Origin of the sequence: Nocardia sp. NPDC049707, from assembly GCF_040674855.1 — a bacterium.
In the GTDB taxonomy this organism is placed as follows: Bacteria; Actinomycetota; Actinomycetes; order Mycobacteriales; family Mycobacteriaceae; genus Nocardia.
Window position 1 is genome coordinate 115,344 of the sequence record NZ_JBFANN010000007.1, and the last position, 55,735, is coordinate 171,078.

Annotated in this window: 57 protein-coding genes and 3 pseudogenes (2 of these 60 only partly in view); 30 read left to right on the plus strand and 30 right to left on the minus strand. The window is 65.6% G+C overall.

Annotated elements, in window-relative coordinates; translation table 11 throughout:
- Nucleotides 1-1,444, plus strand: the 3' portion of a protein-coding gene (locus AB0J29_RS09690; protein ID WP_364782079.1) for a DEAD/DEAH box helicase. 263 nt of this gene lie to the left of the window's left edge; only the last 1,444 of its 1,707 coding nucleotides appear in the window; its start codon lies beyond the left edge, outside the window; the stop codon is at nt 1,442-1,444.
- Between the two features lie 64 nt (nt 1,445-1,508).
- On the opposite strand, the gene AB0J29_RS09695 is transcribed toward AB0J29_RS09690, so the two are convergent.
- Entirely contained in the window at nt 1,509-2,117 is a 609-nt protein-coding gene (locus tag AB0J29_RS09695) for a TetR/AcrR family transcriptional regulator (protein ID WP_364782082.1), read from the minus strand.
- Between the two features lie 107 nt (nt 2,118-2,224).
- Between AB0J29_RS09695 and AB0J29_RS09700 the strand changes: the two genes are divergently transcribed.
- Nucleotides 2,225-2,965 carry an SDR family oxidoreductase gene (locus AB0J29_RS09700; protein ID WP_364782085.1) on the plus strand — a complete coding sequence of 247 codons (741 nt, stop codon included), beginning with the start codon at nt 2,225-2,227 and terminating at the stop codon, nt 2,963-2,965.
- A 543-nt stretch (nt 2,966-3,508) separates the two neighbouring features.
- Here the strand turns inward: AB0J29_RS09700 and AB0J29_RS09705 are convergent.
- Nucleotides 3,509-4,087, minus strand: coding sequence for a hypothetical protein (locus tag AB0J29_RS09705; RefSeq protein WP_364782088.1), 579 nt, complete (start codon nt 4,085-4,087; stop codon nt 3,509-3,511).
- Complete coding sequence (locus AB0J29_RS09710) at nt 4,087-5,931, minus strand: DEAD/DEAH box helicase (protein WP_364782091.1); 1,845 nt, start codon at nt 5,929-5,931, stop codon at nt 4,087-4,089. The genes AB0J29_RS09705 and AB0J29_RS09710 overlap by 1 nt, the downstream gene beginning before the upstream one ends.
- Before the next feature lie 143 nt (nt 5,932-6,074).
- Between AB0J29_RS09710 and AB0J29_RS09715 the strand changes: the two genes are divergently transcribed.
- The gene (locus AB0J29_RS09715; protein WP_364782349.1) at nt 6,075-6,791 is read left to right on the plus strand and encodes a TetR/AcrR family transcriptional regulator C-terminal domain-containing protein; all 717 of its coding nucleotides are present in this window, start codon (nt 6,075-6,077) and stop codon (nt 6,789-6,791) included.
- 186 nt (nt 6,792-6,977) lie between these two features.
- On the opposite strand, the gene AB0J29_RS09720 is transcribed toward AB0J29_RS09715, so the two are convergent.
- The gene (locus tag AB0J29_RS09720; RefSeq protein ID WP_364494568.1) at nt 6,978-7,172 is read right to left on the minus strand and encodes a hypothetical protein; all 195 of its coding nucleotides are present in this window, start codon (nt 7,170-7,172) and stop codon (nt 6,978-6,980) included.
- 274 nt (nt 7,173-7,446) lie between these two features.
- On the opposite strand from AB0J29_RS09720, the gene AB0J29_RS09725 reads away from it, so the two are divergent.
- A complete protein-coding gene (locus AB0J29_RS09725; protein WP_364782094.1) occupies nt 7,447-7,821 on the plus strand; it encodes a DUF952 domain-containing protein in 375 nt (124 codons plus the stop codon).
- Nucleotide 7,822: 1 nt separating this feature from the next.
- On the opposite strand, the gene AB0J29_RS09730 is transcribed toward AB0J29_RS09725, so the two are convergent.
- The 8 genes from AB0J29_RS09730 to AB0J29_RS09765 all read right to left on the minus strand — a co-directional run bounded on the left by AB0J29_RS09730 (nt 7,823) and on the right by AB0J29_RS09765 (nt 16,909).
- Nucleotides 7,823-8,467 carry a response regulator transcription factor gene (locus tag AB0J29_RS09730; protein ID WP_364782097.1) on the minus strand — a complete coding sequence of 215 codons (645 nt, stop codon included), beginning with the start codon at nt 8,465-8,467 and terminating at the stop codon, nt 7,823-7,825.
- Entirely contained in the window at nt 8,464-9,660 is a 1,197-nt protein-coding gene (locus AB0J29_RS09735; RefSeq protein ID WP_364782100.1) for a histidine kinase, read from the minus strand. Before AB0J29_RS09735 ends, AB0J29_RS09730 begins: the two co-directional genes overlap by 4 nt.
- Before the next feature lie 126 nt (nt 9,661-9,786).
- Nucleotides 9,787-10,824, minus strand: a complete 1,038-nt coding sequence (locus AB0J29_RS09740) for a glycoside hydrolase family 172 protein (protein ID WP_364782103.1) — start codon at nt 10,822-10,824, stop codon at nt 9,787-9,789.
- A complete protein-coding gene (locus tag AB0J29_RS09745) occupies nt 10,821-11,276 on the minus strand; it encodes a thioredoxin family protein (RefSeq protein ID WP_364782106.1) in 456 nt (151 codons plus the stop codon). The genes AB0J29_RS09740 and AB0J29_RS09745 overlap by 4 nt, the downstream gene beginning before the upstream one ends.
- 33 nt (nt 11,277-11,309) lie before the next feature.
- On the minus strand, nt 11,310-11,744 hold the full coding sequence (locus AB0J29_RS09750) for an FGGY family carbohydrate kinase (protein ID WP_364782109.1): 435 nt from the start codon (nt 11,742-11,744) through the stop codon (nt 11,310-11,312).
- Nucleotides 11,741-13,153, minus strand: coding sequence for an L-fucose/L-arabinose isomerase family protein (locus AB0J29_RS09755; protein WP_364782112.1), 1,413 nt, complete (start codon nt 13,151-13,153; stop codon nt 11,741-11,743). Before AB0J29_RS09755 ends, AB0J29_RS09750 begins: the two co-directional genes overlap by 4 nt.
- Nucleotides 13,154-13,508: 355 nt before the next feature.
- Complete coding sequence (locus tag AB0J29_RS09760; RefSeq protein WP_364782115.1) at nt 13,509-14,390, minus strand: glycosyl hydrolase family 32; 882 nt, start codon at nt 14,388-14,390, stop codon at nt 13,509-13,511.
- Nucleotides 14,391-14,632: 242 nt separating this feature from the next.
- Nucleotides 14,633-16,909, minus strand: a complete 2,277-nt coding sequence (locus AB0J29_RS09765; protein ID WP_364782118.1) for an excinuclease ABC subunit UvrA — start codon at nt 16,907-16,909, stop codon at nt 14,633-14,635.
- Nucleotides 16,910-16,972: 63 nt separating this feature from the next.
- Between AB0J29_RS09765 and AB0J29_RS09770 the strand changes: the two genes are divergently transcribed.
- A complete protein-coding gene (locus AB0J29_RS09770) occupies nt 16,973-17,947 on the plus strand; it encodes a YafY family protein (protein WP_364782121.1) in 975 nt (324 codons plus the stop codon).
- A 9-nt stretch (nt 17,948-17,956) separates the two neighbouring features.
- Here AB0J29_RS09770 and AB0J29_RS09775 read toward each other — a convergent pair whose 3' ends face one another.
- Nucleotides 17,957-18,136: a hypothetical protein gene (locus AB0J29_RS09775; protein WP_364782124.1), complete on the minus strand. Its 180-nt coding sequence runs from the start codon at nt 18,134-18,136 to the stop codon at nt 17,957-17,959.
- Nucleotides 18,137-18,290: 154 nt separating this feature from the next.
- Entirely contained in the window at nt 18,291-19,157 is an 867-nt protein-coding gene (locus AB0J29_RS09780) for a helix-turn-helix domain-containing protein (RefSeq protein ID WP_364782127.1), read from the minus strand.
- Nucleotides 19,158-19,247: 90 nt separating this feature from the next.
- Between AB0J29_RS09780 and AB0J29_RS09785 the strand changes: the two are divergent.
- Nucleotides 19,248-20,046, plus strand: a pseudogene (locus tag AB0J29_RS09785) (SDR family oxidoreductase).
- Complete coding sequence (locus tag AB0J29_RS09790) at nt 20,043-21,116, plus strand: diacylglycerol kinase (protein ID WP_364782130.1); 1,074 nt, start codon at nt 20,043-20,045, stop codon at nt 21,114-21,116. The pseudogene AB0J29_RS09785 and the gene AB0J29_RS09790 overlap by 4 nt, the downstream one beginning before the upstream one ends.
- 66 nt (nt 21,117-21,182) lie before the next feature.
- On the opposite strand, the gene AB0J29_RS09795 is transcribed toward AB0J29_RS09790, so the two are convergent.
- The 3 genes from AB0J29_RS09795 to AB0J29_RS09805 form a co-directional block, all read right to left on the minus strand.
- Nucleotides 21,183-22,229 carry an aminotransferase class V-fold PLP-dependent enzyme gene (locus AB0J29_RS09795; protein WP_364782133.1) on the minus strand — a complete coding sequence of 349 codons (1,047 nt, stop codon included), beginning with the start codon at nt 22,227-22,229 and terminating at the stop codon, nt 21,183-21,185.
- 80 nt (nt 22,230-22,309) lie between these two features.
- Nucleotides 22,310-22,786 (minus strand): nuclear transport factor 2 family protein, encoded by a 477-nt coding sequence (locus AB0J29_RS09800; protein ID WP_364782136.1) that lies wholly within the window; start codon nt 22,784-22,786, stop codon nt 22,310-22,312.
- A 44-nt stretch (nt 22,787-22,830) separates the two neighbouring features.
- On the minus strand, nt 22,831-23,163 hold the full coding sequence (locus AB0J29_RS09805) for a hypothetical protein (protein ID WP_364782139.1): 333 nt from the start codon (nt 23,161-23,163) through the stop codon (nt 22,831-22,833).
- Between the two features lie 158 nt (nt 23,164-23,321).
- Here AB0J29_RS09805 and AB0J29_RS09810 point away from each other — a divergent pair, with 158 nt between their 5' ends.
- A complete protein-coding gene (locus tag AB0J29_RS09810) occupies nt 23,322-23,573 on the plus strand; it encodes a three-helix bundle dimerization domain-containing protein (RefSeq protein ID WP_364782142.1) in 252 nt (83 codons plus the stop codon).
- Here the strand turns inward: AB0J29_RS09810 and AB0J29_RS09815 are convergent.
- Together AB0J29_RS09815 and AB0J29_RS09820 are read right to left on the minus strand one after the other, a co-directional pair.
- Nucleotides 23,570-24,532 carry a nitronate monooxygenase gene (locus tag AB0J29_RS09815; RefSeq protein WP_364782145.1) on the minus strand — a complete coding sequence of 321 codons (963 nt, stop codon included), beginning with the start codon at nt 24,530-24,532 and terminating at the stop codon, nt 23,570-23,572. The two genes, AB0J29_RS09810 and AB0J29_RS09815, sit on opposite strands and share 4 nt — an antisense overlap.
- A gap of 67 nt (nt 24,533-24,599) precedes the next feature.
- A complete protein-coding gene (locus tag AB0J29_RS09820; protein WP_364782352.1) occupies nt 24,600-25,487 on the minus strand; it encodes a VOC family protein in 888 nt (295 codons plus the stop codon).
- 406 nt (nt 25,488-25,893) lie between these two features.
- Here AB0J29_RS09820 and AB0J29_RS09825 point away from each other — a divergent pair, with 406 nt between their 5' ends.
- Together AB0J29_RS09825 and AB0J29_RS09830 are read left to right on the plus strand one after the other, a co-directional pair.
- Nucleotides 25,894-26,631 carry an IclR family transcriptional regulator gene (locus AB0J29_RS09825; protein WP_364782148.1) on the plus strand — a complete coding sequence of 246 codons (738 nt, stop codon included), beginning with the start codon at nt 25,894-25,896 and terminating at the stop codon, nt 26,629-26,631.
- A gap of 216 nt (nt 26,632-26,847) precedes the next feature.
- Complete coding sequence (locus tag AB0J29_RS09830) at nt 26,848-27,174, plus strand: GYD domain-containing protein (RefSeq protein ID WP_364782151.1); 327 nt, start codon at nt 26,848-26,850, stop codon at nt 27,172-27,174.
- A gap of 44 nt (nt 27,175-27,218) precedes the next feature.
- Here AB0J29_RS09830 and AB0J29_RS09835 read toward each other — a convergent pair whose 3' ends face one another.
- Complete coding sequence (locus tag AB0J29_RS09835; RefSeq protein WP_364782154.1) at nt 27,219-27,404, minus strand: LuxR C-terminal-related transcriptional regulator; 186 nt, start codon at nt 27,402-27,404, stop codon at nt 27,219-27,221.
- 123 nt (nt 27,405-27,527) lie between these two features.
- Nucleotides 27,528-27,917, minus strand: a complete 390-nt coding sequence (locus AB0J29_RS09840; RefSeq protein WP_364782158.1) for a hypothetical protein — start codon at nt 27,915-27,917, stop codon at nt 27,528-27,530.
- A 234-nt stretch (nt 27,918-28,151) separates the two neighbouring features.
- Here AB0J29_RS09840 and AB0J29_RS09845 point away from each other — a divergent pair.
- Nucleotides 28,152-28,235: pseudogene (locus tag AB0J29_RS09845) on the plus strand (hypothetical protein); the annotation flags it as partial.
- 30 nt (nt 28,236-28,265) lie between these two features.
- Here AB0J29_RS09845 and AB0J29_RS09850 read toward each other — a convergent pair.
- Entirely contained in the window at nt 28,266-29,720 is a 1,455-nt protein-coding gene (locus AB0J29_RS09850; protein WP_364782161.1) for a cytosine permease, read from the minus strand.
- 107 nt (nt 29,721-29,827) lie between these two features.
- On the opposite strand from AB0J29_RS09850, the gene AB0J29_RS09855 reads away from it, so the two are divergent.
- Nucleotides 29,828-31,411, plus strand: a complete 1,584-nt coding sequence (locus AB0J29_RS09855) for a PucR family transcriptional regulator ligand-binding domain-containing protein (protein WP_364782164.1) — start codon at nt 29,828-29,830, stop codon at nt 31,409-31,411.
- 145 nt (nt 31,412-31,556) lie between these two features.
- Here AB0J29_RS09855 and AB0J29_RS09860 read toward each other — a convergent pair whose 3' ends face one another.
- The 3 genes from AB0J29_RS09860 to AB0J29_RS09870 are packed head-to-tail and all read right to left on the minus strand — an operon-like array spanning nt 31,557 to nt 34,172.
- On the minus strand, nt 31,557-32,426 hold the full coding sequence (locus AB0J29_RS09860) for a polysaccharide deacetylase (RefSeq protein WP_364782167.1): 870 nt from the start codon (nt 32,424-32,426) through the stop codon (nt 31,557-31,559).
- On the minus strand, nt 32,423-33,544 hold the full coding sequence (locus tag AB0J29_RS09865; RefSeq protein ID WP_364782170.1) for an NADH:flavin oxidoreductase: 1,122 nt from the start codon (nt 33,542-33,544) through the stop codon (nt 32,423-32,425). The genes AB0J29_RS09860 and AB0J29_RS09865 overlap by 4 nt, the downstream gene beginning before the upstream one ends.
- A complete protein-coding gene (locus tag AB0J29_RS09870) occupies nt 33,531-34,172 on the minus strand; it encodes an urea carboxylase-associated family protein (protein WP_364782172.1) in 642 nt (213 codons plus the stop codon). Before AB0J29_RS09870 ends, AB0J29_RS09865 begins: the two co-directional genes overlap by 14 nt.
- 153 nt (nt 34,173-34,325) lie before the next feature.
- Between AB0J29_RS09870 and AB0J29_RS09875 the strand changes: the two genes are divergently transcribed.
- The 6 genes from AB0J29_RS09875 (at nt 34,326) to AB0J29_RS09900 (ending at nt 38,813) form a co-directional block, all read left to right on the plus strand.
- Nucleotides 34,326-35,684, plus strand: coding sequence for an amidase family protein (locus AB0J29_RS09875; protein WP_364782174.1), 1,359 nt, complete (start codon nt 34,326-34,328; stop codon nt 35,682-35,684).
- Between the two features lie 37 nt (nt 35,685-35,721).
- On the plus strand, nt 35,722-36,282 hold the full coding sequence (locus tag AB0J29_RS09880) for a GNAT family N-acetyltransferase (protein WP_364782177.1): 561 nt from the start codon (nt 35,722-35,724) through the stop codon (nt 36,280-36,282).
- Between the two features lie 212 nt (nt 36,283-36,494).
- Nucleotides 36,495-37,127: a helix-turn-helix transcriptional regulator gene (locus tag AB0J29_RS09885; RefSeq protein ID WP_364782180.1), complete on the plus strand. Its 633-nt coding sequence runs from the start codon at nt 36,495-36,497 to the stop codon at nt 37,125-37,127.
- A gap of 2 nt (nt 37,128-37,129) precedes the next feature.
- Nucleotides 37,130-37,498 carry a hypothetical protein gene (locus tag AB0J29_RS09890; protein ID WP_364782355.1) on the plus strand — a complete coding sequence of 123 codons (369 nt, stop codon included), beginning with the start codon at nt 37,130-37,132 and terminating at the stop codon, nt 37,496-37,498.
- An 87-nt stretch (nt 37,499-37,585) separates the two neighbouring features.
- The gene (locus AB0J29_RS09895; protein ID WP_364782183.1) at nt 37,586-37,714 is read left to right on the plus strand and encodes a hypothetical protein; all 129 of its coding nucleotides are present in this window, start codon (nt 37,586-37,588) and stop codon (nt 37,712-37,714) included.
- A gap of 103 nt (nt 37,715-37,817) precedes the next feature.
- Nucleotides 37,818-38,813: an expansin EXLX1 family cellulose-binding protein gene (locus AB0J29_RS09900; RefSeq protein WP_364782186.1), complete on the plus strand. Its 996-nt coding sequence runs from the start codon at nt 37,818-37,820 to the stop codon at nt 38,811-38,813.
- A 3-nt stretch (nt 38,814-38,816) separates the two neighbouring features.
- Here the strand turns inward: AB0J29_RS09900 and AB0J29_RS09905 are convergent, their stop codons facing one another.
- Nucleotides 38,817-40,502, minus strand: a complete 1,686-nt coding sequence (locus AB0J29_RS09905; protein WP_364782189.1) for an FAD-binding dehydrogenase — start codon at nt 40,500-40,502, stop codon at nt 38,817-38,819.
- A gap of 2 nt (nt 40,503-40,504) precedes the next feature.
- Nucleotides 40,505-41,146, minus strand: coding sequence for a TetR/AcrR family transcriptional regulator (locus AB0J29_RS09910; protein ID WP_364782192.1), 642 nt, complete (start codon nt 41,144-41,146; stop codon nt 40,505-40,507).
- Nucleotides 41,147-41,331: 185 nt separating this feature from the next.
- On the opposite strand from AB0J29_RS09910, the gene AB0J29_RS09915 reads away from it, so the two are divergent.
- From AB0J29_RS09915 to AB0J29_RS09940, 6 genes are all read left to right on the plus strand, one after another.
- Nucleotides 41,332-42,366 (plus strand): zinc-binding alcohol dehydrogenase family protein, encoded by a 1,035-nt coding sequence (locus tag AB0J29_RS09915; RefSeq protein ID WP_364782358.1) that lies wholly within the window; start codon nt 41,332-41,334, stop codon nt 42,364-42,366.
- A 183-nt stretch (nt 42,367-42,549) separates the two neighbouring features.
- The gene (locus AB0J29_RS09920) at nt 42,550-43,209 is read left to right on the plus strand and encodes a cutinase family protein (RefSeq protein WP_364782195.1); all 660 of its coding nucleotides are present in this window, start codon (nt 42,550-42,552) and stop codon (nt 43,207-43,209) included.
- A gap of 99 nt (nt 43,210-43,308) precedes the next feature.
- Nucleotides 43,309-45,006, plus strand: coding sequence for a 5'-nucleotidase C-terminal domain-containing protein (locus AB0J29_RS09925; protein ID WP_364782198.1), 1,698 nt, complete (start codon nt 43,309-43,311; stop codon nt 45,004-45,006).
- Nucleotides 45,007-45,331: 325 nt separating this feature from the next.
- The gene (locus AB0J29_RS09930; RefSeq protein WP_364782201.1) at nt 45,332-47,359 is read left to right on the plus strand and encodes an SDR family oxidoreductase; all 2,028 of its coding nucleotides are present in this window, start codon (nt 45,332-45,334) and stop codon (nt 47,357-47,359) included.
- A 36-nt stretch (nt 47,360-47,395) separates the two neighbouring features.
- Nucleotides 47,396-47,608 (plus strand): cold shock domain-containing protein, encoded by a 213-nt coding sequence (locus AB0J29_RS09935; protein WP_364782204.1) that lies wholly within the window; start codon nt 47,396-47,398, stop codon nt 47,606-47,608.
- Nucleotides 47,609-47,802: 194 nt separating this feature from the next.
- Nucleotides 47,803-48,510 carry a GAF and ANTAR domain-containing protein gene (locus AB0J29_RS09940; RefSeq protein ID WP_364782207.1) on the plus strand — a complete coding sequence of 236 codons (708 nt, stop codon included), beginning with the start codon at nt 47,803-47,805 and terminating at the stop codon, nt 48,508-48,510.
- A gap of 1 nt (nt 48,511) precedes the next feature.
- Here AB0J29_RS09940 and AB0J29_RS09945 read toward each other — a convergent pair whose 3' ends face one another.
- A complete protein-coding gene (locus tag AB0J29_RS09945) occupies nt 48,512-49,273 on the minus strand; it encodes a GAF and ANTAR domain-containing protein (RefSeq protein ID WP_364782210.1) in 762 nt (253 codons plus the stop codon).
- A 322-nt stretch (nt 49,274-49,595) separates the two neighbouring features.
- On the opposite strand from AB0J29_RS09945, the gene AB0J29_RS09950 reads away from it, so the two are divergent.
- The 5 genes and pseudogenes from AB0J29_RS09950 to AB0J29_RS09970 form a co-directional block, all read left to right on the plus strand.
- The gene (locus AB0J29_RS09950; protein WP_364782213.1) at nt 49,596-50,315 is read left to right on the plus strand and encodes a GAF and ANTAR domain-containing protein; all 720 of its coding nucleotides are present in this window, start codon (nt 49,596-49,598) and stop codon (nt 50,313-50,315) included.
- A gap of 330 nt (nt 50,316-50,645) precedes the next feature.
- Nucleotides 50,646-51,176, plus strand: a complete 531-nt coding sequence (locus AB0J29_RS09955; RefSeq protein ID WP_364782216.1) for a sigma-70 family RNA polymerase sigma factor — start codon at nt 50,646-50,648, stop codon at nt 51,174-51,176.
- 223 nt (nt 51,177-51,399) lie between these two features.
- On the plus strand, nt 51,400-51,636 hold the full coding sequence (locus AB0J29_RS09960; protein WP_364782219.1) for a hypothetical protein: 237 nt from the start codon (nt 51,400-51,402) through the stop codon (nt 51,634-51,636).
- Nucleotides 51,633-52,796 (plus strand): hypothetical protein, encoded by a 1,164-nt coding sequence (locus AB0J29_RS09965; RefSeq protein ID WP_364782222.1) that lies wholly within the window; start codon nt 51,633-51,635, stop codon nt 52,794-52,796. The genes AB0J29_RS09960 and AB0J29_RS09965 overlap by 4 nt, the downstream gene beginning before the upstream one ends.
- Nucleotides 52,795-53,142, plus strand: a pseudogene (locus tag AB0J29_RS09970) (sugar transferase); the annotation flags it as partial. The gene AB0J29_RS09965 and the pseudogene AB0J29_RS09970, both read left to right, overlap by 2 nt.
- Here AB0J29_RS09970 and AB0J29_RS09975 read toward each other — a convergent pair.
- Nucleotides 53,143-53,805 carry a biliverdin-producing heme oxygenase gene (locus AB0J29_RS09975; RefSeq protein WP_364782225.1) on the minus strand — a complete coding sequence of 221 codons (663 nt, stop codon included), beginning with the start codon at nt 53,803-53,805 and terminating at the stop codon, nt 53,143-53,145.
- Nucleotides 53,806-53,877: 72 nt separating this feature from the next.
- Nucleotides 53,878-55,422 (minus strand): threonine/serine exporter family protein, encoded by a 1,545-nt coding sequence (locus tag AB0J29_RS09980; protein ID WP_364782228.1) that lies wholly within the window; start codon nt 55,420-55,422, stop codon nt 53,878-53,880.
- Between the two features lie 181 nt (nt 55,423-55,603).
- Here AB0J29_RS09980 and AB0J29_RS09985 point away from each other — a divergent pair, with 181 nt between their 5' ends.
- Nucleotides 55,604-55,735 carry the 5' portion of an LLM class F420-dependent oxidoreductase gene (locus AB0J29_RS09985; RefSeq protein WP_364782231.1) on the plus strand. Its footprint extends 723 nt past the window's final position, so the window shows 132 of its 855 coding nt (coding positions 1-132); the start codon lies at nt 55,604-55,606; the stop codon falls past the right edge of the window.

A 55,735-nucleotide genomic window follows, 5' to 3' on the forward strand; every position in this document is an offset into this window, starting at 1 on the left:
GACCGGTGCGACCTCCGGCGACTATCACGGCGTCGTGGTCACCTACGCACAGATCGCCTCACATCCCGCCCGGCACCGCGTCCGCACCGAAAGACGCAGAACACTGGTGATTCTCGACGAGATCCACCATGCGGGCGATGCGAAGACCTGGGGTGAGGCGACCGCCGAGGCATTCGGTGACGCCACCCGGCGGCTCGCGCTGACCGGAACACCGTTCCGCAGCGACGACAGCCAGATCCCGTTCGTCACCTACGAACCCGATGAGGCCGGCTTCCCGCGCTCGCGCGCCGACCACACCTACGGCTATGCGGACGCATTGGCCGACGGCGTGGTCCGGCCCGTTGTCTTCCTCGCGTATTCCGGTGAGGCGCACTGGCGCGACAGTGCGGGGGAGGAGTATTCGGCTCGCCTCGGTGAGCCGCTGAGTGCCGAACACACCGCCCGCGCGTGGCGGACCGCACTGGATCCGGCCGGCGACTGGATGTCCAAGGTGCTGGTCGCCGCGGATACCCGGTTGCGCCAGTTGCGTGCGACCGGTATGCCCGATGCCGGTGGTCTGGTGATCGCCACCGACCAGGAGCGGGCCCGCGATTACGCCGAACTGCTGGAACACATCACGGGCGAGCGGCCCGCGGTGGTGCTGTCGGATGATCCGTCCTCCTCGGACCGGATCGCCGAATTCGGCAAGAACACCCAGCCGTGGATGGTCGCGGTGCGGATGGTGTCCGAGGGCGTCGACGTGCCGCGCCTCGCGGTCGGCGTCTACGCGACCAGCGCCTCGACACCGCTGTACTTCGCCCAGGCCATCGGCCGGTTCGTGCGCGCGCGCAAGCCCGGCGAGACCGCCAGTGTATTCCTGCCGTCGGTGCCGGTGCTGCTCGATCTGGCCGCGCAGCTCGAGCTGCAGCGCGATCACGTCATCGGCAAACCGCACCGGGAGCAGAACGGCCTCGAGGACGAGCTGCTGATCGAGGCGAACAAGCAGCAGGACGAGCCCGGCGAGGACGAGAAGCCCTTCGTCGCGCTCGCCGCCGACGCCGAACTCGACCAGGTCATCTACGACGGATCCTCCTTCGGCACAGCAACTTTCGCGGGCAGCGCCGAGGAGGCGGACTATCTCGGGATTCCGGGACTGTTGGACGCGGAGCAGATGCGGGCGCTGCTGCGGGAACGTCAGTCGAGGCAGCTGGCCGAACGCGGTGCGGCCGCGATCCCCGATCCCGGTCCGCAAGTCGCCTCGGCCGCCGAGCGGGTCGCGACCGCGGATAAGCTCGGTGAGCTGCGTCGCGAGCTGAACAGCCTGGTCGCCATGCACCACCATCGCACCGGCAAGCCGCACGGTGTGATCCATGGCGAGTTGCGCCGCGAATGCGGCGGTCCGCCAACGGCATTGGCCACCGCGGACCAACTCGGTGAGCGCATCGCCGCCCTGCGACGGAAGTAACAGCTGGGCCGGAAGTAACAGCTGGGCCGGAAGTAACCGCTGGGCCGGAGGTAACTGCTGGCGATCAGCGTGCGCTGGTCGCTGCGGGCCACGCCGACAGGGCGCAGTCGATGGATTGAGTGAGTTCGGTGTGCGAAACGCCGTCGCGGGCCTGAATCGACAGGCCGTACAGGACGGTGGTGTAGAAGCCGGCGAGGGCGGCGGTATCGGTGTCCGCGGGCAGATCGCCTTCCACGACACCACGATCCAGGCGTTTGCGGATGTCTTCGGTTGTCTCGCGGCGCTTTTCGACCAGGAAGTCGCGGATGGTTTCGCTGCGGGTGGTGTAGGTCGAGCCCGCCAACACGACCATGCAGCCATGCGGTTTGTCCGCGTGGGTATAGGCAGCGGCGTTGTCGCGCAGCATCGCTTCGATGCTGGCGCGTGCGGTGGGTTCCTCGCGCAGGGCGCGGGCGGTGTAGCCGCCTTCGGTCTCGCCGTACAGGCCGACCGCCGCGCGGAACAAATCCTCCTTACCGCCGAACGCGGCGTACAGGCTCGGTGAGTTGATACCCATCGCCGCGGTGAGATCGCTCATCGACGAGCCCTCGTAGCCGTGCTCCCAGAACACCTCCATGGCGCGACGCAGCGCGACCTCGCGGTCGAATGCGCGTGGTCGTCCACGTTCGGCCATGGCCCGATCCTTTCTGTGTCGATCGTTAAATATACCCCTTGACGCCGTTGTCGCCCATGCGCTTAGCTATTTATGTACTGATCGACACAGAATTTGGAGGAGTTGCGATGTCGGATCTGACGGGCAAAGTGGCGCTGGTCACCGGAGGCAGCCGTGGGATCGGAGCGGCGATCGTCCGGCACCTGGCCGCCGCGGGCGCGGATGTGGCGCTGACCTATCAGCACAACGAAGTGCTGGCGAAATCGGTGGTCGCCGAGGCGGAAGCATTGGGGCGGCGCGCGATCGCTATCCAAGCGGACAGCGCCGACGCGGACGCGGTTATCGCAGCGGTGCATCGGGCCGCGGCCGAACTCGGCAGGCTCGACGTGCTGGTCAATAACGCGGGCATCTTCCCGGCCAAGCCGTTCGAGGAGTTCGCCGTCGACGAGATCGACCGCGCGCTCAATATCCACGCGCGCGCGGCGTTCGTCGGTGCGCAGGCTGCGGTCGGGCATATGACCGAGGGTGGGCGGATCATCAGTATCGGCAGCAACCTGTCCGAGCGCGCCGCATTCGGCGGACTCGCCCTGTACAACCTGAGCAAATCCGCACTCAACGGGTTCACGAAAGCCCTTGCTCGCGAACTCGGTCCACGCAATATCACGGTCAACCTGGTGCAGCCCGGCTCCACCGACACCGATATGAACCCGGCCGACGGCGACCACGCCGCCCACCAAATCGACCTGACTGCCCTCGGCCGCTTCGGCACCACCGACGACATCGCCGCCACCGTAACCTTCCTCGCCGGCCCCTCCGGCCGCAGCATCACCGGCGCGACCTTCACTGTCGACGGCGGCACCAACGCCTGATTCCGCCGCCGCTCGATCCGCGGCGCGCGACCGTTGTCGGCGCTGACGCTGGGTGAGATATCTCCTCGCAGATCCAGGGCGAGCCGCTGCCGGGCCCGATTACCGGGCGAAGTAGCGGCGGGGGGAGACACCGACGGTGCGGCGGAAGGCGGCGACGTGCGCCGCACGGGGCCGCTGGCCGCCGCGGCCGGACTCTCGGACTTCCGCGTCTTCTCCGGCCTCGAGCTCTCGGATCGCCTACCGGGTAGAGCATTTCGAGCGCGGCCACGTCGCCGATCAGCTCCACGATGACCTGGCGTTGCGCCGCGGCAACGAGTGCGGTGGCCACCGGACCGGGCGTTCCGTCGAGGGCATGCCGATTCGGCCCGCGATGCAGGCGATCGGCAGGCCTTCGGCCGGTAGCGGAAGAGGGGCGGCGAGGCGGGCAGGGTTCGCCACTGGCCGAAGGAGATTCGGCGAGGACCAAGTGGGCCTGGGTGTCCGGGCTCGTGGCGGCGTCGACGGCGAATTCGGCAAGGGCGGAGGGGTCGGCGGGATTGCGGGTCAGGGCGTCGGCGATCTGTTCGGCTCGGGCATCCACCGGTCGAAGTAGTCCGCAGGGTCGAGTCCGTTGATCGAGGTCCAACGGGGTGACTCGACCGGTACTATCGAATCTTCCTGTGCCGCTTGGAAATATCCCTGGATCTCCAGAGTCAGGCGCGGGTTCTCGTCCACGCGGCGGGCCATGTCGTAGTACACCGCGAGGACGTGCACGCAGCGGGCGGTGCGGGCCGAACAGGAGCAGTCCGTTCCAGCCGGGTTGGGTGCCGGGCTGATGCTGGCGCTGACCAGTGCCCGGTGCATCTCATCAGTGAGAACTGTTGTATCCGGGATGATTTCGCTGATTGTCGTGATGGTCGAGCGGGGTAGCGGCGCGACTTCGAGGTGGGTTACCGAGGCCTGCCCACCGCGGTGGATGGCGGCGCGCACGATGCGGCCTTCGACGGTCGCTTGCACGCCATTATTGCGGGCAATGCTGCGGGCACGGGGGAGTAGCGGGTCGGGTCGGGTCTGGCGCAGGGGTTCGGCGAGCCGGACCCAGTCCATACCCCATGCCGTGTACCCGAATTCGTTATCCGCCATCAGTTCTCCCTCTTGCGGCGCAGGATATCGATGAGCTGGTCGTCATCGAGGCGGGCCAGAGCGGCGATGCCCGCCGAATCGTCGAGGTCCGCGAGGGCGGATTTGCGGTCGTGCATGCCCGCGATATGCTCCTCGACGGTGGTGCCCGAGGTCAGGGTGGTGATGGTGACCGTGCGGGTCTGGCCGATGCGGTGCACTCGGTCGGACGCCTGGGCTTCCACCGCCGGATTCCACCACCGGTCGAAGTGGATGACATCGGCGGCGCGCGTCAGGGTGAGTCCCGTGCCCGCGGCGCGCAGACTCAGGATCAAGACGGGCGGACCGTTCTCGGTTTGGAAGCCCGAAACGATCTCGGCGCGCTCGGCCTGATTCAGGCCACCGTGGAAGAACGGCGCCCGCACGCCGAACTGTTCGTGCAGATGGCGGACCAGCAGGTCGCCGGTGGCGCGGTACTGGGTGAATATCAGTGTCGGAGCAGCGGTTTCGAGATTGTTGGCCACGATGTCTGTGCACAGGTCCAGCTTTCCGGACCGACCCGCCAATTCGCCGAGCTCACCGGTGATCAGTCCCGGATGGTTGCAGACCTGTTTGAGGGCGGTCAGCGCGGCGAGTACCCGGCTCTGCCGTTGCGCGCCATGGCCGAAGCCGTCATCGATCGCCTTGTCGAGCAGTTGGTCGTAGAGCCGCTCCTGTTCGCTGGTCAGATCGCAGAGCAGATCGCTGTGGATCTTGGCAGGCAGCGATGCGGCGACCTGAGCCTTCTTGCGCGCCAACAGTACCGGTTCGAGCGCATCCCGCAGCCGGGCCGCCGCGGTTGTCGAACCCTCGTGAATCGGCCGGACGAAGCGACGCCGGAACTGCGTGCGATGCCCGAACAGTCGCGGCGCCACCAGATTGAGCAGCGCCCACAGTTCGTCGAGATGGTTCTCCACCGGCGTACCCGTCAGCGCGACCTTCGCCTGTGCCGGCAAGGCTCGCGCCGCCTTGGATACCTGGGTACGTGGATTCTTCAATGCCTGCGCTTCATCGAAAACGACTGTCGCCCAGGATCGGTCGGCCAATACATCGCCGTGCAACCGCAACATCGGATACCCGGTCACCACAACGGTCCCGGCCGCATCCGTGACCTCACCCCCGCGCCACACCACCGCCCGCAGCCCCGGCGCGAACCGCGAGATCTCATGTGCCCAGTTCCCGACCAACGACGTCGGACAAACCACCAGCTGCGCTCCATCTCCGGCTCGCCCGTGCAGAAACCCAATGGTCTGCACCGTCTTCCCGAGCCCCATCTCATCGGCCAATAGCGCCCCACCGTGCGCCGAGACGGTCTCATGCAACCAGCCAACGCCGCGCACCTGATACGGCCGCAGCTCCGCCTTCAGTCCCGTCCGCAATTCCGCGCCGAAACACCGGGTTTCACGCAACACTCGCGCCGCGCGCTCGGCGGACACGATCGCCGTCCCAGCGGCGTCGGGGATCGCGTGCGCCGCGATCGGCAGCGACACTGCATCGTCGAGGCCGCTTTTCGGCTCGCACCGCGCCTGTGTGCGGAGCTTCGCCGGGCCGTCCGCCTGGCCGGTCACGGCGGCATCCGCGCGAGATGTGTTGTGGGTATCGCGCGGCTCGACTCCGTCCAGCAGCACCGCGCGCCAAGCATGGACGGACGGGCCCGCGTCACCGAGGTCGAGATGCAACAGTTCGTCCGGATCGACGAGTGCGCAATCGACATCGGCGACCTCGATCGCGCCGCGCGGACCCGTAGGTACGGCTAAAGAAAGCGTTTCCTGATTGCCGTCGGGCGCGCGGCCGGGCGCGGAGCCGGTCCAAGTCCACAGCGCGAACATGTGGCGCTCGGGTCGATAGGTGGCCTGTGTGGTGGGCAGAGTGGTCCCCTAGATCGTCGTATGGTGTACGGAGTATTATAACAACGTACGGCGTACTGGATTAATTCCGAGAGGGCCATGTGACCGACCAGGCGAAAGAGTTGATGAGCCTGCTATGGCGACATGCTCTGCCGCCGCGATCCGGCGGGCGCGGGCCGAAGCAGATGGTGAGCGTCGATGCGGTCATCGCAGCTGCGATCGCCCTCGCCGATCGGGACGGGTACGAGAAGGTATCGATCCGTGCGGTTGCCGCCGAACTGGGGCTGCGCCCGATGAGCCTCTATACCTATGTGCCGAGCAAGGAAGCTTTGACCGTGCTGATGGTCGATGCGGTCGCGCTGCAGGACGTGCCCATCCCGACCGATTTTGCGGTCCGTGACCGTATGGCCGCGATCGCCGAGCAGGTCCGTGCGGAACTGATCGCGCATCCGTGGCTGCTCGAGGTGCCACCATGGCGGCTGGTGCTCGGTCCGGGCCGGATGCGCCGCTATGAACGTCAGCTGGCCGCGATCGAGGGGATCGGGTTATCGGATCTGGCTATGGATCGGGTGATCGCGGTGCTGTCGGAATTCGCGACCGGCAATGCGCGGATGGCGATTTCCGGAATTCGCAGCATCGCGGAGTTGACCGACGCGCAGTGGTGGGAGCAGCACGGCCCGCTGCTGACCGAGGTCATGTCGGTCGAGGAGTTCCCGATCGCCGCGCGGGTCGGTGCGGCGGTAGGCGAACGCTATCAAGCGCCGTCGGACCCGCAGGGTGCCTTCGCCTTCGGGCTCGCCAAACTGCTGGACGGCATCCTCGCCGATCTCGGCACCGCGTGAGCGAGCGCCAGCGAGCGAACAGTGGACAAGGCCGAGCATCGCTCGGTCATGCCGGAGCCGAGCGCCGGCGAGTGACCAGCAGCACAGTGCGGAAATGCCGACAGCGGGCGACTCGAAAGTCGCCCGCTGTCGTCTATCAGCGATGTTCTATTGTTCGATGCTGTTGTGTCGGGACGCGAGGATCGGTCAGAGCTCGGGAGCCGATTCCGTATCGATCACGGCTTCGAGCTCACGCAAGCGATCCACGTGTTCATTCGCGTGGTGCTGGCAGAAGAGCAACTCGCCACCTGCGGGCAATACGGCACGAACTCGTGCGGCAGCACCGCAGCGGTCGCAACGATCGACCGCGGTCAGTGGGGTGCTTGTCAGGGTTCCTGGCATGACTCCTCCGTCCTGGCTCCCGGCACTACAGTCCGTTCACCTGGTGTGGGGCCCGTGGTCACTCCGCGGGCTCGCTACCGCTACTTCCCAGCAGGGGTATGACTACTCTGTCAGACGTTCGGGACGGGGGCTTTGTTCCCGGAAGTGATTCAGTGTGTTTTCGGTAACACGACCTGGGATTTCGCTACTGGCGAACATCACTGGTTATGTATTCGAACTCCACTCGACCACGATCACGAACAGGCCTATCCAGTTGTCTACCGGGAGATTACCCGTGAACTACGACACTCACACGCTTGTTCACATTTGCACGCTCGCCGAATGGCTGACCGCGCGGCGGACCGGCGAGTACCGCCCGGAGTCGTTCGAGGAGATCGGATTCATTCATCTGTCCACGCCGCAGCAGGCGCATCTGCCCGCCAATCGACTGTTCGCCGGACGGCGTGACATGGTGCTGCTGCGCGTCGATCCGGCCCGCGTCGGTGCGCCGGTGAAATGGGAACCGGGTGTGCCCACCGATCCCGAGTCGATGCTGTTCCCACATCTGTACGGTCCGCTGCCGGTCGGCGCGGTCATCGCCGTGATCGAGTATCAGCCCGGCCAGGACGGCACCTTCGCCGCGCTCGATCCGAACTTTCCGGAGTCGTGATCTACCGGTCCCTGGCCTCGCGCGCCACGATGGCGGCCTGAACCCGGGACCGCACACCGAGTTTGGTGAGTACCCGTGAGACATGTGTCTTGACCGTCGTCTCGCCGATGAACAGCCGCGCGGCAATCTGCGCATTGGACAGACCGTCACCGAGACAGTCGAGCACCTCGCGTTCGCGTTCGGTCAGCTCGGCCAGTCCGTCCGGTGCGGGCGCGCTGGGTGCGCCATCGGTCGCGGCGAACGCATTGATCACCGCGGCGGTCACCTCGGGCGCGAGCACCCCGTCACCGGCGGCGACCGCGCGCACCGCATTGACAATTGCCTGTCCCGACGCGGATTTCAGCACGAAGCCGGCCGCACCGGCGCGCAGCGTCCGGAAGACGTACTCGTCCAGATCGAAGGTCGTCAGAATGAGCACCCTGGCCAGGCCGTCGTGGGTGATGCGGCCGGTGGCGGTGATACCATCGACGCCCGGCATGCGTACATCCATCAGCACCACATCCGGGCGCAGTGCCTTGGCCTGCGTCACCGCGATATCGCCGTCGGCGGCCTCGCCGACTACCTCGATCCCCGCTGCCGTCTCCAGGATCATCCGCAGTCCGGCCCGGATCGCGCCGTGATCGTCGGCGATCAGTACCCGGATCATGACACCTCCGTCGTCGAGATCGGCAGCCGCGCAAGGACTTCCCAGCCGGCGGGACCGGGCCCGGCGGTGAAGGTGCCGCCGAGCGCCACGGCCCGCTCCCGCATATTCGTCAGACCGCTGTGGCGCTCCTCGTCGTTCGGGCGATTGTGCACCGCCACGGTGGGATTGCGCACCGAGAGAACCAAATCCGTTGTCTCCGTCCGCACGTCGATATCGACCTCCTGTCCCGGTGCGTGTTTCATGGCATTCGTCAATGCTTCCTGGACGATTCGGTAGGCGGCCTGGTCGACGGCGCTCGGCAGCGAAGTCTTGTTCAGTGAATTCCGCACCCGCACGGTGATTCCGGCCGCGCGGGCCGCATCGACGAGAATCGGCAGCTGGGCCAGTTTGCGCGGCGCGGCCACATCGTCCTCGGCGCCATCGTCGCGGCGCAGCAGACCGATCATGGTGCGCATCTCCTGCAGTGCGCTGACACTATTGGACCGGATCGACGAAATGATACCGGCGACAGTGGGATCGGTGTCCTGCCGGGCGAGCACCCCCAGCGCCGCTTCGGACTGGATGGCGATGGCCGACAGATGTCCGGCGATCACATCGTGCAGATCGCGTGCCATCATCTTGCGTTCATCGGCGATGGCCGCGCGCCGATCCAATTCGGCGACCAACGTCATCGCCTGTGCGCGTTTGCGCTCGGCCTCGGCGATCTCCTTGTGCCCACGTACCGTCAGTGCCCACCACAGCGGGGTCGCGACGAACGCGAACAGCGCGGCAATGGTGATCACCGCGACCCGCCAGTCGCCGAGCACCAGCGCGAGGACGGTCAGTGTGGCCGAGATCACCCCGCACGCCACGACCAGGACACGCGAGCGTGCACCCTTGGCATACAGCACGCCCGCATAGATCAGATCCGAATAGATGAGCCAGACCGGCACTGTCGGACCCAGCGCGAAATCGATGGCGAATGGAATCAGCCCGATGCCGAGCGCCGATATCGGCAGGCGACGCCGCAGGAACGTCGCCACGCAGATCAGCGCGAGCACCCCGAACCGCACCGGCAGCGACGGGTGGCGACTCAGGTCACTGGCCAACTCGAACAGGCCGGTCGGATAGAGCGCGACGCCGATCGCGAACGCGAAGGCGGCGACCAGCGCGTCCTGCGCTGTCGCCGACAAAGCTTCCCACTGCCGCCGCATCGACCCATCACAGCACACGTCCCGCGTCCCCGGGTCCGCCGAAGGAATGAGTTCCGGTCGATCCGATGACCGACGGGCTCGGACCCGGCCGCTGCGGAGCGGTGCGATCGCGGGCCTGTGGGGTGGTCAGCCCGTTTCGGCGGTCAGGTGGCTCTGGTACCACAGCGCCGTGGTCGCGATATCGGCTTCGGTCAGCGGAAGGTAGGTGCCGTCGTCGTGCCAGCCGAGCGCCTGAATCGTCACGCGCAAGTCCTGTCGGAAGCAGATCGGATCGCGAATATGCCAGCGGTACATGCCGAACCGCTGCTGCGGCTGGTAGATCTCATCGGGCGGCAGGACCTGATGCAGGCCCAGATAGGGTGTGGAATACGTGCGGTAAGCGCCGTCGAGATCGAAATTCCATGCACCACCGAAGTAGTCCTCGGTGCCGGTACCGCACAGGGTCGGATGGGTGGTGTCGCCGTCGAGGTAGAACTTCAGCTCGCCTTCGCCCCACCAGCCCGGCGCACCGGGCCGAATCGCCAGGTAGGTGCCGACATATCGGCCGGGACCCGGTACCGCGTCGAGAATCGTGTGCACGGCGGGCGCGCCGAGTGGCGTGCTGTGGCGTCGTAGCGCGTGCAGATATCCGGCGGGGTCGGGGACATCCTCCTCGGTATAGGTGAATTGGTAGTAGACCGGTACCGCACGGTCACTGCCGTTGTGCAGTGTGATCCTGGCGTGCTCACGAAAAGGCATGGGCCAGAAGCTGTTCAGACCACCGGCGGGCGCGACGACCACCATCTCGGACTGCACCAGGGCCAGTTCGTCCCAGCCGTTGCAGAAGAAATCGCCGAGTGGCAGGTCGATCGATGGCTCGGGTTCGTCGTCCCAGTGGATACGCAGTGTGAGCAGCCGCAGCACGGTGCGTTCGGTGGTGAGCCAGCAGTGGCGCAGCACACCGGGGCCGGAAATATTTGCGAGCGTCACGGTTGCGCCCGCACCGAGGTGTATGGACGGGGAGACTTTCCAGCCGGGGCCGAGCCGCCGCGCCGCATATGCGCCGGTGCCCTCGATCGCGCGCGCCCCCGCACCCGGGGAGCCGGTCGGATTCTCCGCGCTGACCGAGCGGGTCCGCGCGGCGTCGAGCCGCCAGAGTTCCGATGCCGACCCTGGGACGGTCACAGTCCCGGCCAACCGTATCGGTCGGTGGCGGCGGCGTGGCCTGCGCGCTTCTGATAGGAGACGGTGGTCGGTGGCTGCTCGGGTTCGCCGACCGCGACGGTGGCCGAGAGCTGCGCGAGCTCGCGCCGGAATTGGTCCATATCCAGCCAGAGGATCTGCTGTACCAAATCTTCCATCGTCTCGGCGGGCAGGGCACCGGCCTCCGAATAGACCAGCAAGCCCTCGCGGAACGCCATGAGCGTCGGGTAGGCCGAGACCCCAGCCATTTCGGTCAGCTGTTTCTCCGCATCGATATCCACTGTGCCGTAGACGATTTCGGGGTGTAGATCCGCGGATTCCGCGAAGACCTCGGCGAATCGGCGCGACGGTTCACACCACTGCGCACCCCAATCGATCAGCACGATGTAGCTGTTCGCGACGGTCGCATCGAAATTATTTCGGGTCACGGTCATTGTCGGCATCGAGGTCCTCGCGATCACTGTCCTTTACGCAACCCTGCATCCTCGCATAGGCGGCGGCTTCACGGGAGATGAGCCGATCGGTGTTGTTCCGCGCTCGAGTACTGCGGCGGCACCGAATTCCCGGTTCAGTTCGGCGTTTCGGTCGTCGCCCTGGTGTCTACACCATAGAGAATGGCCGGACGCAGGGCCCTTCTGGCGGCATCGGCGGGCAACAGGCCACGGGCCGATCCCGGATACCGGGAGTGCGTCGAGCGTCGCACCCTCGGACGCGGCGAGGAGTTCGCGGATGATCGCGTGGCACTCCGCCAACCAGATGCGCTCGGCATCGTGTTCGACCCAACCCGGTCGCGGCGTCGAAACACCATGCGTCCGTTCGGATCTACCGACAACAGTGCCGTCCGTATAGACCAGCTTGGAAATGGCGGTCCCGATATCGACGCCGAGAAATGCGCTCGTCATCGGGTGAACTCGTCGACGGTGATATCCAGGAGGTCGCAGGCGGCCCGGACCGTGGCCCGATGGTCGCCAGGGACGGCGTGAATATGGTTGGCGCCGAAGCGGGACAGGAAGTCGTCGGCATACGCGTCCAACCGGGCGAAGGCATGTGGCCATTCCCAGGTGGACTGTTTCATCAGCGATTCATTGGTCGCCTGGTCATAGGTTTCGAAATCGCCCAACATCAACTGCATTCGATAGTCGCCGTCCTTACGGCTGAGGCGCGCCAGGGTCATGCGGCCGGGCGCGGCCAGATGGTGCACCGACGCACCACCCGCTGGGAAGAAGAACACCTCCGGATAGAGATGCACGTTGGCGAGATTCTCGGTCGGCTCGTCGCTGCGGGCGGCGAACCAGGTGGCATGCTGGCCGGAGTTGCACAGATCCCAGATATCGCGGTCGGCGTGATAGTGCCGGACATCGGCGAAAAGCACAGGGGTGTCGGCGATCTGCTGCAGCAGCCGCATGGTGAGTGCGCCGTCCATGTCCGCTTCGGTCGCACATACGTGGGGTTGTTTGGGGCCATTCCAATCGTAGGGGTCATTGAGGAACGCCTCGGTGATATCCATGGTGGCGAAATACTGAGTGAGTTCGGGCTGACCCTTGATACCCGAGAAGTCCAGCCGCCATTCGTCGATCAACTCGCGCACAGCCAGATACGAGCGAATCTGGCGTTCCAGCAATTCTGGAGTGAGTTTCACGCCGTCGTAGTGCACACCGGCGGTATTGCGTTCCAACCACTCTCGTGCGCCCTTCGCTTCACCGGCATCGGCCAGCTCGGCGCGGCGGACGATCTCCCACTGGTCGATCTCCTCGACATCGATGCCGAACAGGCGCTGCCACTGATCGGTATTCGCGACGGCCGTATTCATTCCCATCGGCCGACCGCCGAAGCGTCCGAAAGTGCTGCCGCGCAAGCGCGATACGGCGGCGGCCGCGGTCGCCCGACGACCGATCGCCCCGATCAGCTCGGTATCGGCCGAATCGCCCCACAGCCGAGTGTGCGCGCGGCCGATCTGATCCAGCGCGCCGCCCGCGGCCAGCATGCCGACCATGCCCGGTTGCGCCGGATCGATATTGGACAGCAGTAGCAGCGGACCCGGTGTCGCACCCGCGGCCAGCATGGTGAAGTGCGGGAACGCCCAGACCGCGTAGTGCAGGACGGTGAGATCCACACCGGCGGCGGCCACTTCGCGTGCCACCGAGCCGGCCAGCGCATTCGTACTGATCGGCGCCGCGCCGCGGATGACCTCGTGCCCGGCCGCCCGCAACGCGGCGACCAGCCGATCCTCGGCCGACACGATGAACTCCGCGATCCCGGCGTGCACATAATCACGCCCGTCGGACACGCTCATGACCCCGATCCGCGCCATCCCGACCGCCTCCCAACGCGCAGGCCCCCTCCAGGATTATGTATCCGAAGGGGGCCACCGGTGGTCGGCTTCGGGTGAGCGGGTTCGAGGTCGTTATCTGCCGGTGACTCAGGTGTCGACCAATTCGACGGTAATCGCATCGAGTCGCCGGGCGCGGTCCGGATCGAGTCCGTGGCCGCTCAGGCGGGTCGGCTGCGGCGGCGAGGGGTTCGGTCGGCGGATGGTCGATCAGCTCGGTGATGGGGACGATGGCCTTGCACACCGATTGACCGGCGACCAGCGGCCGCGTCTTGGCGAGGATGCGGTGCGCCGTCGGCAGCGGGTCGGTCATAGCGGTGCACACCATTGCGATCGCTCAACGGGGAACGGCCGCGGTGACGGTGTGCGAGGTCGGGAAGGTGAGCGGTGCCAGGTGGACGCCGCCCTGGGCCCAGCCCGCGCTGGTGATCCACCAGCGGTCGTCGTCCCACACGAGTTCGGCGGCGTGGGCGGTGATATGGCCGACCTTACTGCCGATGCGGAACCGGAAGGGGTTATCGCTGCGGAACACATCGGTGCCTACATAACGCGGGCGCGGACCGATGAACAGGTACCACCAGCCGTCGTGGTGCACGACGAACGGTGATTCGGTATTGCCCGCTTCGGTGCCGATGCTCGGGTCGGTGTATGCGATATGGCGCTCACCCCAGTGCACGAGATCGCCGCTGGTGCGATAGGCGACGACGTGGTGTCCGCCGCTCGGCGTGCTGGTTGCGCAGTAGTACATGACCCATTGCTCGCCGATGCGTAAGACCATCGGATCCCTGGCGTCGTAGCCGTCGCGGAACAGCGGTCCGGCCCGGCTGCGGGTCCAGCGGAACAGGTCGGTCGAGGTGGCGAGGTTGATGGTGGCGGCGGTGCGGTCGGTGCCGCCGCCCGCGTAGAACATGTAGTAGCGGCCGTCGGCGGCGATGACATGCGGTGCCCAGAGATGGGTTTCGCCGTAGTCGGGATCAACGGTCAGCGCCGATGATCGCTTGGTCCACGGTCCGTGCAGCCGGTGTGCGGTGGCGTGGGCGAATTCCGTTTCGTCGAAGGGGTCGGCGGGTTCGGGATGGGTGATGCCGAAAAGGTTCCAGCGGCCGGATTCGTCGCGAATCACGGTGTGATCGTTGATGTACCAGGGGTGCGGTTCACCGTCGCTCGGGTTGTAGATCCGCGTGAACGCGGCTGCTTTCACTACCTCGCGCGCTGCCATACAGCTCATGATGACGTGTGCTGACCTCGCCGAGGTCAGGTCTGAGAACTGCCGCACGGATTTCCACATCAACAGTGGTAGTCAGTGACGAGCTTCGCGTAGTCGACGTCGTCGTGCACGCTGGTGACCAATACTGGACCTGCGGCGGTAATTCCGGGGTGAACAGCCTGCATACGGTCAGCAGGATGCGTCGAGCTCGATGCTCCCCGGCAACCGGTGCCGGCAGTGTCCGTGGCCGGGTGTCATGCGACGCTGCGTCGCAGGTAGTCGGCGGTGATGGAATGCCCATGGTCGAGTAGTGCCGAGGGTGGTCCGGTGAAGACGATCTCGCCGCCGTGCTTGCCGCCGTCCGGTCCGAGATCGATTACCCAGTCGGCTCGTTTGACGACATCGAGATCGTGTTCGATAACGATGACCGTATTGCCCACGTCGACCAGCCGGTCCAACAGGGCGATGAGGCCGTCGACATCGGCCATGTGCAGCCCGGTGGTCGGCTCGTCGAGTACATAGATGCCGCCGCTGCGGTGCAGGTGATCGGCGAGTTTGATGCGTTGACGTTCACCGCCGGAGAGTGAACTGAGCGCGCGACCGAGTGTCAGATAGCCGAGACCGACCTCGTTGAGCGCCCGCAGTGGGGTCCGAATCTTGGTGCCCGCATAGCCATTCCAGAATTCGAGTGCCTGCTCCGCGGTCATATCCAACACGTCGGCGATGGATGCTCCGCGCACGGTATAGCCCAGCACTTCCGGACGGTAGCGGCGCCCGTGACAGCTCTGGCAGACGGTGGTGATCGGGTCCATGTACGCGAGATCGGTGAAAATGACACCCGCTCCGCCGCATTCGGCGCATGCGCCCTCGGAATTGAAGCTGAACAACCCCGGTTTGACGCCGTGTTCCTTGGCGAATTCCTGCCGCATCGGGTCCATGATGCCGATGTAGGTGGCGGGGCTGGAGCGCCGGGATGCGGCGATGGCGGACTGGTCCACCGCGATCGCCTGCGGATAGGCGGCTACGAAAGCACCGGATACCAATGTGCTCTTGCCCGAACCCGCCACACCCGTGACCGCGGTGAGCACGCCGGTGGGGAACCGTGCGGTGAGATCCTTGAGGTTGTACGAATCCGCGCCGGTGACCGTGAGCCAGCCGGTCGGGGTGCGGCTCGCGCTCTTGACCGGGCGCACCCGCCGCAACCGCTCACCGGTCGAAGTGCCCGAGGTGCACAACTTTTCGACGGTGCCTTGGAAGACGACCTGACCGCCGTGCCCGCCCGCACCCGGCCCCATATCCACGATGTGGTCGGCGACTGCGATGACATCGGGGGAATGTTCGACCACCAGCACCGTATTGCCCTTGTCGCGCAACTGGATCAGCAACGTGTTCAAACGGCCGATATCGCGCGGATGCATCCCGACGCTGGGTTCGTCGAAGATATAGGTCATCCCGGTGAGGCTGGATCCGAGATGTCGAACGACCTTGAGCCGCTGCGCTTCTCCACCGGAAAGCGTGGTCGTCTCGCGATCCAGCGAAAGATAGCCGAGCCCGACTTCCTCGATCCGGCGCAACCGGGCAATGGCGGCGTCGGCGATCGGCGCGGCAGGCGTCTCATCGAGCTCGCCGAGCACCCCGATGAGTTCGGATACCTCCATACGGCCGTAGTCGGCAATGCCGAATCCGTTGATCCGGCTCGCCAGCGCGGCGGAATTCAACCGTGCGCCACCACATTCCGGACATGGCTGTGTCTGGACGACTGCCATCGCCGCCGCACGATTCTTATCGCTGAGCGCACCGAGGTCGCGTTTGATGTAGAGCCGGTCGAAGCGCTCGAGCAGTCCCTCATAGGCATTGCTGCCCATCGAACCGGTCTTGTTCAGGCGCGGTACCCGGAATCCGTTGCCGCGCAGGAACAGCTGCCACTCATCCTGGGTGAAGTCGCGTAGCGGCCTGTCCGGATCGAAGAGTCCGGACTCCGCGAAGATCTGCCACTGAAAAGTCCCGACTGCGAACGGCGGAAAGTTGATCGCGCCCTCATTGAGCGATTTCGAGGTGTCGAGCAGTTTGTCCAGATCCGGCCGCACCACCTGACCGAGTCCGCCGCACTCCGGGCACATGCCTGATGGGTCGTTGAACGAATAATGGGTCGCCGCACCGGCACTCGGCTCGCCGTGCCGCGAAAAAAGCACCCGAACGATTGACTGTATATCGGTCATGGTGCCGACGGTGGAGCGGGAATTTCCGCCGATGGGTTTCTGGTCGACCACCACCGCGGGCGCCAAATTGTCGATCACATCGGCCTCGGGCCGCTCGTATTTGGGCAGCCGGTTGCGAATGAACCAGGTGAAGGTCTCATTGAGCTGACGCTGGGATTCGACGGCCACTGTGCCGAAGACCACCGACGATTTGCCCGATCCGGATACGCCGGTGAAGACGACGATCTTGCCTTTGGGGATGGCCAGGGAGATATTGCGCAGGTTGTTGGCGCGGGCCCCGATGATCTGGATGGTGTCTCGGTCTGCGTTCACGATCGCCACGGTAGAGCTGAATGAGGTCAGGATCGGTCCGCATTTCGAGCGATACTGGGAGCTGTGACCGAAACCGCCGCCCGCCTGCTGCGACTGCTGTCGTTGCTCCAGACCCGTCGCGAATGGACCGGGCCGGAATTGGCCGACCGCCTCGGCGTGACCGTGCGGACAGTGCGCCGCGATATCGAGCGGCTGCGTGAACTGGAATATCCGGTGCACGCGAGCCTTGGTTCGATCGGCGGCTACCGCCTGGCGGCGGGGACCGCGCTGCCACCGCTGTTGCTCGACGACGACGAGGCGGTCGCGATCACGCTCGGACTGCGCGATGTCGCACTCGGTGCGGTCGAGGGCATCGATGAGTCATCGGCACGCGCGCTGGTCAAACTCCAACAGGTGCTGCCCGACCGGCTGCGCCGCCGCGTCGAGGCGGTGCGGTCGGCGACGCTATCGCTGGGCGGACCTGCCGCCGGACCACTCGTCGACCCCGATACCCTGGTCGTCCTGGCCGCCGCCTGCCGCGACGGCGAACGCATTCGCTTCCGATACCGCGACAAGGGCGATACCGAAACCCGTCGGCTGGCCGAACCGCACAATCTCGTCTCCGCGGGCCGCCGCTGGTACCTTGTCGCCTGGGATATCGATCGCGCCGATTGGCGTACCTTCCGCGTGGACCGCGTCGACGCTCCGCAGCCGATCGGAATACGTAGTACACCAAGGGAATTGCCCACCGAGGACGCTGCCGTCTTCGTCGCCCGAGCGCTGGCCGGGTCTCGCCCCATCCACCGGGTGACCTTCCTCGTGCACGCCTCGGCCCCGGCCCTGGTCGAGAGCTTCCGGGTCCGCCCCGAGGAAATCGAACCCATCGACGACAACACCTGCCTGCTGCGCACCAGCGCCGATTCCTTGGCATGGACCGCCGTCCGAATCGCCCACTTGGGGTTGGAGTTCGAGGTCAGGGATCCGCCGGAGATGGCGGATATGCTGGCCGACCTCGGCCGCAAACTCCTGCGCGCGGCGGGCCGGGCAACAGATGCGTAGCGTCATGAATTATGGTGGCGGCCAGTGCGTCTCGTCCTTGCGAAGGAGTTCCGTGACTTCCTCGTCGATTGCCGATGTCAGCCGGTCGGGGCCGGCGACGGCGAGCTTGCGAGCGAGTTCGACACCGTGATATCCGGTCCCTCGAGCCGGGTGCACCGGCGGCAAAATGCCGACCGGTCTATTCCTCATTCCGCATCTGTGCGGTGATGATGCGTCGGTATCCGGAGCCGAAGATCCTTGGCAGCACATCGATTACGCGGGCATCGGTGCCGATGAGGGTCTTGGCCTTGTCCTGTCGGATGCCGCGCAGATCGTGGTGCGGTGCACGCTTCGACGAAGTAGCTCAGGGGGCCAGCGCTGCCGTCAACGCCCGAGCGATATCGACTGTGGCGGCGATGAATTCGTCACGTTCGGATTTGGTGGTCGATGCCCGCAGTGGTCCCGATTGGACCTCGTATGCGGCCGTGCCCGTCGCATCGAAAACCGGTGCGGCGAGGTAACTCAGTGGGAGTTCGGCGTCGGAGTCGAGTTCGGTCTTGGTGAATGGCCGCGAGGTGAGAAACGCGAGGCGGCGTAGGGCGCGGGTACGCAGGTGCGGCTGAACGAGGTCGGTCCCCATCGCACCGAGTAGGTCGGCGAGCAGTTCGACTGTGCCCGCGTCGTCGGTGCGTGGCCGGAACAGGGCGACGCCACGATCACGGACAAGTGTGAGCAGTCCGCTCGCGATGCGGCGGTCCGAGTCGGGTGCGGCTGCCAACCAGGTGTTCTGTTCGGCCGCCGAGCGCCACGGCATAACGCTGGCACCGGCGGGAAATTGCAGCGGGATGCGGTGGCCGACCGGGATGCCGGGCACGACGCGTTCGGGTCCGTGCCGCACATCGAGCACGGTGAGGTGATCGGGTTCGATGCGACTCAAGGTCGCGCCGTAGCCGGTCCGCACGGTGAGTCCGGCGAGGATTTCGCCGAGCGCGGGTGGCAGCGCGGGACCGTGCAGATTCGCCAGTGTCGGACCGAGACCATAGCCGCGGCTCGCGTCCCGCCGCACCCAGCCCGCCGAATCCAGTTCGACCAGGATCGCCGTCGCGGTCGCGCGGGCGATATCGAGGCGATCCGCAATGCCCGCGACGCTGATCGGCTCCGGTGTCGCGGCGAGCAGCGACACGATATCGATGACGCGGCGGGTCGGCGGGGACGGGGACCGGTCGGACATGGGCAATCCCTTGTGCGGTTCAGCGTAACGGTTCTACGATGACGAATATTACGACAATTGGCGTCGAATATTCGACTAGTTGGAGCCCGCATGATCCTGGACAGATTCCGAATCGACGGACAGGTCGCCGTCGTCACCGGCGCGGGGCGCGGCCTCGGCGCGGCGATCGCGGTGGCCTTCGCGGAGGCGGGCGCGCGCGGATGTCGTCATCGCATCCCGCACCAAGAGTCAGCTGGACGAGGTCGCCGAGCAGGTGGCGGCGGTGGGCCGCCAGGCCCATGTGGTGCCTGCGGATCTGAGCGATATCGAGGCGACCGCCGGGTTGGCCGGAGCGGCCGTCGAACGCTTCGGGCGGCTCGATATCGTGGTCAACAATGTCGGCGGCGCGCTGCCCTGCCCACTGCTGGATACGACGCCGGATGCGCTGGTGGAGGCATTCAACTTCAATGTCGCCAATGCGCACGCGCTGGTTCGCTCGGCAGTGCCGAAGATTCTCGAAACCGCCGGTGGCGGTTCGATTCTCAATATCACCTCGACCATGGGCCGCCTCCCCGGCCGGGCCTTCGTATCCTACGGAACAGCGAAAGCGGCACTGGCGCACTACACCCGGCTGGCGGCGATGGATCTGAATCCGCGCATCCGGGTGAATGCCATTGCGCCCGGATCGATTCTGACCTCCGCATTGGAGATCGTGGCGGGCAATGATGCGATGCGCACCGAGTTGGAGGCCAAGACGCCGTTGCACCGCATCGGTGAACCCGAGGATATCGCAGCCGCCGCACTGTATTTGGTGTCGCCCGCCGGAAAGTACGTCACGGGCAAGGTGCTCGAACCCGACGGTGGCCTGATCGCGCCGAATCTCGATCTTCCGCTTCCGGATCTGTCATGAGCTACCGCGTAGTCCAATGGGGCACCGGAAATGTCGGTGCGCATGCGCTGGCGGGTGTGATCGCGAATCCGGATCTCGAGCTGGTCGGGGTGTGGGTGTCGGGTTCACAGAAGGACGGGCTCGATGCGGGAACCATTGCCGGACTCGAGCATCCGGTCGGTGTGACCGCGACGACGGATACCGAGGCGATCCTGGCCGCGAAACCCGACTGTGTCGTCTATTGCTCGATGACCGACAATCGCCTGCTCGAGGCCGTCGAGGAGCTGCGCAGACTGCTCAGCGCTGGCATCAATGTGGTGGCGTGCGCGCCGGTATTCTTCCAATACCCGTACGGCGTGCTGCCTGACGAACTGCTGAAGCCGATCCAAGAGGCTGCCGCACAAGGCAATTCGTCACTGTGGGTCAATGGCATCGATCCCGGTTTCGCCAATGACCTGCTGCCGCTCGCGCTCGCGGGCACCTGCCTGCGCATCGACCAATTGCGGTGTCTGGAGATCGTCGACTACGCCAGCTACGACAACCGCGAGGTCATGTTCGAGATCATGGGGTTCGGCAAACCGCTGGACGAGATCCCGATGTTGTTGCAGCCCGGGGTGTTATCGCTCGCGTGGGGCGGCACCGTCCGCCAGCTGGCCGCGGGTATCGGCGTCACCCTCGACGCCGTCACCCAGACCTATGAACGCATCCCCGCCCCCGAATCCTTCGATATCGCCACCGGCCATATCGCCGAAGGTACCGCTGCCGCATTGCGTTTCGAGGTCCGCGGCATGGTCGGCGACGAACCCGTGACGGTTCTCGAGCACGTCACCCGGCTACGTCCCGACCTGTGCCCCGACTGGCCGCAACCCGCCCACCATGAGGGCTCCTATCGCGTCGAGATCACGGGCGAGCCGAGCTACGCCATGGACCTGGTCACCTCGAGCCGCAACGGTGACCACAACCACGCCACCCTCCTGGCCACCGCCATGCGCATCGTCAATGCGGTCCCGGCCGTGGTCCAGGCCCCGGCGGGCATCCGCACCGCCCTCGACCTTCCCCTCATCACCGCACCCGCTACCCGCCCGGCGTAGTTCCCCGGGGATTCGCACCCGCGGTGGGGCACCCGCAATGGGTGCGAATCCCCAAAGGAGCGGTTGTTACTGGGCCAGCGCCGCCAGGGCACGGTCCACATCTGCGGTGCTGTTGTAGAGGTGGAAAGAAAAGCGGAGGCCACCGCCCCGGGCGGAGGTGAGTACGCCCGCCTCTTCCAGACGTGGCGCCGCATCGCCGGCGCCGGACACAGCGACAATCGCCGAATCTGCCGACACGGACTGGAAACCCAACTCGGCCAATCCGTTTCGGAAACGGGTGGCGAGATCGCGATTGTGCGCGCCGATCTTGTCGACGGTCAGCGCTTCGATCAAGGACAGCGCGGACAGTGCCGCGATGACGCCGAGCCAGTCCGGTGTCGAATCGAAACGCCGGGCGGTCGTGGGCAGCGCGACCGGATCGTACAGCTCGGCCCAGCGATCGGCCGCTGCGTACCAGCCGGGGCTGATCGGGCGCAATTGCACGGCCGCTTCCGGCGGCGCGGCGAAGAAGGCCACGCTGCGTGCGCCGATGAGCCACTTGTAGGTCGCGCACACCCAGTAGTCGGCGTCGACGAAACGCAGCGGCACCCAACCGGCGGCCTGGGTGGCATCGGCGAGTAGTCGGGCATTATGCGCCAGGGTGGCCGCGCGCAGCGTCGGCAGATCGACGATTCGACCATCCTTCGACTGGACCACGCTCACCGCCACCAATGCGGTCTCGGGCCGGACCTCGTCGGCGATGCGCTCCAACGGAACGAACCGGACGTTCAGGTCGCCGCGGTGCACGAAAGGCATGGAGACAGAGGAGAATTCGCCTTCCGCGAGCAACACTTCCGCACCCGGCGGCAGCGCGGCGACCACCGGCGCGATCAGCCCCGCCACGGTTGCACCCAGTGCGATATCGTCGGTCGAAGCGCCCGCGAGCAGTTGCGCGAATCCGGCCCGCAATTCGGGTACCAGATAGTCTCGCGTCGTCGGTGCGGCACGACCCGCCGCCCAGAGCGCGTTGAATTCCTGCAATGCCACCAATGTTCGCGCGGCGGGCAACCCGTGCGAAGCGGTGTTCAGATAGGCGGTCTCGGTCGTGAATTCAGCGGGCGCAAGGGAGGACATGTTCCCACCCTGCGCCACCGCCGCGGCTCCGGTCGAGTGCCACCCGCAAGATAGTGGCCTCGAATCCGGCGCCCGCCGTCCTATTCCTGTGTCGCCCACATGTTGGTCAGCAGTTGGAAGCTGGGAGTGTCGGCGAGGGCCTGCATCGATTCGTAGATGCGTTGGTAACTGGTCGAGGTGATACGCCAGTGGCCGTCCGGATCGAGTCGGTAGGTGTCGGAATAATAGCCCGCGCCGCGGATGAGAATGCCGTATTCGGTAGCAATCACGGTGTCCTCGAAAGCCCATGAGCCCGTTGCGGTATCGCCGTCCACGGTGATCTCGGGATGGTTCGCGATATGGGTGGTGACCACATTGGGGCCGAGGTTCTCGCGCATGAATGCAGTGACCGCGTCGCGGCCGTCGAGGGTCAGCGGTTCACCGAGGGCATGGGTGCCGTAGCGACCGGCGACGTCGACGGCGAGGGTATCGCCGAAATCGTCCCATTGTTTGAGATCAAGGGTCCGGAAGTAGCGATATTTGAGCTGTCGGACGGCTTCGATGGCGGCGAGATCCATCCGTTCAGCTTGACATTTGCCGAGGCCCCAGACAAGAACCTGTTCTACTTTTTACGGGTCGCCGTAGCATGGTTCGCCAATGCGTCGAGCGTGGTGATCCGACCGGCGGGTACCTCGATGTCCATCGCCATGGCATCCGGGCCCGCGGTGGTAAAGCTGAAGTTGAAGAATCCGCAGCAGGAGCTCTCGCGGGCCGCGAGTTCGCGGGCTTCCCCCTCGTGGGTCGTGGCGAATATCAACCGCACCCGGGTGGGTGCGATGCGCTCGACTCGACGCAGCGCGGCCGCGAAGAGGTCGGTGAATTCGGCCACCCGCAATGGCTGCTCCGCGGTGGGCAGTGTGCAGGCATCGGGCACCCAGAGCAGGTTCTCGCGCATCCGTTCACCTTCCCGAGGCTGATGACATATATCGAAAGGGTAGTGCCGATTCCCGGGTGCGTCCATAGTGTTCGCTGCGACCCATCGGGTATTCGATCGAGTGGACACGGTTTTCGATCGCGTCTGCTGCACTGGAAGTTCCCGACCAGGAGTCCGCGATGACTGAAGGTCCTGTTACGCACCCGCCCGTCCACGAACCATCGCTCGATCAACAGTCGGCGCTGAAATCCGCTGCGCGCCGTCTGGAACGCGAATTCGACACCGTCCGCGACGAAGCCATCGAACGGTGGCTGTACTCCGCCCACGACTATCTCGCGGTCCACGCGACGATCGACACCTTCCTGCCGCTACTCGCCGAGCGCTACACCCGCGAACTGCTGCGCGCCAGCACCGAGGAACACTCCGGCTAGTCGCATTGCGCCGCGGCCCGCCGCAGCGTTTGCTCGGCGTCGGTGCTGATGCGCCGCACCAGGTCCGCGGCGGATTCGAGACTGCCGATGAGGTCGACATTCTCGCCCGCCCAGATCGGCACACAGTCGAGGTCACCCTGCTCGGTGGCCGCCCGATAGCGTTGCCGGGCAAGGGGATCGGCCGCGAGTTCGGCCTCCCGTCCGGCCCATTCGTCGAGGAATCGGTTGCGCAGGGTGCGTGCGGTGTACTCGGCGGGCCACGGGGATTCGCGGGCGATATCGATAATGCGGTTGCGTTCGGTATCGCCGCCCCGTGCGGCGATGATGGCCTCGGCCTCCTCGGCCGAGAGCAACGATTCGGGTGTCGCCTCGAATCGAGTGCCGATCAGCGCGCCCGCGGCACCGAGTACGAGTGCGGCCGCGAGTCCACGGCCATCGGCTATTCCGCCAGCCGCCAGGACCGGCGTACCGGCCGCCATATCGACGACAGCGGGCACGAACGGCAGCGTCGCGCGCCCGCCGCCGTGTCCACCCGCCTCCGCGCCCTGCGCGATCAGCACATCGGCCCCGGCCGCCAAGGCGCGGGCTGCCTCATCGGTGGTGGTGACCTGGACGAGCAACGGAATCCCGGATTCCCGGATCGGCCGGGCAAACGGGGTGGGGTCGCCGAAGGACAGCAGGATCGCGTGCGGGCGGCGCCGCACCGCCCTGCGCACGGCGTCCAGATCGATGGCCCAGCTCAACAGACCGATGCCCCAGGGCTTTTCGGTGCAATCGGTGAGTAATCCGCATTCCCTGTCGAGTAGTTTCTCGTCACCGCCGCCGCCACCGATCAGGCCGAGTCCACCGGCCTGGGAGACCGCCGCGGCCAGTTCGCCGCCGGCGACGCCACCCATCGGTGCGAGCACTACAGGATGCTCGATATCGAGCAGGTCGGTGAACTCGGTGCGCAATGCCATCGCCAAACCCCTTCCGTCGCCATCGACGATAGCCAGGGGGTGTCACGCCGCGATCTTGGCGGGTTGGTCAGCCCCGATCCCAGCCGTGACCCCAATAGCTGTCGGCGGTCATTTCCACTGCGGTGTAGGTGTTCTCGTCGACCAGCATGCCCTCGGTACCGAATTCGAGATCCCAGCCGCCGGGTGTCCGGACATAGAAGGAGATCATTTTGTCATTGGTGTGGCGGCCGAGCGTCGAGGACAGGTGGTATCCGGCCTTGTTCACCCGGTCGAGCGCGCGGCCGACATCGTCGAGACTGTCGACCTCGACCATGATGTGCACCAGTCCCGAGTCCTCCGTACCACGGGAGGGGATCAGCGCCAGGCTGTGGTGGCGCTGATTCACACCCAGGAATCGGATACGCACCGGACCGAACTCGGGCCGTGTCGGCAGCCGGAACGCACCGCGTGGCAGGAAGCCGAGGACGTCGGTATAGAAGTGGAAGGCGCCGTCGATATCGGGGACCGGCAGCACTGCATGGCCGAGGCCGAGTTCCGCGGTGACGAAACGGTTTCCGTACTTCCCGACCACCGGGCTGTGGTCCAGGACCGGGCCGTGAAAGATCTCGACCATGGTGCCAGCGGGATCGCGGAAGGTGAACGCCTCCTCCACACTGCGGGCATCCGCCTCCGCCACGGTAAGCGCGGTGACTTCGATTCCGGCCTTCGCCACGGCATCTCGTGCCGCGGCGAGTGCGCGATGGTCGCGGACCTCCCAGCCGATGGCGAGCACCCTATCGGTTTCGCCGGGCACCAGGACCAATCGTGCTACGTGCTCGTCCATGCGCAGATAGATGGCTTCCGGATCCGGACCGACGCCCTCGGCGAATCCGATCACATCGAAGGCGAAGGTGCGCCAGGCATCCGGGTCGCTGACCGCGACCCGCACATAACCGAGCGAGCTGATGATTGCCATATTCTCCTCATTCATCGGCACAAGGCAGCGGACGGTGACTCCGGTGGCGAATCGGCCGAGGACGGCCTTGGAGTCGAACACGACGGCCATGGCGCTCCTGGTTCGAAAGCGGCGCGTGTGGTGGGCTGTCAATAACTGGTTCCGGTTACTGAGAAGATCCGTAGCTGTCTCCGTAGTTTCCGGGATTCGACGCCGTCGGTGTGACGGCACTGTGATTGGGTGCACAAGCGGGTATGCCGAAAACTGACATGCCTAATCGAAATACTTCTAAGCTGTGTGGGCTACATAATGGAGGTGCGCCATGACGGTCGAGGTACTGACCGGTCCTGGGTCCGACGAGTTGTCATCGGGTCCGGGTCGTCCGACCACTCGGCCCGCGCAGCCGCCGGTTTCCATGATCGAGCGAATGACCCTGATCCTAGATGCTTTCGACGGTTCGACGCCGACTCTGACGCTGCTCGGTTTGGCCGAGCGAACCGGCCTGCCGCGGTCAACTGTGCACCGCATCCTGGACCAGATGATCCGGTTGCGCTGGTTGGCGCATGCGCCCGGCGGCTACCGCCTCGGCCTGCGTCCGCTGGAACTCGGTGGACTCGCCGCCGATCACAATGAGATTCGCGATGTGGTGAGTCCGCTACTGCACGATCTGTGTCAACGGACCGGCATGGTGGGTCACCTCGGCCTGCTCGACGGGCGCGAGGTGCTGTATCTGGACAAGGCTGGCGGTCGCTACACCGCGAGCGTTCCGACTCGCCTCGGCGGGCGGATGCCCGCGCACAGCACGGCACTCGGCAAGGCGATGCTGGCCTCGCTGGAGCCGAGCATTATCGAGACCTCCTTCCGGGAGCGGTTGCCGCAGTTGACGCCGCGGACCATTTGTGATCGGGCGGAACTGCACCGTGAGTTGACGCGGATCCGGCATCGGCAGGGGATTGCCGTGGACAACCAGGAGTCGGTGTCCGGGATCGTTTGTGTCGCGGTGCCGATTCGGGGGCGTGGTGCCGCGGTGGGGGCCCTGTCGCTGTCCGGGGGAATCGGTGGGAATCGGACGGCCTTGGATGCCGCGCCGTTGGCGCGGGTATTGGTCGAGGCTGCGCATGAGGCTGGTCGGGCGTTGTTTCCGCGGCATGCTCGGTGGCGTTGATTCGGGGTCTGTCGCGGGGCGTTGTGGTTGGGGACGGAACATCTCGGTGCGGTGAGCATTTGTTCACCAACACATGGAACTGCCCTCCGCAATCTCACCGCTATCACGGTGCCGTATCAGTGCTGTACCGGGCGGTCCAGACTGCTATTCGACTTGTTCCCGCACCGTATGGTCGGATCTCAGCAAGATCGTTCCCCGAGTAGGAGGCGACACCGGATGCCGAAGTATCTGTGGCGGGTCAGCTACTCCCAAGAAGGCGCGCGCGGTCTGATCGCCCAGGGCGGCAGTGCTCGCCAGGCGGCTATCAAGGAGATGGTCGAGAGCGTCGGCGGCCACGTGGAGGTCTGCTATTTCGCCTTCGGCGACGATGATCTGTTCGTGATCGGCGACGTTCCGAACGAGGTCGCGGCGGCGGCGCTGGCCATTCGCACCGCGGCCACCGGTGGGGCGATATCGCATACGGTCACACTGCTGACCCCGGAGCAGATCGACGCAGCGGTTGCCCGGAAAGTGACCTATCAACCGCCTGTGGCGGCGGAGTAGGCGCGGTCGGCATCGTGATCGAGTGAGTGGTGTCGTCGACCCTCTCAAATCTGTGTCAAATGCCATTGCGCCGCAGTCGCGGCGGCGGCCGTTCTGTTCGGCACGTCGATTTTGCGCAGCACTCGTTCAAGATGGGTGGCCGCGGTCGCGGCCCCGATTCCGAGCTGCCGCCCGATCGTGGCGTTGGAAGCTCCGGTCGGAAGCTTGGCGAGCACTTCGAGCTCACGCATGGTCAGTCCCAGCGGCGGATCGATCGAACGGTAGATGACCAGCGTCGCATGCGATCACTGTCAGCCGCCCGGGCGGCGGCAGCGGTGTCAGGTAGTAGAGCGACCATGCGAGTTCCCGGATGGTCACTCAGATACGCAGTGACGATCGTGACGCACTTTCTCGGTTAGTGCAGATTTCCGTCGGCGCGTGGGCAATTCCAGGTTCATGCGGGACCGCACGGTAGGGCCGAGCGGGCACACCGCGAACGCCGGGACCGCGACCCGAAGCGTCGACCTACTCCCGAAGCGCAGCGTGACGAACTTGCCCAGTTGCAGCCCGGCGATCGCACCAATGTTCAACCCAGCGAAGACGACGGCCAACCCGGCCTCATCGAGTCCGATGCCGTTTTTGACCGTCGGTATCCGCGCGGCCCATGTGGCGAACAGCAAGCCGGAGAACAGGAATATCAGCCGCACCGACCACAGCGCCGGGTGACAGTCGGAACTCGACGCCGCAGCGCTGTGGATCGACACGAGGGCCCCTCTCGCTGCTCACGGACGTTGGGGTCGCCCGTGGACACAATTCAAGGCAAACACGAAATCATAGCTCTTGCAAGGGCTTTGATGTGCACACCGACCGCGCGGAGCGAGCACCGCTACTGGGATGGAGTCTTCGGAGCTGCCATGAATGACTCCTTCCGGCCCTATCGGACCACACTTTGTTGATGGTGGCTGACAGCCGGGCGATGTCGGGGCCGGACAAGCCGACGACGCCGCACCGACGTCGTCGGCATCCGCCCCGACCATGGCTCGATCATCGGCCTGGTCGGGGCGGTGCTGGCCGATGAGTGGGGCTGTGACCCCTCTGGCCCGATCCTCGAATCACTGCACGGTGGGTTGACCACCGGCGCGGCGAGTGGGGGACGCGGCGGTCAGGATGGTGTAGAGGCCGGCGGCGACGAGGCTGCCGGCCAGCCAGGAGAAGTCGGTGTTGCCCAATGCTTTCGCCACCGGCCCCTGCATGGCGGAGACCATGCCGTACTGCCAGGACCAGCTGGCGAGCAGGCCGGCGGCGAGGCTGACCAAACCTCGGGTGTTGAACTTGCCGTAGACCGAGGTGGCTGCGTCGCGGTACAGCTCGGGAACCGAGAAGGTGCGGCGGCGTACCAGGAAGTAATCGATGAGCAAGATGGACATCCACGGGCTGATCCACATCAGGATCGACACCATCAAGTTGTCGAAGGCGTGCGCGAAACTCGACGAGTTGATGAACACGGCTAAGACCATGGACGCGACCGTGCCTGCGAAAGCGGTGATTTTCCATCGGGCGATACGGATGCCGATGGTCAATGCCGCCAGCGAACACGAGTACAGGTTGAGGATGTTGGTCGCGATCGGGCCGTGCATGATCAGCAGCAGCACCGGTATCGCGAGCGCGCCGAAAGCGCCGACCACGAGGCTGGACGGGTCACTGCCGCCGCCCGCGCTCGCCAGGCAGGCGCCGAGGGCCGCGAGCCAGACGGTGGGCAGATACATTCCGGCCGCCGATGCCCAGAACACGGTGCGGCTGCGCAGCTTCGGGCGGGCGAAGCGGCTGTAGTCGGCGGCGTAGGGAATCCAGGTCAGGCCCCAGCCGACACCGATGGCAGTGACGAGTTGCGTTATGGCGGTGATCTTTTCGCCCGGTGTGACCGCCGTGGCGGCCGTCCAGTCCGGGTGCGTCCGGGCCAGCGCCACGATCGTCATCGTCACCATGACAGCGATGGTGAGTGGCACGGTGTACTTCTCGAAGGCGCGGATCGCGTAGAACCCGTACAGCGCAAGGGTGAGCTGAACCGCCATGATGACAAGCGCTACAACGACTTTCAGCTCGCCTCCGCCCCGGATGCCGATCTGGTCCAGAACGGCCAATACGAGATCGAGCACGATCCAGGTGTTCACGCCGACCCATGCCATGGTCAGCAGACCCTGTATCACGGCGGGCAGTACGGCTCCGGTGATCCCGAAGGCCGAGCGCCCGAGCACCATCTGATTGACGGCGGTACGGTGGCCGATGACATTGAACAGGCCGAACACCGCGCAGCCGAACAGGTTTCCGACCACGACGACGATCAGGGTTTCGAACAGGCTGAGCCCGAGGGCGATTCCGAGTGCGCCGAGCACCCAGTTGATGGGTGCGATATTCGCGCCGCACCAGATCCAGAACAGTTCCCAGGGGGAACAGTCGCGTTCACGATCGGGAATGGGCAATACGCCGTGAACGTCGAATCGGACGCCGACAGTGCCGGGGGTGTCGGTTACGATGTCCGCGGTGCCGGGAGGTTGCGGGGATGCCATGACGGCCCTCTTTCAGTAGTGATCTATCTCATAACAGCACTGAAGGCGGCTGGAGGGGGATGTGCATTCATCCACTAAATGCCGGTCGGCTATGTATATTCCAATAAGTGTTGACTATTAGCCGACTCGTCGCGGATGCTGCTCTCGGGCTCCGGGTGGTGACACCTGAACTCACTGAGTCCCTGGCCACGGAGGTGCGCTGGCTGCACACCACCGAGCTGCCAGACCCGTCGTCTTACGTCCGGCCCGGCGAGCTGGTGCTGACCAACGGTCTGTGGCTGGCGCACGTCCCAGCGGATCGGTTCGTGGACGCAGTCGCGCGGGCGGGCGCGGCCGGACTGGTTTTCGGCTTGACGGCGCAGACTCCCGTACTGCCCGAAGAGCTTGCCGCATTGTGTCTTTCCCGCGGGCTGCCTCTGATCGAACTGTGTATCGGGGTGCCGTTCGCGGCGCTCACTCGGGCCGCTGCCCGAATCCAGAACGAGGTGCTGCAGGCGGAATTGATCGCGACCGTGCATCGCGGGGATGCCCTGGCCACGGCGCTATCGCGCGGCGGCGGCGCGGTCGGTGTGCTCGAAATCCTGCGCGGTGAAACGGAATTGCCGCTGCTGATGGTCGACCGCAAAGGCCGCTGCCTGGCCAGTATCGGCTGCGAGCCGACCGATGAGCAGGTGCGGCTGGCGGCCGCCGCGCTCAACCGCACGCCCCCGGCGATCGAGGTCGATCTGCTGAGCGCCGGACCGTCGGCGCTCTATCTCATCGAGGGCGCGATGGGGGAAATCGACGCCGGGCTCTACTGTCTGGAACCGGCCGCGAAACTCGCCGCGGCCGATCGGGAGGCGCTGGCTCAGGCTGCACGCTTCTTGAGTCTGGAGGTGACCAAACAGCAAGCGGTGCATGCCATCGAGGCGCGTTTCGCCGCCGAGCTACTGGAGATGATCCTGTCCGGGCCGCGCCGCAGCGGCGAGGTGAGTCGGCGGCTGCGCGCCTACGGGGTGGCATCCGATCGGCCGCTGGGTGTGCTCGCGCTCGCGTCCGTCGCCGACACGCCGCCCGATGACATCGCCATCGCAGTCGGCGCGTTCTTCGCCGCCCACGGCATACCCGCGTTCACCACCGCGGGCAGCCGTGATGTGGTGGCCATCTGCCCGTGGGAGCGCACCGCCGAGGAGTTGGCCCGGTTCGCCGGCGATCTGTCCGCGGAGACCCGCAGGCGGGTGCCCGGCGGCCGGATTGTCATCGGACTGGGCGAGATCGCCGCCGATGTCGGCGCCCTGCGGGAACCGCTGGTGCGCGCCCGCGAGGTCTGCCAGGTGCTGCGCGTTCAGGACGGCCCGGACACCGCAGGCTTCGCCGATATCGCGACCTTCCGGATGCTGCTCGGTCTACTCGATGAGCAAGTCCTGCAACGATTTTCGGATCAGGTGCTCGGCATCATCCGTGACCACGACACCCGCACCCACACCGAGCTCGAACAGACTCTGCGCGTCTTCCTCGCCAACGACGGCCAATGGGCGGTCACGGCCGCAGCCCTGCACGTGCACGTCAACACCCTGCGCAACCGCATGGCCAGGATCACTGAGCTGACCGGCCGCAACGTCAATCGCCTCGAGGACACTGTCGACCTGTTCTTGGCCATGGCAGCCGAAACCACCGGCCCGGTCACCGCGTCGCGCACGGCGACGCGGTGACCGGGCAGTGTCGCACCCAGAAATGGCGATTGCGCCCGGAATGACGAGGGCGGCAGTCCATCAACATTCCGGACGCGGCACAGCTCGGCGGGCGGTGACCGGATCGCACGGCGATGCGGCAACCGCGGCGGTGTGATGCGCGGGCTCAGTTCGGATACACGGCCGGATCCACGTCGTAGGTCGGCAGCGGGCGGGTCGGGGTCTGTGCGTCGGCCCGCGCCCATGCCGCCACGTCGCGGCAGCGGGCGAAGGTCACGTCACCGCACTCCTGGGCATAACCGATAAGATTGCGCAGGGCCATGATTCGGCCCGGCCGCCCGGTGAGGAACGGGTGCATGCACACGTTGAACAGGCAGCCGTAGTGGCGCATGCCGTCGAGTTCGGCGCGCCACATCTGCTCGACCTTGACCGGTGATTCGATGACCGATCCGATGCGCGGTTCGGGCAGGTACGCGTATTGCTCCCAGTCGTCGAGTGACCAGTGCACGGGCAGCTCCGCGACCGGCCCGTGCGCGCTGTCCACGAGGTAGGGCCGGTCGTCACCCATCAATGAGGAGTCGTAGGCGAGCCCGTATTCCGCTACCAGGCCGAGGGTTTCGCGGCTGGCGCTCCACATCGCCGCGCGATGCCCGGCAATCTCGATGCCCTGCGCCGCGAAAACGTCCAGTGCCCGTTCGAAATCCGCGCGTTCGCCACCAGCGGGCAGCGAGGTGGGCGACCGGTGACTGTAGGAGTGGTGCGCGACCTCGTGCCCACGATCGACGATCGACTGGGCCAGACCAGGACGCTGCTCCGCTACCCAGCCTGGCACGAAGAACGTCGCGGGAACGGCCATTCGGTCGAGCAGATCAAGGATCCGCGGCACACCCACATCCGGTCCGTACGACTGATGCGACATCACCATCGGCTGGTCGGCGTAGTGGCGGCCCTCCGCGAGAATGGGCGTCTCCGCGTCGACGTCGAAGGTCAGCGTCGCCACCGCCGCTGCGCCGCGGGTCCAGTACCGTTCGCTCATTCGCTGTTTCGCGCGCGCCATGCCGCGGCGCAGTCCAGGGTAGCCATGGGATGCAGCATCTCACGGTCGAACGACGCGAGTTCGGACCCGGTCTCGACCCGACGCGGCAGGTCCGGATTCGCGAGAGCACCTGTACCCAGCGACAGCACATCGGCATGTCCACCGGTCAGTACATCGGCGGCCTGGGGCAGGGCGTGCATGCCACCATTGGCGATGACCGGGCGGCCGGACACGTCACGGGCCAGCTGGGTGATGGTCGCGCCACTGGGGAATTGCGCGGTCTCGAGGAAATTCCGGCCCTCGCTGGCAATGTGCAGGTAGGTGGCATCGGCCACGGCGGCGAAGACGATCTGCGCGTCGGCTTCCGCCCCAGGCCAGCGGTAGGTGAAATCGTTGACCTTGGTCTGCGAGAGCCGGACGCCGATGGGGAAGTTGCCGAGAGCTTCGCGCAGGGCCCGAAGCACGCGCGCGGTCAGTCGGATGCGGTTCTCGACGGGCCCGCCGTACTCGTCGGTGCGCTGGTTGGTGTAGTCGGTGAGGAACTGGTCGAGCAGATAGCCGTTGGCCGCGTGGATTTCGACCCCATCGAAGCCTGCCTGCCGGGCGTTCTCGGCCGCCGCGACGAAACCCGTGACGACATCGTCGATATCGCGCGTGGTCATTTCGCGGGGCGCGTTCCACGCTCCGCCGACTCCGCCGTAATCGGGCATCATTTGCCCGCGCGGCTGGACAGCCGACGGTCCGATGGTCTCGAATCCGTAGGCATTGCCCTGTGAGATGGCGCCGGCGTGCATCAACTGCGCGACGATTGGAGCCCCGGCCGCGTGCACGGCGTCGACCACCGCACGCCATCGCGCGATATGCCGCTCGGTGACCAGACCGGGCTGATTGAGGTAGCCCTGGCTGTGGGCCGGATCCGGGTAGATGCCCTCGGTGATGATCAGGCCGAATCCACCCGCCGCGTAATCGCGGTAGTACTCGACCATCTGCGCCGTGGGGGTGCCGTCGGGTTCGGCGGAGATCCGCGTCATCGGTGCGACGGCGAATCGGTTACGCAGCGCCAGAGTACCGAGGTGGAACGGCTCGAGCGCCGGGTGCGCCAGTTCAGTGATGGTCATCGGTGTTCTCCTCGGTAGTCGGGGGAAGGATGGTCATGGCCAGCGGGGTGGGCCCGGCCCCGTTGATGGGATTGTGGTCCTGCGGGCAGGCCGAAACGACCACGATGCAGTCCATTTCGGCTCGGACGGTGATCGCGTCGCCGGGCGCGGTGGCCGCCGCGAGCCAGGACAGGCTCTCGTCGGCGGCGACCGGGATGCGCATGAAGATGTTGATCGGCTGCGGAATACACGGCAGCCCAGGGTGTCCCAGCTCGGCCATGGTCTGCCGGAGATTGTCTGCGCAGTTGCGGTGAGTCGGATCGCCGTATGCCGCATAGCGTTGCGGGTCGCAGGCGGCGATAAGCATGTCGTGCATACCCGGTGACGTGTCGGCCAGATACGTGAGGATCGGGCGCCGCCGGTTGGTGACGAAGGATTCGCCGAGCGCGGGAAACAGTCGGCTGGTGTGGGTGCGGGTGTGTGCGGCGCTGTGGTGTTCGGTGATGTCGTGGGCGTTGTAGGCGAACACATCACCCACCTGGCCACCGTCGATGTCGATGATCCGCAAACGCTCGCCGGCGTGCAATGTCACCGACCGGGCCTGTCTGGCCGGTATGGTGACAGGCTCTGGATAGCTCAACGCTGTCATGCCGATCAGTCAATCGAACGGCTGCGACTTATGTAATGGATGAGTGCACAGCATTCTCTCGGTTCAATGGATGTTTATCTATGTCCAAGCGAGAATATGTCTCGGTAGTGTGCTATCGAATCATTCCGTACCCGACGATCGGATGTACCCTCCATGACCACCGCCAGTGCCATGGCCGAGGCTCTCGCCCACGGCGAAGTGACATCGGCGCAGCTGGTCGCGGATGCCGTCGACCATGCGCAGCAGCCGGATTCGGCCGCGGTGATGATCACCCTCACCAGCGAGCGCGCCGGCTATCAAGCCGAGGCAAGTGATCGCCGCCGCCTGCGGCGAGCCCCACGCAGCCGACTCGACGGCGTCCCCATTGCGTGGAAGGACGTGTTCGATATCCAGGGCACCGTCACGACGTGCGGCTCGGCCAGCCACCTCCACGACGTATCCGCCGCCGTGGACAGCCATCTCGTCCGGCGCGCCCACGACAGCGGACTGGTCACCGTCGGCAAGACCAATCTCAGCGAGTTCGCCTTTTCGGGACTCGGGATAAACCTCTGTTTCGGAACACCCGCCAATCCAGTCGACCCCGAATTGGTTCCCGGCGGCTCCTCGTCCGGATCGGCGGTAGCCGTGGCGCGCGGCATCGTCCCGCTGGCGGTCGGCACCGACACCTCGGGCTCCGTGCGCGTACCCGCCGCCTACTGCGGGATCGTCGGATACCGTGCCAGCCCAGGTCGTTACGGCCCGCACGACTTCGCGCCGCTGTCGGTGACACTCGACAGCGTCGGCGTCTTCGCGAGGACCGTGGACGACATCATCGCGCTGGACCGCGTGCTCGCCCCCACGCGGGCCGATAGCCGTTCGCTGCCACCGCGATTCGTCGTCCCGGCCGGTGAGTGGACAGAGGACATCACACCTGAGATCGCCGCCGACCTGGCCTCCGCCATAGCCGAATTCCGTTCCGCCGGAGCCGATATCAGCGTCCGTCCGTTGTCTTCGCTGGCGACCGCCCAAAAGCTGATGGACCGCAGCGGCACCATCGTCGGCGCAGAGGCATTCCGACTGCACAGCCACCGCCTCGACTCGACGATGCCGATCGAACAGGCCACCCGGCGCAGACTTGAAAGCAACACGTACACAGCCGATTCCATTGCCCCCGTCTACGCGGCGATGTCCGATCTGCGCGCCGAGTTCGCCGCCGAACTCGGCGACGCCACCCTGCTGTGCCCCACCGTCCGACATGCGCCGCCGCGCCTGGCCGATCTCCGGTCCGACCCAGCCCGCTACGACAGCGCCAACGCCACCACCCTGCGCACCACGATGGTGCTCAGCTACCTGGGCACCTGTGGAATTACCCTCTCCACAACGGCTTCGGGCTACCTGCCCGGAACCGGTCTGCTGCTGTCGCGGCCACCCGGACACGACAGCGCACTGCTCGCGCATGCGGACTGGACACAGCGTGTCATTGCGGATGGAGCACCACCGCGCGGCGAATCCACACGCCCATCACATCGCTGACCTGAATGGCCATCCAAGACTTCGCCAGAATGGCCTCATGAGCCAACTACCCACGCTCTCCACCCCCGAGATCACTTCGGATCGCCTTCGGCTGCGCAAAGCACACGACGACGACCGCGCGGGATTCATCGAGTTACAGACCGACCCCCAGGTGCGGGCATATCTCGGCGGACCACGGCCACCCGCCGCTGTCGAGCAGTATCTCGACGCCGTTGGCACCACCAACGTGACAGCCAGCCCAGGCGTCTACGTCATCGCGGACAAGGAGACCAACCTGCTCATCGGAACGTTGATGCTCAACCGCCGATCTGCCGACCAGCCCGGACACCTCACCGAGGACGGCGAAGAACTGGAACTGACCTATCTGCTGCGACGCAACGCCTGGGGCGCAGGTCTGGCATTCGAAGCCGCCACCGCGGCACTGCGCACTGCCGCCAACGAACTCCCCGACCAACCGGTCCTGGTCATCACCCAAACGGCAAACCATCGTTCACTGAAACTCGCCACCCGCCTGGGGTTCCAGACAGTCAGCACATTCGAAGAACATGGCGCGCAGCAGACTCTCGCCACCACCCGACTGCACACATTCAAATCCTGAGGATCCATGGCACGAACTCCGTCGCTCGCCCGGCCTTACCTCGCCGAAGTGGAACAGCCTGCATAGGCCGACGGCCGACTTCCGTTGGGACAACAACTCGACGATCTGCCTCACCGGGTGCAATAACGGCGGAACTGCACATCGAGTGGGGCGAGTTCGCTACGGATTCGTGTGGTAACCCCCGGAATATGCCTAAGCGGTATAGTTCGATGGTGACCGAAGCGAAGTCTCCGCCGGCTGCCGGGGTGCCCGAACTGCCGACGACGAGTTGGGCCGTGCTCGGCATGCTCTCGCACGCCGATGAACTTTCCGGCTACGACCTGAAGAAGTGGGCCGACTGGAGCCTGCAATTCTTCTATTGGAGCCCGTCGTTCAGTCAGATCTATGCTGAGCTCAAACGCCTCGAGAAACACGGTTATGCCACCTCGCGCACGGTGCTGCAGGATGACGGCGTGCGTGGCAAGCGCATGTACGCCATCACCGAGCGCGGTCGTGCAGCCGCGGCGCAGTGGGTGAACCACGCACCGGTGGAGGCGCCGGTGCTCAAGCACAGCGTCATGTTGCGGGCCTGGCTGGGGCATCTCGCGGAACCGGATCGCTTGCGCGAAATCCTGACCGAGCACATCGGATATGCGGAGCGGATGCGCGCACTGGCCGAGGTCGATGCCGAGGGCGCCGACGAGAATCCGGATCGGGCCTATCCAGGTGCGGTACTGCGCTGGTGCATCCGGCATTACGAGGCCGAGCGCGATTTCGCGAAGGAACTGCTTGCCGACGTGGACAAACTCGCGGCAAAGACCGCGCCGAAGAAGTCCGCGAAGGGCGCAGGCCGCCGCGCTTCCTGAGCCTGCGCACTGAGTGGGACTACTGGCGCGGCTACCGCGACGAGCTCTCCGGAACCGAAACCCTCGCACTGGTTTTCGGTGCCCCGGTGCGCGAATCGGTATTGGCGCGGCTGCATTCGGAATGTCGCACCGGTGACGCGCTCGGCTTGCTGCGCTGCGACTGCGGCGACCAACTCGATGCCGGGTTGCGCGCGGTCGCCGATGAGGGCGGTGGCGTGGTGGTCTACCTGTGCGGACATGAGGGCCGGGGCATCGGATTGTTGAACAAGTTGCGTGCGTATGAATTACAGGATTATGGCGCCGATACCGTAGAAGCGAATCTCGCGCCGGGGTTGCCGGTCGATGCCCGTGGGTATGCGGCAGGTGCCTAGGTATTCGCCGATCTCGGTATCCGGTCGGTCCGGCTGCTCAGCAACAACCCGGCCGAACAGGCGGGCCTGGAACAGTAGGCGGGCACGGTGATGCGGCGGCTGCCGCCGCACGCGACGCCGACCGAACATAACATCCGTTACCTGCGCGCCAAGCGCGACCGGGTGGATTATCAACTCTCGGGTGTGGACGCCGAACCGGCAAGGGCCACCTCGTAGTAACGGATCTTTTCCGATAGACGTCGTCGAATGCTGGCTATTTGCCGCAAGATTGCCGACATGTGCGTGTTTCACTGCGAAGATTTTTCGTTCGAGTCCTGCGATGCGGGTCGGCCTGCTTTCCTGGTGGGGTCAGGATGGAGAGTCCGCGAGTTGGGTGAGCCGGAAGTCGGGGACAGCGGTGCACCGAATACCGATTCAACAGCAGCGCTTCCGTGCGGGGTGGCTGTGGTGGTCCGTTGGCGTTCTGCTGATCGCGGCGGTGGTCGCGATCTGGATCGCCAGACCCGAGCGCCAGTCGTCCTGCGCGGCGACACATTCGGCCCCGGATACCGGGACCGGCACATCGCGAATGATGGTGGTCAACAGTAGTACCGGTGGTGCCAACCGGCATCCGGTGGACGCATCGCCACCCACCAAGCCGGGCGAGGCGCGGTACTACTCGTTCGGTCCCGGTGCCGCGTGTTCGTTCGCCGGGCTGCCGACCAACGGTTTCTATGTGGGCGTCTCGACTCGGGAATACGGTCACGCGGATTTGTGCGGTGCCTACCTCGATGTGCACGGTCCGCGCGGCGATGTCCGGGTCCTCGTCGCCGACCGCTGCCCGGGATGTGCTCCGGGGCAACTGAATTTGAGCACCGCGGCCTTCGAACAGATCGCGGATCGGTCCGACGGCGTCGCGCAGATCCGGTTTTCCGTGGTCCGCGATCCGCTTCCTCCGCCCGAGCTGAGTTACGAACTCGAGCCGGACTCCTCGGCCTCCTGGCTGGCCATGCTGGTGACCGGATCGGGAAATCCCATCCAGCGGATCGCATTACGGGCCGCGGCGGGCGGTCCGTGGCATGAGCTCGACCGCGGTATGGACAACTACTGGACGATCAGCGGCGCCGGACCGGGACCGTTCTCGGCGCAGGTGACCGATGTCCACGGGCATCAGGTGGAGATCACCGGGATCGCCCTGGAGCAGGGCAAGCGATACACCGGCTTGCAGCTCTACACCGAGCCCGCTCCGGAACCGCTGCCTGCGTCGACGCCGGACAGCACGGCCAAGACACCGCAGTCACCGTCGAGCGTCGCCGCGATGGTTTGTAAATCCTAGCGGTCAGCCGAGTTTCGTGGCGAGAGCCCGTCCGGCGGCGCGGCCGGAGAAGATGCAGCCACCGAGGAAGGTGCCCTCCAGCGCGTTGTAGCCGTGCACACCGCCGCCGCCGAATCCGGCGACCTCGCCCGCGGCATACAGTCCGGGCAGAGGTGTGCCATCCGGCCGCATTACCTGCGAATCCAGATTGGTCTGTAGCCCGCCGAGGGTCTTGCGGGTCAAGATATTGAGCCGTACCGCGATCAGCGGTCCGTGCGCCGGATCGAGGATGCGATGCGGTTTGGCGACGCGGCCCGCCTTATCGCCGAAGTACTGACGCGCGTTGGTGATGGCCATCAGCTGCGCGTCCTTGGAGTACTTGTTGGCGATATCGCGGTCGCGGGCGAGGATCTGTCGCTCCAACTCGTCGTAGTCCAGCTGCGGGCCGCGGGCGATCTTGTTCATGCCATCGACCAACTCGCGCAAGGTATTCGCGACCACGAAGTCGACCCCGTGCTGTTTGAACGCCTCGACCGGACCGGGCGCACCCTTGGCCACCCGGCTCTTGAGGGTGAGCTTGAGATCCTTACCGGTGATATCCGGATTCTGCTCCGAGCCCGAGAGCGCGAACTCCTTCTCGATGATCGACTGGGTGAGCACGAACCAGGAGTAGTCGTAGCCGGTGGCCAGGATCTCCTTCATCGTCGAATTGGTATCGAAGCCCGGGAAACACGGTGCGGGCAAACGCTTTCCATTGGCATCGAACCACAGCGAGGACGGGCCGGGGATGATCCGAATGGCGTGATCGGGCCAGATCGGATCCCAGTTGACAATGCCCTCGGTGTAGTGCCACATGCGATCACGATTGACGGTGGCGCCGCCCGCGGCCTCGGAGATGGCGAGCATCCGTCCGTCCACATGTGCGGGCACACCGGAGATCATGGTCTCCGGTGCCGGACCGAGCCGTTCGGTGGGCCAGTTGTGGCGGATCAGCTCGTGATTGTGACCGATGCCGCCGGAGGTCACGATCACGGCCCTGGCACGGAATTCGAAGTCGCCCATTACATTGCGCGATGACGCCCGACCGCGTGCCAGATCGGTCGGCTCGAGCACGCTGCCGCGCACGCCGACGACCGCGCCGTCCTCGACGATCAACTCGTCGACCCGGTGCCGGAAACTGAAGCCGACCAGCCCACGTCGCTCACCCCCGAGCACCGGTTCCTGGAACACCCGCACCACCTCGGGCCCGGTACCCCAGGTGAGATGGAAGCGCGGCACCGAATTGCCGTGGCCATCGGCGAAGGCGCCACCGCGCTCTGCCCAGCCGACCAGCGGCGTGACCCGTAAACCCAACTCGTGCAGATAATCCCGCTTCTCGGTGGCCGCGAAGCGCACATAGGCGCGCGCCCACTGGCGGGCCCAGTAGTCCTGATCCTCACGATCGAAACCCGCGGAACCGAACCAATCCTGCAGTGCCAGTTCGTAGGAGTCCTTGATGCCGAGGCGGCGCTGCTCCGGACTGTCCACGAAGAACAGTCCGCCGAGCGACCAGAAGGCCTGGCCGCCGAGATTATTGCGATTCTCCTGGTCCAGCACATGCACCTTGCGGCCCGCCTTGACCAGTTCATGGGTCGCCACGAGCCCGGCCAGGCCCGCGCCGACGACGATGACATCTGCCTCTTGCGTGAATTCGGCACTCGCGTCGGTCATGGTCACCCTTCGGTTTCGGTGCTGTAGGCCAGCACGAGATGGCAGAAAAGGTCGGTGCGTCGCGTGCGCACTGTGCGGCTGCGCGGTTCCATCAGCATCTGAACGGCGGTGCCGTCGTGCACCGCGACCAAGGCCTGACCGAGTGCGACGGGATCCGGTACCGTCCGCCCGACGCGGGTCAGTGCGGCGACGATCGTCGGCATCAGCGCCGCGACGATCGCCTCCTCACGCTCGGCCATCACCTGCCGCAGGCCGGGAGTCCGCAGGGCATGCGAGGTGAACTCGGCGGTAATGCGGAACCAGTCCTCATCGATCGGCACGGCGCGGTCCAACCGCTCGACCGCGGCGCGAACATCGGCGACGCTCTCGACCGAGAAGCCGTCGAGAGTCGTGCGGACACCGGCGATCATGGCGGTCGACCGCTGCTCCCACATAGCCAGGAACAACTCGTCGAGCGAGGTGAAGTTGGAGTAGAAGGCGCCACGGGTGAAGCCCGCCCGTTCACAGACGCGCTCCACCGAGGCACGGCCGAAGCCCTCCTCGGCGAAAACCTGATACGCGGCGGTGAGCAGCCGTTTACGGGTCTCGGTGCGACGGCGGGTCACCCGGCGCACCGGGGTATCCGCATCGGTGGTCGATGCCAACGCGCACCTCCTCGGCATCCGATCCGTTCAATACGGCAGTGTATTCGATACAGAAATGTATCAGAAGGCCGACTTACCTTCGGCGGAACGGGTGGGCCGGCATGGTCAGCGTGGATAATCCGAAGAGACCGTTCCCCTGTCGGTGAGGAGTGACCGGGATGAATGCGAGTGCGGCGACCACGGGCATGACCGGCTGGCGGGTGCGACGGCCGGGACCGATCGATGGCGGTCCACTCGACTTCGTACGCGAAGCGGTGCCCGAACCCGCGGCCGGTGAATTGCTGGTGCGGGTGCTTGCCTGCGGGGTCTGTCGCACCGACCTGCATGTGGCCGAGCGGGATCTGCCGGTGCATCGGCCCGGTGTGGTGCCGGGGCACGAGGTAGTGGGGGAGGTGGTGGCGCAGCGGCCGACGGTTGCGTCGGGATCCGCTGAGACACTCGGCTCTCCGGCGCCCGAATTCGCGGTCGGTGATCGCGTCGGCATTGCCTGGTTGCGCCACACCTGCGGCAGCTGCCGATACTGTGTGCGCGGCGCGGAGAATCTCTGCCCGAATTCGGAGTACACGGGCTGGGACGCGGACGGCGGGTACGCCGAATATGCCACTGTCCCAGCGGCTTACGCGCATCGGTTGCCCGCCGGATATAGCGATATGGAGACTGCGCCGCTGCTGTGTGCCGGGATCATCGGCTATCGCGCACTGCAGCGCGCGGATCTGCCCAGGGGCGGACGACTCGGGATCTACGGCTTCGGCGGCAGTGCGCATATCGCCGCACAGGTTGCCATGGCGCGCGGTGCCGAGGTGCATGTGATGACCAGGGATTCGGCCGCGCGCGAGTTGGCCGCAGACCTCGGCGCCGCCTCGGTGCAGGGTGCGGCGGATCGGCCTCCGGTCCAATTGGATTCGGCGATCTTGTTCGCGCCGGTCGGCGAGTTGGTGCTGCCCGCGCTGGAAGCCCTCGACCGCGGCGGCATCCTCGCCATCGCGGGCATCCATCTCAGCGATATCCCCGTCCTGAACTATCAGCGGCATCTGTTCCAGGAGCGCGAGATTCGCTCGGTGACTGCCAATACCCGCGCCGACGCGCGCGAATTCCTCACGTTGGCGGGCGAACATCGTATACATGTGACCACAACGGGGTACTCCCTCGGTACAGCAGATCGAGCCCTCGCGGATCTTGCACACGGACGTTTCACCGGCGCAGCGGTTCTCATCCCATAACCGCCCGAATCATCATGCGCTGGACCGGATTCCAGGACACGATTCAGCGTTGAACCGGTCTCGCTTCAGCTGAGTTGCTTGACGCAACTCACTGCCGTTCTTACCTTCGCGGATATAGCCGCGTGACACTTGTCGCTGACAAGCGTCACTCGGCTTCTCACAACGGCGTGAGAGGTGATCACGATGGAAATCCGGAAGGTAAGAGTATTCGAGAAGCGGCGGCTGGCACGGGTATTCGCTGTGCTACTGCTCGTTGCCGCGGCGGGTGTGACGGCCGGTATCGGCGCGCAGGCACGGGCGGACTGTGCCGCGGTCGAAGTGGTCGTCGCCAGAGGCACCCGGGAACCCGGTTGGCTCGGCTCCGTCGTCGGCGATCCGCTGTATGGCACACTGCTGCGAGCACTTCCGGTGAGTAGCAGTGCTTACCGGGTGGGCTATCCCGCGGACCTGCTCGACCCGACCTCGCTCAGCCGCGGCACCCAGGACATGACCGACCATGTCATTCGGCAGTCGCACATGTGCCCGGATCAGCAGTTCATCCTGGTCGGCTACTCGCAGGGCGCGGCCGTCGTGCACGATGTGGTCGGCACCGGCATCGTGACCGCACTGCCCGGAACCCATATGCTCCCAGGCGATCTCGAATGGAAGGTGTCCGCGGTCCTGTTGTTCGGAGATCCGCTCCGGCGGATCGGTTGGGGCGTACCCGGCAACTACGCCTGGAAGACCGCCGATTACTGCACCGGTGGTGATCCGATCTGCGGTGGCGGCGTCGACCCGAGCCAGCACACGAACTACGCCTGGGCGTTGTGGCCGGCCGCGGATTTCGCAGCGAGCCGGGTATAACCGGGAAATCCGCGCGGCGGGGTCGAGCACCGACCCCGCCGTCGGTGTGTTCGCGTGCGATTCATGCCGATGGCACCCAGACGTGGGACAGTCGGAGGTATGACAGCGCACCGTCGCATCGGCATGATCGTCGCGGGCCTCGTGAGTATTGCTCTGGTGGCGGGGTGTGGTACCGCATCGGACAGCAGCCACACCACCTCGACGGCACCGGGAGTGATCCCACTCATCTCGACCGACGATCTGCGCGGCGCGCAGTCGGATGAAGTACATCTGTTCGGCCTCAACGATTTACACGGCAACCTGCAGCCGCCAGCGGGTTCGACCGGCAAGATCGCCGGATACGACGCGGGCGGTGCGGCCTATCTCGCCACCCATCTGGCTCGGCTGAAGAAGGCGTATCCGGCCAGTGCGGTGGTGTCGGCGGGCGACAACATCGGCGCGAGCCCGCTGGTGTCCGGACTCTTCCACGACGAGCCGACCATTACCTTCCTGAATTCCATCGGACTGGCCGCCTCCTCGGTGGGTAATCACGAATTCGATGACGGCATCATCGAATTGGCGCGGCTGCAACAAGGCGGGTGCGCACCCGCCGGCTGCTCGCCCGGTGCGCCGTTCGCCGGAGCGAAGTTCCCGTTCCTGGCCGCCAATGTCACCGATGCGGACGGTAAGCTGCCGCCCACGCTGCGGCCGTGGACGATGCTCGAGGTCGGCGGACACAAGATCGGTGTCATCGGGACGGTGACGCCCGAGACGGCGAGTATCGTTTTCCCGGAGGGTATTCGGGGCTACAGCTTCAGTGATGAGGTCGCGGCCATCAATCGCTATGTCCCCGAGGTGAAATCGGCTGGTGCGCAGACGGTGGTGGCGCTGCTGCACGACGGCGGCGTGCAGAAAACGGCCCAGAATGCGGCGGTCGACTACAACGGCTGCGCGAATATCTCCGGCGAGGTTACCGCATTGGCAACCGGTGTCGATCCCGCGGTGCGGGTGCTGTTCACCGGACATTCGCACCAACCGTATGTCTGCACCATCGACGGCAAGGTGGTCACCCAGGCCGCCTCCTATGGTCGGCTGATCACCGATGTGACCTTGCGCTTCGGCGCCGACGGGGTGCAGGCATCGGCGGTCAACCGGGTGGTGACCCGGGATGTCACGCCGGACGCGGCCACCACCTCCCTCATCGACTTCTATGCCGAGCAGGCCAAGCCGCGCGCGGATCGCCCGGTCGGCATCGCCGCGGCGTCGTTGCCACACGAACCGGCGGGCTCCGGCGAATCCCCGCTCGGTGATGTCATCGCCGATTCGATGCTCTCGGTCACCGCGGCGGCACCTGCGGCGGCGGTCGCGGCTTTCATGAATCCGGGCGGCGTACGCACCGATCTGAAGTCCGGTCAGATCAGCTACGGCGATATCTACAGCGTCCAGCCGTTCGGTAATCAAATCGTTACGGTCACCATGACCGGCAGTCAGATCCTCCGTCTGCTCGAACAGCAATGGACGAACGGTAAGGCGACTGTGCTCTCACCCGCCGGTCTCACCTACACCTATGTCGAGTCGGGTTCGAAGGGCAGCAAGATCGTCGCCGACAGCGTGCGTATCGGCGGCCAATCCCTCAACCCGGTCGCCACGTACCGCATTACCACGAACAGCTTCCTGGCCTCGGGCGGCGATGGTTTCACGGTCTTCGCCGAGAGCACCGACAGAACCGTCGGACCCATAGATCTGGACGCCTTCGAGGCCTATCTGCAGGGTCGCCCGCCGCTGGTTTCCCCGCCCGCCCGTGCCGAGAAGCGCTGAGTGCCATCGCCGCGGCCTTCGGCCGTGTGGGCAAACGCGGTGTCCTGATTCAGGATTCGCGTTCGGGGATTATTTGAAAACTGTTGTAACACAAAATGTTAACGGCGCTCCTTGGTGACCATTCACACATAGCCAAGGGCCGCAACTCACTTGTCCGGGGCTAGCTGTGCCGGTTAAAGTTACCCATCAGTAGGGCGATGGTGTCCCTGCGTTGGCTCAGCAACCTGTTGGCTGTAGCCGAATCAATGATGTCCGCATTCACTGCCGCATGCCGGGCGCGCTTGTGAGACAACTCAATTCGAGTGCGACAGCAGGAGGAAATGCGATGACGACTTTCATTGTGACGGGCGGCACCGGATTCTTGGGCCGGCGGGTCGTTCAGGAACTTTTGGCGGCCGATTCCGAAGCCATTGTGCATGTACTGGTTCGCACCGCGTCGGTGGCGAAATTCAATGAACTCACCGCGGGCTGGACCGGTGGTGAACGCGCCCTTCCGATGCTCGGCGATCTGACCGCCGAAGGTCTCGGTTTGATCGAGGACGCGCCCAAGGCCGGCCATGTGATCCACCTCGGTGCGGTCTACGACATGACCGCCGATGAGGAGGCCGCGCATGCGGTCAATGTCGCGGGCACGCGCGCGGTGCTGGAACTGGCCCGCGAATTGGGCGCGGTGCTGCACCACGTCTCCTCGGTGGCCGTCGCCGGCGACCACAAGGGCAAATTCTTCGAGGAGGATTTCGACCTCGGTCAGCGGCTGACCTCGCCGTATCACCGGACCAAATTCGCCGCGGAGCGGCTGGTCCGCGAATCCGAGGGGGTGCGCTGGCGGGTGTACCGGCCAGCGATCGTGGTCGGTGATTCGCGCACCGGTGAGATGGACAAGATCGACGGTCCGTACTACTTCTTCCCGGCCATCTCGCGCCTCGGCGCACTACCGGCCGACCTGCCGATGCTGCTGCCGGATCTGGGCGCGACCAATATCGTGCCGGTCGACTATGTGGCGGGTGCGATGGTCGAGTTGGTGTGCCGCAAGGGGCTGGACGGACGTACATTCCACCTGGTCAACCCGCAACCGCAGCCGTTCGGCGAGATCTACGGTGCGCTCGCGGCCGCGGCGGGCGCGCCGACCGGAATCGGCACGGTGCCCGGCAGCGGACTCGCGCTCAACGGTCTCGCGCATATCCCGGGCGTCGCGACGGTGCGCGATTTCCTGTTGGAGCAGTTGGGAATTCCGGCCGAGGTCGCACCGCACACCTCGTTCGCGGCGGAATTCGTCTCCGATTCCACGCGGGCGCAGTTGCGCGGCAGCGGTGTGGCGGTGCCCTCGTTCGACAGCTACGCCGATCGGCTGTGGCGATACTGGGCTGAGCACCTGGACCCGAACCGGGATCGGCCCGGCGACAGTGGGGATCCGCTGGACGGACGCGTCGTCCTGATTACCGGAGCGTCCTCGGGCATCGGCTTGGCCACCGCCCACGCCCTCGCGCGGCGCGGTGCGACCGTGCTGATGGTGGCGCGTGGTATCGACGACCTGCACGCCGCGGCCGATTCGGTGCGGGCCGAAGGTGGTGTCGCGCATGCCTATCCGTGCGATATCACCGATTCCGACGGCGTGGACGATGTGGTCGCCGCGGTACTCGCCGATCACGGTCATGTCGATTATCTGGTGAACAATGCGGGGCGGTCGATCCGTCGGTCGGTGGTGAATTCCACCGACCGCATGCACGATTTCGAGCGGACCATGGCGGTCAATTACTTCGGTGCGGTGCGACTCATTCTCGCGCTGCTGCCGTCGATGCGGGCGCGGCGTTTCGGACATATCGTGAATATCTCCTCGATCGCCGTGCAGACCAAGGTGCCGCGCTTCGCCGCGTATGTTGCGAGCAAATCCGCACTGGACAACTTCAGCGAGATTGCCGCCGTCGAAAATCGGGACGCGGGAATCACTTTCACCTCGGTGCGCATGCCATTGGTGCGTACGCCGATGATCGCGCCGACCGATCTCTACCGCTCGCTGCCGGTGCCGGATCCGGACCGTGCCGCCGCCATCGTGGTGCGCGCTGTCGAGGACCGCCCGCACCGCATCGACACCCCGGTCGGCACCTTCGCCCAGGCGGTCGAACTGCTGATGCCGTCGGTCAAGCGGACGATCATGCACCAGGGATTTCGCTGGTTCGGTGAATCGCATGCGGCACAGGGGAAGCAGACGGTGGCGCCGGCCGCCGCCGACGAGACGGATCAGGACTCCGGTCGTAACGCGCTGTCCTATCTCGCACCTGTGGTACTGCCGCTGATGGCATTGCCCAGCCCAGCTGCGCGGGTCACCCGCGTAATCCCCGGCCTGCAGTGGTGAGCGCGCCATGATGGGCTGATGGCCGAGGATTGCAGCATGGGTACCGTCAAGTTCTTCGAGGTGGAGCAGGGGTGGGGCGCGATCGCCTCACCCGATCTGCCGCCGGGATGCGACGCCTGGGTCCACTTCAGCTCCATCGACGGCGATGGTTTCCGGATATTGACCGAGGGGGACCGCGTCGAGTTCGGATACGAGCAGGCGCAGCAGGACGGTTTCCGGTACCGGGCGACATGGGTAAGGAAGTTTTGACGGCGTGAGCGGCCTCGGTCGTGGGATGTTCGGCCTTGGTGTGGATGAGGGGTGTTTCGCATTCTGGCCGTGCCGACCGCCTGTATTTCCTGCGGCATAGTTGCGGTCCAGTGGCTGTGTCGTGACGAATCCTGGGACAGGGGGACCGTTGAACTCGTGGCAGAGATAGCGGTCGTGAGAGTCGTAGGAATGGTGTGGGTCAGTTCGATCAGTTGACCGATGAATTTTTGTCGGCCCTCCAGTTTCTGGCGAAGCTGTCGGCCGGAGATGGTGGGATGACCGCCTTGTGCGGCGCCTGTGTGCGGGTGCTGCCGGTGCAGCGTGCCGCGATCTTGATCCGCGAGCGCGATGCCGGGCTGCAGCCGTGGGCCGCAACTGATTCGGTGGCGGCGTGGGTGGAGGCGGTGCAGGCCACCGCGGGACAGGGGCCGGCCGTGGACGCCGTCGCCGCCGGTGTGCCGGTGCTGGTGGCCGATCTGGCCGAAACCGATATGCGGTGGCCGGGTTTCGCCGATGAATTGAACCGGGTCGAGGTGGCGGGATCGATGGTCGCGGTGCCGTTACAGCTAGGGGTGGTGCGTTTCGGCGTGCTCGATCTGTACCGGGCTGAGCCGGGCAAGCCGGAACCCCCTGTGATCTCGGCGGGGCTGCATATCGCCGATCTGGTCATCGCGCAATTGGTGGCCGGATCGGCGAAATCCGTGCACTCCGCCGCGCAATGGTGGGATCAGCCGCTGACCAGTCGCACGATCCATCAGGCGGCCGGAATCGTGCTCGCGCAATTGGACATTCGCGCGCCGGACGCGTATGCGCGTATGCGCGCCTATGCCTTCGCACACGGGCTGTCGCTGGCCGAGGTCGCGGCGCTGGTCGTGGCCAACCGGATCCGCTTCGATACCTGACTCAGTCCGCCGCTTCGGCTCCCGGATCGATGCGCCCCTCGACGATCTCACCGGCGATATCGGTGAGCCGCCGTCCGGTGGCGCGGGCATGTTCGCGCATGAGCTGGAATGCCTGATCCATATCCAGGTCGCCACGCTCGGCGAGCACACCCTTGGCCTGCTCGATGGTGACGCGCGCGTTCAGCGCGGTCGGCAACTGCGCCTGGATTGTCGCGTCCTGCGCGAGCAGCACATGATGCGCTATGCCGACGGCCGCGATATCGGCGAGGATCTGCGCGATGCGCAGATCCTGCTGCCCGAGCGCGGTGGCCGAGGCGGCGAGAATCGTGAGCGCGCCGATGCTGTCGCGATGCAGCCGCAATGGCACGGCATAGGCACAGCGATAGCCCGCGGCCGCCGCCGCGGGTGCGAACCCCGGCCACAGGTCCGTGGCGGCACACAGATCGGGGACCGATGCCGCGGTCTTGTTCCGATAGGCATCCCGGCTCGGCCCGTCGCGCTGTAACAACTCGAGCAGCCGCAGCGACTCGTTGGTTGAGGCGAGTACCTGTAGCTCACCGCGTTGGTCGGCCAGCAACAATCCGGCATCGGTCGCGCCGGTGATTTCGGTACAGGTCTCGAGCAGCTGCTGACACTGTTCGACGACGTCGAAATCGCCCGCCAGCGAGTCGACCGTGCGGACAAGTGATCGCAATAACGGGATCGAATCCGGCAGCTGCTCGGAGGATCGGTCATGCTGCCGATTGTCGAATGCGAGCGCCAATGCAGTCTCCCGGTCGCGGTGATTGTTACTCGCCGCAATGCGGCACGTTCAACGGAGAGAATTCGGCGAAAACGAGCCTCATGGGGTACATCATCGTGCACGGTCGAGGTGGAACCTGTCGTCCATGGTGACATTCGGATAGTAGTCATGTCGACCACTTCGGCAGGCCGGTCATGGAATTCGATGGGGAGCTGGACAATTCGAGTGAAGCATGGTCTTGTCGAAATTGTGGTGTGTGACTTCGCCCGGCCATATCATTGAAATGTCAGCAAGTGCGGGACTAGAGGGGACGACCGACTTTCGCGCATGCGGGGTGATTCGCGTGTCTGACAACGAGGTGCTGGTCGCCGCGGCAATGCGGCTAGCCGAACTGCTTCCTGCGATCGGTGACACAGCAGAGATGGTTCGCCAGCTGATGAATAGCGCGATAGTCGCGCTGGACCTGGTCGGTTGCACTGTCATGCTGATGTCGGACGAGACGCTCACGCCCGATGAGCAATCCCGCATGGCGGCCGCCGCTCCGGACGAGCTGGTGGCCATGGAACTCTGTCAGCATCGCAGTGAACGCGGTCCGAGCGTGGACGCGTTCCGATCCAGCAAACCTGTCGCGATCGACGATATCGGTCGACACCGCGAGCGTTGGCCGGAGTTCGCCGTCGAAGCCGTCCGGCATGGCTTGTCATCGGTGGCCGAGATCCCGATGCGGGCCGGCGAGACCACAGTCGGCGCGCTCGGCCTGTACGGTCCGAGCCCGCGCGTCTGGACCGATCAGGATCTTTCGGTGGGCGGACTGCTGGCGAGCATGGCGACCGGCCACATCCTCAGTTCCCACGTGCTGCGTCGTCAGCAGCGTTTGACCGCGCAGTTGCAGCGTGCGCTGGATTCGCGGATCGTCATCGAACAGGCGAAGGGTGTGATCGCCAATGCCAGGCGGACCACGCCGGAGATCGCATTCGAGTTGATCCGGACGCATGCACGCAAGAATAGGGTCGCCGTACACGCGGTGGCGAAAGGGATCGTCGAACTCGGCCTGCGTGTCTGAGCAAACCCATTGCCTGCCAGAAAGCGCATGGACAAGCGCACGTTGCGAGGTAATGTGAAGTTGGATCATCGGCCCCAGTCCCCGGCCGTATCCCGGTCTCCGACAGTTCCGTCCATGCCTTCGACGGTCTACTTTGGCGCAGCTTCATTCGTCGAATCGACCTTGCTGGTTGCATCACCGGTTTGTCTGGGGGCACTCGTGATCCTGCTCGTTTCATCTCGGTCCGAACGCATTTCACATCGGTCCGAACGAATTCCAACCCCTGCGCGGTCTGTAGCTCGTCCCGTTCGTGATCCGATTGATATCGAATCCGGTGGTGTCGATGCCGAATTGGTACATCGCATCGGCGACGGCGATCAAGAGGCTTTCGCGCAGTTCTACCGCCGCACCCGCGGTCTGGTCTACCGGCGCGTGCTGGCGATCGTCCGTGACCGCGGGTACGCCGAAGAGACCTGTCACGACGTCTACCTCGAGGTGTTGCGCTGTGCTGTCGGGTTCGAAGAGCGCCGCGGTTCCGTGCTCACCTGGTTGCGCATGCTGGCGCATCGCCAGGCCGTGGACCGGGTCCGGCACGAGCGCGCCACCATGGACCACAATCACTCCTGGGGCAGTCGCGATTATCAGCCCCCGACCGATGTCGTGGCCGAGGAGGCAATGCGTCACGACGAAAGGGATGCCTTGCGTCGCAGCCTCACCCAGCTGACCGCACTCCAGCACGAATCCATCGCGCTCGCGTACTACTCCGGACTCAGCTATCCCGAGGTGGCGGCGCGTCTCGGCGTCGGTCTCCCAACGGTCAAATCCCGGATCCGGGCGGGCCTGGAACATCTGAGGACCGACCTATCGGAATCGCCCAACTAGGGCTCGGCCGACTGCCCGTGCCGACCTGCCCTGCTCAAATGCCTTGCGGTACACACTCAACGCCTCGCGGCACGCCTAATGGTCTGGGCGATATCGGTTTCGGTATGCGCGGCCGGGGTGATGAAGGAATGGCCGAGTACACCGCGGCCAACAGTTCCAGCGTGCGAATTTCCTGGGACTCGAGGACACTGGTCGTGTCAGCTACCGCACCGCCACCAACGACGTGGCCTTGCGTGGTCTACACGACCTCACCCGTACCGAGGGCATCATTCCCGCCCTCGAATCCGCCCATGCCGTCGGCTATGTTCTCGAACTGGACGAGCACGGTGAACTGCCACGGACTCGATCGTGGTGCTCGGTCTTTCCGGTCGCGGCGACCAGGATCTCGCCATCGCGGCGGAGCGGTTGGCCGGATAACCGACTCGCGGATCGGTTGCCGTATGCCAGCATGGCCGAATGACTAACGGGGCGAACCGAATTGCCGAGCACATGGTCGAGCTGATGATGGACTACGGCCAGTTCTGCATAGACGGCGGTCTCGGCGATCCGGATATCGAACTCGACCTGCTCGATCAGGCATGGGCACGGCGGCCATGCGCGGGCGACGGCACCGTACTGCTCGTGCTGAGCCCGCATCAGAACAACTTCGAGATGTCGATCACGGTGCAGGTGTGGGATGACAGGCCGCCGAACGATCGTGACGATTGGCAGCAGGTCTGTGAGGGACGGCTCCGGGTGGATTCCGAGGGGGCGCTGAGTATTTCGTCGCCGTTGGGTTCGTGGGTGGACGCGTGTCCGGTGCCGCCCGGCGATTATCTGATCGAGGTCGGCGGTCGCGGATTCGTGAACTACGGATGGCCCGGGACAACGACGCCCGGTGATATCTGGCGGATTCGGTTGTGGCCCGACGACGGTGGTGAACTCCTGCCGCACCAGCAGTGGGATATGCCGGGATACGGCATCCCGGAAAATGTGCCGATACCCGAGCGGACCGAGGCGGAGGAATCTGCGGCGGAGCAGTGGGTTGTCGTGATGGACTCCACCGGTTCCCGCCGCATCCTGGCCAGTGAACTCGAGGCGGAGTTGGCGGCGGCCGAGCGCCTGGAATGGGGTGGCGATCCAATACCGGAACTGCGCGAACACCTTTCGGCCGCGGAACTGGCCCGCTTCGACCGACCGCTCGCCGAGGCGATCGCCACCATGGATGAGCCGACCTTGCGGCGGCTGGCTCGCCGATGCGCGGTCAAGGCCTGTGAGTTGGCTGGTATCGCCGAAAGGCCGTGGGTAGCAACGGCATTGGTGGAATTGTGCGAAGGACGACCGCTACCCGCGCCGTTCGATGACATGGAGACCGCCTTCGAGTGCTTGGGCGAGGAGGAGTTCGGACCTGCCGAGGACCGTTCGCGGCAACTCGTCGCAACGATCGGCAAGCCGAGAAGTTCGCACGCGAATCCCTTCGATATGGATGTGCATCGCCCGCACTTCGCATTGAGTGCCGTCGAGCACGCGACGGATCCGGACGCGTTGACTGCGGCGGTAGCGGCGCTGCATACCGCCGCGGTAACCTTCGGTGCCGATGCCCCGGTGTTATTCGCCGAAATAGGCGCCGAGTTCCGCTGAGGACGATCCGCGAATCACCCTGATCGGCAAGATCATTCGCAAGTACAGCCTCAACGAGCTACCTCAGTTCATCAATGTGCGCGGTGAGATGAGCGTGGTCGGCCCGCGTCCGCAGGTGCGGCGCGAGGTCGACAGCTACCACGGCGATATGCGGCGCAGGCTGCTGGTGAAGGTGGGCGTCTCCGGTCTGTGGTGGGTGAGCGGGCGTTCGGGTCGCTCGCTCGAGGATGCGGTGCGTCTCGACCTGTCCTATGTCGAGAACTGGTCGATGATCCTGGATCTGCTGTTGATCACCCAGACGATCGGCGCGGTCGCGCGCGGGAGGGTGCGTATTGAACCGCGCTGATCAGCAGGGACGGCGCGCCGGGAATTCGGCGGCGAGTTCGGCGAACACGGCGGTATTCAGCGCGAAGGCCCGCTGTCCCTCGTCGAGCACCCGGCGCCGCTCGAGATCGTCGAGCGGCAATTGGTCGAGCAGTCCGCGGTATTCGCGTTTGAAGGCCGCCGGATTGCCGAGCGCGTCGAAGACGTAGAAGCGCACACCGTCGCCGCGATGCGGGAGATTCCACAACTTCTCGGCGGTGCCCCGGATGACCTGGCCGCCCGAGAGGTCGCCGAGATAGCGGGTGTAGTGGTGCGCGATATATCCGGCGGGCCATTCGCGGGCACATTCATCGATGCGGGCGGCGTAGGCGGCCGTGGCGGGCAGCGCTTGGAGGGCAGCACGCCAGTCGGTGCCGATGAGGTGCGCGAGGTCGCGTTCCAGTTCCGTGGTCCTGGCCAGTTCGGGACGGATGAACGGACCCGCGATCGGATCGTCGGCCAATGCGTTCCAGTGGTCTTCCAAGGCCCGGTAGATGAACCAGAGTTGGGCGGTGTAGCGGTGGTAGGAGTCGATGCCGAGTTCGCCGCCGAGCATGTCACTGATGAACGAGGAGTTCTCCGCATCTTCGTGTTGCTGTGCGGTGGCGGTGCGGATAGCCGTGGAAAACGGGACTGTATCCGACATTTCTGGACCACCTCACTCTTGCCGACGGGGCTGGTGCAACAGCTTTGGGCATCCTAACCGATCCGTAAGGCATCATGATCGACGACCGAATTCGCGACGCATCGACAGGCGCGGCGGCCGGCGTCGGCGCACGATGACCGGCCGGCGGATCGAACCGAATCGGCTCAGGATGCGTGGCCTGCGCACAGTGCGGTCGAACCACTCGCCGAGGGTGACGCCCGCCGCCAGCGCACAGCCGACGCCGACCGCCGCGAGGACCTGATTGGCTCCGATCAACAGCTCGTCGTTGAGCAGGGCAGAGAGTCCGCGATACACCTTGAGCCCCGGCAGCAGCGGGGTGATGCCCGCGACCGCGACGACCAGCGGGGGAGTCAATGCCCGGCGCGCCATCAGGCCACCGGCCAGACCGACCAGCGTCGCGGCGACCGCGGAGGAGATCACCGGACCGAAGCCCAGATGTTGCACGAGCAGAAAACAGATCGTGCCCGCGGCACCGCCGAATGCGGCCGCGGCGAGCGCGCGGCGTTCGGCGTAGCAGGCGAGTGCGAATGCCAGCGCCGCTACCGCACCGGCCGCGATCTTGATCGGCAGATCGGTGATATCGCGGCTCGAGGTGAGATAGACCGGCGGGATTGTGGCGCCGAGGATATCGCCGACCCGCAATGCCAATGCGATGCCCGCGATAATGCCACCGGTCATCATCATGACCTCGAACATCCGGGCAGTCGCGGTGATCGGCGCGCCGGTTATCGCGTCCTGTACCGCGCCGACCAACTGCAACCCACTGAGCAGCACGGTGATTCCGGCCGCGATGATCAGTGTCGGGTCGACATCGATAGGTAGGGTTGCCGCGAGGGTGGCCAGTAGCAGCGCCGGGGTCGCGGCGATCGCGCCGCCGGCCACGTGCTGGAAGAAGAACGGCAGCCCGTAGCGATTCAGGATCCGGTTTACGCGGTCGATGGCCAGGGTGGTGCCGAAGCTGACCGCGGCAACCAGCCAGCCGCCGCCGAGCAGCGCCGCGATCGATGCGGCGAGCAGCGACCAACCGAGGGTGGCGACCCAGCGGTAGTACGGATGCGGCGCGGAGGTGATCGCGTCCAGGCGGGCGCGGGCGTCCGCGGGGGAAACGACTTCATTGCGGATGCGGCGGGTCAGCCGGTCGACCGCGGCGAGGCGGGTGAAGTCCAGGGAGCGGTACTTGACCACCCGCATGGTGCTGGCGGGCGGCAGCATGGGGCCGCGGTCGGCCCAGATCCTGATCGCGTCGTAGGTGACATCGATTTGGCATCGGGACAGGCCGTAAGTGGCGGCGATGAAGCGCACCTGGGTCGTCGTGTCGTTGACACCCGTACCGGAGGCGAGTACGACCTCGCCCACTCGCACGGCGAGCTCGAGTACCTCCGCGACGCGGGCATCGTCGGTGAGGTCGATGGGCTGCAGCGGTGTCGGCGCGGCGACGATGGTGTCGGCGGTGGCCGGACGGTCGGCGACCAATAGATCGACCGCCTGTTTGACGACTGGAATGCGAGGTGCGCGGAGGAAGCGCAATCGTGGCCGCTTGGCCGCCTGATCGCTCGGGACGGTGTCGTCTCCTCCAGGGAATGTATCCGGACCCATGTGCGAGACCGTAGTCACCTGAGGCCTTGGTTCGCATCCGTGGTGGTCGACGAGACCAGATCGGGGGCTGGACCACTGTCCGGACACTTGGTCGAAGCCACCAAAGGTGATAGAACTTGTTCTAATTTGCTGGTTCTTCGAGCGACCCGCAAGCAGTAGTAAGCGAATGGGAGCGCGCACGATGCGGTACGGAATTGTGTTGTTCACCAGTGACCGGGGCATTACGCCCGCCGATGCGGCCGCGGCCGCCGAACAAGCCGGATTCGACGCCTTCTACGTGCCCGAACACACCCATATCCCCGTGGTTCGGGCG

Bases quoted from the DNA above. Each gene is read 5' to 3' on its own strand.
- AB0J29_RS09715 (WP_364782349.1), top strand. From the start codon at position 6,075: ATGAGCCTGCTATGGCGACATGCTCTGCCGCCGCGATCCGGCGGGCGC.
- AB0J29_RS09815 (WP_364782145.1), bottom strand. From the start codon at position 24,532: ATGGCATTGCGCACCGAGTTCACCGACCTGCTCGATATCGAGCATCCT.
- AB0J29_RS09975 (WP_364782225.1), bottom strand. From the start codon at position 53,805: ATGTCGGATACAGTCCCGTTTTCCACGGCTATCCGCACCGCCACCGCA.
- AB0J29_RS09900 (WP_364782186.1), top strand. From the start codon at position 37,818: ATGCGGGTCGGCCTGCTTTCCTGGTGGGGTCAGGATGGAGAGTCCGCG.
- AB0J29_RS09705 (WP_364782088.1), bottom strand. From the start codon at position 4,087: ATGGCGGATAACGAATTCGGGTACACGGCATGGGGTATGGACTGGGTC.
- AB0J29_RS09875 (WP_364782174.1), top strand. From the start codon at position 34,326: ATGACCACCGCCAGTGCCATGGCCGAGGCTCTCGCCCACGGCGAAGTG.
- AB0J29_RS09915 (WP_364782358.1), top strand. From the start codon at position 41,332: ATGACCGGCTGGCGGGTGCGACGGCCGGGACCGATCGATGGCGGTCCA.
- AB0J29_RS09925 (WP_364782198.1), top strand. From the start codon at position 43,309: ATGACAGCGCACCGTCGCATCGGCATGATCGTCGCGGGCCTCGTGAGT.
- AB0J29_RS09860 (WP_364782167.1), bottom strand. From the start codon at position 32,426: ATGAGCGAACGGTACTGGACCCGCGGCGCAGCGGCGGTGGCGACGCTG.
- AB0J29_RS09735 (WP_364782100.1), bottom strand. From the start codon at position 9,660: ATGCGGCGGCAGTGGGAAGCTTTGTCGGCGACAGCGCAGGACGCGCTG.
- AB0J29_RS09905 (WP_364782189.1), bottom strand. From the start codon at position 40,502: ATGACCGACGCGAGTGCCGAATTCACGCAAGAGGCAGATGTCATCGTC.
- AB0J29_RS09930 (WP_364782201.1), top strand. From the start codon at position 45,332: ATGACGACTTTCATTGTGACGGGCGGCACCGGATTCTTGGGCCGGCGG.
- AB0J29_RS09780 (WP_364782127.1), bottom strand. From the start codon at position 19,157: ATGTCCGACCGGTCCCCGTCCCCGCCGACCCGCCGCGTCATCGATATC.
- AB0J29_RS09865 (WP_364782170.1), bottom strand. From the start codon at position 33,544: ATGACCATCACTGAACTGGCGCACCCGGCGCTCGAGCCGTTCCACCTC.
- AB0J29_RS09850 (WP_364782161.1), bottom strand. From the start codon at position 29,720: ATGGCATCCCCGCAACCTCCCGGCACCGCGGACATCGTAACCGACACC.
- AB0J29_RS09805 (WP_364782139.1), bottom strand. From the start codon at position 23,163: ATGCGCGAGAACCTGCTCTGGGTGCCCGATGCCTGCACACTGCCCACC.
- AB0J29_RS09935 (WP_364782204.1), top strand. From the start codon at position 47,396: ATGGGTACCGTCAAGTTCTTCGAGGTGGAGCAGGGGTGGGGCGCGATC.
- AB0J29_RS09880 (WP_364782177.1), top strand. From the start codon at position 35,722: ATGAGCCAACTACCCACGCTCTCCACCCCCGAGATCACTTCGGATCGC.
- AB0J29_RS09810 (WP_364782142.1), top strand. From the start codon at position 23,322: ATGACTGAAGGTCCTGTTACGCACCCGCCCGTCCACGAACCATCGCTC.
- AB0J29_RS09760 (WP_364782115.1), bottom strand. From the start codon at position 14,390: ATGGCAGCGCGCGAGGTAGTGAAAGCAGCCGCGTTCACGCGGATCTAC.
- AB0J29_RS09835 (WP_364782154.1), bottom strand. From the start codon at position 27,404: ATGCGTGAGCTCGAAGTGCTCGCCAAGCTTCCGACCGGAGCTTCCAAC.
- AB0J29_RS09790 (WP_364782130.1), top strand. From the start codon at position 20,043: ATGAGCTACCGCGTAGTCCAATGGGGCACCGGAAATGTCGGTGCGCAT.
- AB0J29_RS09825 (WP_364782148.1), top strand. From the start codon at position 25,894: ATGACCCTGATCCTAGATGCTTTCGACGGTTCGACGCCGACTCTGACG.
- AB0J29_RS09920 (WP_364782195.1), top strand. From the start codon at position 42,550: ATGGAAATCCGGAAGGTAAGAGTATTCGAGAAGCGGCGGCTGGCACGG.
- AB0J29_RS09775 (WP_364782124.1), bottom strand. From the start codon at position 18,136: ATGAGGAATAGACCGGTCGGCATTTTGCCGCCGGTGCACCCGGCTCGA.
- AB0J29_RS09980 (WP_364782228.1), bottom strand. From the start codon at position 55,422: ATGGGTCCGGATACATTCCCTGGAGGAGACGACACCGTCCCGAGCGAT.
- AB0J29_RS09750 (WP_364782109.1), bottom strand. From the start codon at position 11,744: ATGACGAGCGCATTTCTCGGCGTCGATATCGGGACCGCCATTTCCAAG.
- AB0J29_RS09965 (WP_364782222.1), top strand. From the start codon at position 51,633: ATGACTAACGGGGCGAACCGAATTGCCGAGCACATGGTCGAGCTGATG.
- AB0J29_RS09755 (WP_364782112.1), bottom strand. From the start codon at position 13,153: ATGGCGCGGATCGGGGTCATGAGCGTGTCCGACGGGCGTGATTATGTG.
- AB0J29_RS09800 (WP_364782136.1), bottom strand. From the start codon at position 22,786: ATGGATCTCGCCGCCATCGAAGCCGTCCGACAGCTCAAATATCGCTAC.
- AB0J29_RS09870 (WP_364782172.1), bottom strand. From the start codon at position 34,172: ATGACAGCGTTGAGCTATCCAGAGCCTGTCACCATACCGGCCAGACAG.
- AB0J29_RS09820 (WP_364782352.1), bottom strand. From the start codon at position 25,487: ATGGCAATCATCAGCTCGCTCGGTTATGTGCGGGTCGCGGTCAGCGAC.
- AB0J29_RS09795 (WP_364782133.1), bottom strand. From the start codon at position 22,229: ATGTCCTCCCTTGCGCCCGCTGAATTCACGACCGAGACCGCCTATCTG.
- AB0J29_RS09695 (WP_364782082.1), bottom strand. From the start codon at position 2,117: ATGGCCGAACGTGGACGACCACGCGCATTCGACCGCGAGGTCGCGCTG.
- AB0J29_RS09720 (WP_364494568.1), bottom strand. From the start codon at position 7,172: ATGCCAGGAACCCTGACAAGCACCCCACTGACCGCGGTCGATCGTTGC.
- AB0J29_RS09745 (WP_364782106.1), bottom strand. From the start codon at position 11,276: ATGACCGTGACCCGAAATAATTTCGATGCGACCGTCGCGAACAGCTAC.
- AB0J29_RS09710 (WP_364782091.1), bottom strand. From the start codon at position 5,931: ATGTTCGCGCTGTGGACTTGGACCGGCTCCGCGCCCGGCCGCGCGCCC.
- AB0J29_RS09730 (WP_364782097.1), bottom strand. From the start codon at position 8,467: ATGATCCGGGTACTGATCGCCGACGATCACGGCGCGATCCGGGCCGGA.
- AB0J29_RS09830 (WP_364782151.1), top strand. From the start codon at position 26,848: ATGCCGAAGTATCTGTGGCGGGTCAGCTACTCCCAAGAAGGCGCGCGC.
- AB0J29_RS09700 (WP_364782085.1), top strand. From the start codon at position 2,225: ATGTCGGATCTGACGGGCAAAGTGGCGCTGGTCACCGGAGGCAGCCGT.